The organism is Anaerobutyricum soehngenii (assembly GCF_009697165.1).
Lineage (GTDB): Bacteria > Bacillota > Clostridia > Lachnospirales > Lachnospiraceae > Anaerobutyricum > Anaerobutyricum soehngenii.
Genome location: NZ_VULP01000006.1, coordinates 57,672 through 115,342, shown reverse-complemented (window position 1 = coordinate 115,342; position 57,671 = coordinate 57,672). Strand labels below are relative to the sequence as shown.

48 protein-coding genes and 3 pseudogenes (2 of these 51 cut by a window edge) are annotated in these 57,671 nt (G+C 38.0%); 38 read left to right on the top strand and 13 right to left on the bottom strand.

Annotation, left to right across the window (positions count from 1 at the left end):
- Nucleotides 1-42, top strand: the final stretch of a protein-coding gene (locus FYJ25_RS04865) for a PP-loop family protein (protein ID WP_154580689.1). It extends 1,134 nt beyond the left edge of the window; the window shows 42 of its 1,176 coding nt (coding positions 1,135-1,176); its start codon lies off the left edge, out of view; it ends in the stop codon at nucleotides 40-42.
- 108 nt (nucleotides 43-150) lie between these two features.
- Here the strand turns inward: FYJ25_RS04865 and pduB are convergent, their stop codons facing one another.
- From pduB to htpG, 3 genes are all read right to left on the bottom strand, one after another.
- Complete coding sequence (gene pduB / locus FYJ25_RS04860; protein ID WP_216412514.1) at nucleotides 151-882, bottom strand: propanediol utilization microcompartment protein PduB; 732 nt, start codon at nucleotides 880-882, stop codon at nucleotides 151-153.
- Nucleotides 883-1,007: 125 nt separating this feature from the next.
- The gene (locus tag FYJ25_RS04855; RefSeq protein ID WP_167513773.1) at nucleotides 1,008-1,679 is read right to left on the bottom strand and encodes a GTP pyrophosphokinase; all 672 of its coding nucleotides are present in this window, start codon (nucleotides 1,677-1,679) and stop codon (nucleotides 1,008-1,010) included.
- Between the two features lie 230 nt (nucleotides 1,680-1,909).
- Nucleotides 1,910-3,883, bottom strand: coding sequence for a molecular chaperone HtpG (gene htpG / locus FYJ25_RS04850; protein WP_154580686.1), 1,974 nt, complete (start codon nucleotides 3,881-3,883; stop codon nucleotides 1,910-1,912).
- Between the two features lie 505 nt (nucleotides 3,884-4,388).
- Here htpG and FYJ25_RS04845 point away from each other — a divergent pair.
- The 17 genes and pseudogenes from FYJ25_RS04845 to uvrA all read left to right on the top strand — a co-directional run bounded on the left by FYJ25_RS04845 (nucleotide 4,389) and on the right by uvrA (nucleotide 29,268).
- Nucleotides 4,389-5,981: a nitrite/sulfite reductase gene (locus FYJ25_RS04845; protein WP_154580685.1), complete on the top strand. Its 1,593-nt coding sequence runs from the start codon at nucleotides 4,389-4,391 to the stop codon at nucleotides 5,979-5,981.
- A gap of 498 nt (nucleotides 5,982-6,479) precedes the next feature.
- Nucleotides 6,480-11,300, top strand: a complete 4,821-nt coding sequence (locus tag FYJ25_RS04840) for a SpaA isopeptide-forming pilin-related protein (protein ID WP_154580684.1) — start codon at nucleotides 6,480-6,482, stop codon at nucleotides 11,298-11,300.
- A gap of 169 nt (nucleotides 11,301-11,469) precedes the next feature.
- The gene (locus tag FYJ25_RS04835) at nucleotides 11,470-13,023 is read left to right on the top strand and encodes a SpaH/EbpB family LPXTG-anchored major pilin (protein WP_154580683.1); all 1,554 of its coding nucleotides are present in this window, start codon (nucleotides 11,470-11,472) and stop codon (nucleotides 13,021-13,023) included.
- A 439-nt stretch (nucleotides 13,024-13,462) separates the two neighbouring features.
- A complete protein-coding gene (locus FYJ25_RS04830) occupies nucleotides 13,463-14,335 on the top strand; it encodes a class C sortase (RefSeq protein ID WP_154580682.1) in 873 nt (290 codons plus the stop codon).
- Complete coding sequence (locus FYJ25_RS04825) at nucleotides 14,332-15,246, top strand: class C sortase (RefSeq protein WP_096241013.1); 915 nt, start codon at nucleotides 14,332-14,334, stop codon at nucleotides 15,244-15,246. The genes FYJ25_RS04830 and FYJ25_RS04825 overlap by 4 nt, the downstream gene beginning before the upstream one ends.
- 2 nt (nucleotides 15,247-15,248) lie before the next feature.
- Entirely contained in the window at nucleotides 15,249-16,847 is a 1,599-nt protein-coding gene (locus FYJ25_RS04820) for a pilin N-terminal domain-containing protein (protein WP_243145684.1), read from the top strand.
- Between the two features lie 202 nt (nucleotides 16,848-17,049).
- Nucleotides 17,050-17,538: a hypothetical protein gene (locus tag FYJ25_RS04815; RefSeq protein ID WP_154580680.1), complete on the top strand. Its 489-nt coding sequence runs from the start codon at nucleotides 17,050-17,052 to the stop codon at nucleotides 17,536-17,538.
- Nucleotides 17,539-17,680: 142 nt separating this feature from the next.
- Nucleotides 17,681-17,950 (top strand): annotated as a pseudogene (locus FYJ25_RS04810) (DEAD/DEAH box helicase family protein); the annotation flags it as partial.
- Nucleotides 17,951-18,188: 238 nt separating this feature from the next.
- The gene (locus tag FYJ25_RS04805; protein ID WP_154580679.1) at nucleotides 18,189-19,307 is read left to right on the top strand and encodes a phospholipase D-like domain-containing protein; all 1,119 of its coding nucleotides are present in this window, start codon (nucleotides 18,189-18,191) and stop codon (nucleotides 19,305-19,307) included.
- 92 nt (nucleotides 19,308-19,399) lie between these two features.
- A complete protein-coding gene (locus FYJ25_RS04800) occupies nucleotides 19,400-20,305 on the top strand; it encodes a hypothetical protein (RefSeq protein WP_096241008.1) in 906 nt (301 codons plus the stop codon).
- Between the two features lie 151 nt (nucleotides 20,306-20,456).
- Nucleotides 20,457-21,059: pseudogene (locus FYJ25_RS04795) on the top strand (ParA family protein); the annotation flags it as partial.
- A 97-nt stretch (nucleotides 21,060-21,156) separates the two neighbouring features.
- Nucleotides 21,157-22,593 carry an AAA family ATPase gene (locus tag FYJ25_RS04790; protein WP_154580678.1) on the top strand — a complete coding sequence of 479 codons (1,437 nt, stop codon included), beginning with the start codon at nucleotides 21,157-21,159 and terminating at the stop codon, nucleotides 22,591-22,593.
- A 2-nt stretch (nucleotides 22,594-22,595) separates the two neighbouring features.
- The gene (locus FYJ25_RS04785; protein WP_096241006.1) at nucleotides 22,596-23,303 is read left to right on the top strand and encodes an RloB family protein; all 708 of its coding nucleotides are present in this window, start codon (nucleotides 22,596-22,598) and stop codon (nucleotides 23,301-23,303) included.
- A pseudogene (locus FYJ25_RS04780) lies at nucleotides 23,281-23,814 on the top strand (transposase); the annotation flags it as partial. The gene FYJ25_RS04785 and the pseudogene FYJ25_RS04780, both read left to right, overlap by 23 nt.
- 141 nt (nucleotides 23,815-23,955) lie before the next feature.
- The gene (locus FYJ25_RS15130; RefSeq protein WP_154580677.1) at nucleotides 23,956-24,111 is read left to right on the top strand and encodes a hypothetical protein; all 156 of its coding nucleotides are present in this window, start codon (nucleotides 23,956-23,958) and stop codon (nucleotides 24,109-24,111) included.
- Nucleotides 24,112-24,253: 142 nt separating this feature from the next.
- Nucleotides 24,254-26,272, top strand: a complete 2,019-nt coding sequence (gene uvrB / locus FYJ25_RS04770) for an excinuclease ABC subunit UvrB (protein WP_154580676.1) — start codon at nucleotides 24,254-24,256, stop codon at nucleotides 26,270-26,272.
- Between the two features lie 155 nt (nucleotides 26,273-26,427).
- Nucleotides 26,428-29,268 (top strand): excinuclease ABC subunit UvrA, encoded by a 2,841-nt coding sequence (gene uvrA, locus FYJ25_RS04765; protein ID WP_154580675.1) that lies wholly within the window; start codon nucleotides 26,428-26,430, stop codon nucleotides 29,266-29,268.
- A gap of 603 nt (nucleotides 29,269-29,871) precedes the next feature.
- Here the strand turns inward: uvrA and FYJ25_RS04760 are convergent.
- Complete coding sequence (locus tag FYJ25_RS04760; protein WP_154580674.1) at nucleotides 29,872-30,330, bottom strand: NUDIX hydrolase; 459 nt, start codon at nucleotides 30,328-30,330, stop codon at nucleotides 29,872-29,874.
- Between the two features lie 595 nt (nucleotides 30,331-30,925).
- Between FYJ25_RS04760 and hflX the strand changes: the two genes are divergently transcribed.
- The gene (hflX, locus tag FYJ25_RS04755; protein WP_154580673.1) at nucleotides 30,926-32,224 is read left to right on the top strand and encodes a GTPase HflX; all 1,299 of its coding nucleotides are present in this window, start codon (nucleotides 30,926-30,928) and stop codon (nucleotides 32,222-32,224) included.
- Between the two features lie 264 nt (nucleotides 32,225-32,488).
- Here the strand turns inward: hflX and FYJ25_RS04750 are convergent, their stop codons facing one another.
- From FYJ25_RS04750 to FYJ25_RS04740, 3 genes are read right to left on the bottom strand one after another with little or no spacing between them, the layout of a single operon-like run.
- Entirely contained in the window at nucleotides 32,489-33,310 is an 822-nt protein-coding gene (locus FYJ25_RS04750) for a hypothetical protein (RefSeq protein ID WP_154580672.1), read from the bottom strand.
- Nucleotides 33,304-34,002, bottom strand: a complete 699-nt coding sequence (locus FYJ25_RS04745) for an ABC transporter ATP-binding protein (RefSeq protein WP_154580671.1) — start codon at nucleotides 34,000-34,002, stop codon at nucleotides 33,304-33,306. The genes FYJ25_RS04750 and FYJ25_RS04745 overlap by 7 nt, the downstream gene beginning before the upstream one ends.
- A complete protein-coding gene (locus FYJ25_RS04740) occupies nucleotides 33,999-34,370 on the bottom strand; it encodes a GntR family transcriptional regulator (protein WP_005345474.1) in 372 nt (123 codons plus the stop codon). Before FYJ25_RS04740 ends, FYJ25_RS04745 begins: the two co-directional genes overlap by 4 nt.
- A 304-nt stretch (nucleotides 34,371-34,674) precedes the next feature.
- Between FYJ25_RS04740 and FYJ25_RS04735 the strand changes: the two genes are divergently transcribed.
- The 14 genes from FYJ25_RS04735 to FYJ25_RS04670 all read left to right on the top strand — a co-directional run bounded on the left by FYJ25_RS04735 (nucleotide 34,675) and on the right by FYJ25_RS04670 (nucleotide 50,547).
- Complete coding sequence (locus FYJ25_RS04735) at nucleotides 34,675-35,601, top strand: DMT family transporter (RefSeq protein ID WP_154580670.1); 927 nt, start codon at nucleotides 34,675-34,677, stop codon at nucleotides 35,599-35,601.
- 33 nt (nucleotides 35,602-35,634) lie between these two features.
- Complete coding sequence (guaA, locus tag FYJ25_RS04730; protein WP_021906713.1) at nucleotides 35,635-37,182, top strand: glutamine-hydrolyzing GMP synthase; 1,548 nt, start codon at nucleotides 35,635-35,637, stop codon at nucleotides 37,180-37,182.
- Nucleotides 37,183-37,843: 661 nt separating this feature from the next.
- A complete protein-coding gene (locus FYJ25_RS04725) occupies nucleotides 37,844-38,191 on the top strand; it encodes a hypothetical protein (protein ID WP_154580669.1) in 348 nt (115 codons plus the stop codon).
- Entirely contained in the window at nucleotides 38,178-40,004 is a 1,827-nt protein-coding gene (locus FYJ25_RS04720; protein WP_154580668.1) for a TnsB C-terminal domain-containing protein, read from the top strand. The genes FYJ25_RS04725 and FYJ25_RS04720 overlap by 14 nt, the downstream gene beginning before the upstream one ends.
- Complete coding sequence (locus FYJ25_RS04715; protein ID WP_154580667.1) at nucleotides 40,004-41,281, top strand: AAA family ATPase; 1,278 nt, start codon at nucleotides 40,004-40,006, stop codon at nucleotides 41,279-41,281. The genes FYJ25_RS04720 and FYJ25_RS04715 overlap by 1 nt, the downstream gene beginning before the upstream one ends.
- A complete protein-coding gene (locus FYJ25_RS04710) occupies nucleotides 41,278-42,744 on the top strand; it encodes a TniQ family protein (protein WP_154580666.1) in 1,467 nt (488 codons plus the stop codon). Before FYJ25_RS04715 ends, FYJ25_RS04710 begins: the two co-directional genes overlap by 4 nt.
- 567 nt (nucleotides 42,745-43,311) lie before the next feature.
- On the top strand, nucleotides 43,312-44,925 hold the full coding sequence (locus FYJ25_RS04705) for a DNA primase family protein (protein WP_154580665.1): 1,614 nt from the start codon (nucleotides 43,312-43,314) through the stop codon (nucleotides 44,923-44,925).
- 273 nt (nucleotides 44,926-45,198) lie between these two features.
- On the top strand, nucleotides 45,199-45,783 hold the full coding sequence (locus tag FYJ25_RS04700; protein WP_154580664.1) for a hypothetical protein: 585 nt from the start codon (nucleotides 45,199-45,201) through the stop codon (nucleotides 45,781-45,783).
- 88 nt (nucleotides 45,784-45,871) lie between these two features.
- Nucleotides 45,872-46,843, top strand: a complete 972-nt coding sequence (locus FYJ25_RS04695; protein WP_154580663.1) for a replication initiation protein — start codon at nucleotides 45,872-45,874, stop codon at nucleotides 46,841-46,843.
- A 161-nt stretch (nucleotides 46,844-47,004) separates the two neighbouring features.
- The gene (locus tag FYJ25_RS04690; RefSeq protein WP_154580662.1) at nucleotides 47,005-47,838 is read left to right on the top strand and encodes an ArdC-like ssDNA-binding domain-containing protein; all 834 of its coding nucleotides are present in this window, start codon (nucleotides 47,005-47,007) and stop codon (nucleotides 47,836-47,838) included.
- A gap of 15 nt (nucleotides 47,839-47,853) precedes the next feature.
- Nucleotides 47,854-48,048: a hypothetical protein gene (locus FYJ25_RS04685; RefSeq protein WP_154580661.1), complete on the top strand. Its 195-nt coding sequence runs from the start codon at nucleotides 47,854-47,856 to the stop codon at nucleotides 48,046-48,048.
- A 409-nt stretch (nucleotides 48,049-48,457) separates the two neighbouring features.
- Nucleotides 48,458-49,069: a hypothetical protein gene (locus FYJ25_RS04680; RefSeq protein ID WP_154580660.1), complete on the top strand. Its 612-nt coding sequence runs from the start codon at nucleotides 48,458-48,460 to the stop codon at nucleotides 49,067-49,069.
- Between the two features lie 322 nt (nucleotides 49,070-49,391).
- Entirely contained in the window at nucleotides 49,392-50,093 is a 702-nt protein-coding gene (locus tag FYJ25_RS04675; RefSeq protein ID WP_154580659.1) for a hypothetical protein, read from the top strand.
- 58 nt (nucleotides 50,094-50,151) lie between these two features.
- Complete coding sequence (locus tag FYJ25_RS04670) at nucleotides 50,152-50,547, top strand: hypothetical protein (RefSeq protein ID WP_154580658.1); 396 nt, start codon at nucleotides 50,152-50,154, stop codon at nucleotides 50,545-50,547.
- Nucleotides 50,548-50,643: 96 nt separating this feature from the next.
- Here FYJ25_RS04670 and FYJ25_RS04665 read toward each other — a convergent pair whose 3' ends face one another.
- Nucleotides 50,644-50,853: a helix-turn-helix domain-containing protein gene (locus FYJ25_RS04665; RefSeq protein WP_154580657.1), complete on the bottom strand. Its 210-nt coding sequence runs from the start codon at nucleotides 50,851-50,853 to the stop codon at nucleotides 50,644-50,646.
- Nucleotides 50,854-51,382: 529 nt separating this feature from the next.
- Between FYJ25_RS04665 and FYJ25_RS04660 the strand changes: the two genes are divergently transcribed.
- Both FYJ25_RS04660 and FYJ25_RS04655 read left to right on the top strand, forming a co-directional pair.
- Entirely contained in the window at nucleotides 51,383-52,321 is a 939-nt protein-coding gene (locus FYJ25_RS04660; protein ID WP_154580656.1) for an Ig-like domain-containing protein, read from the top strand.
- A gap of 222 nt (nucleotides 52,322-52,543) precedes the next feature.
- On the top strand, nucleotides 52,544-53,401 hold the full coding sequence (locus FYJ25_RS04655; RefSeq protein WP_154580655.1) for an Ig-like domain-containing protein: 858 nt from the start codon (nucleotides 52,544-52,546) through the stop codon (nucleotides 53,399-53,401).
- Between the two features lie 125 nt (nucleotides 53,402-53,526).
- Here the strand turns inward: FYJ25_RS04655 and FYJ25_RS14975 are convergent, their stop codons facing one another.
- Both FYJ25_RS14975 and FYJ25_RS04645 read right to left on the bottom strand, forming a co-directional pair.
- A complete protein-coding gene (locus FYJ25_RS14975; RefSeq protein WP_205677380.1) occupies nucleotides 53,527-53,727 on the bottom strand; it encodes an HNH endonuclease in 201 nt (66 codons plus the stop codon).
- A 168-nt stretch (nucleotides 53,728-53,895) separates the two neighbouring features.
- A complete protein-coding gene (locus tag FYJ25_RS04645) occupies nucleotides 53,896-54,093 on the bottom strand; it encodes a helix-turn-helix domain-containing protein (protein WP_154580653.1) in 198 nt (65 codons plus the stop codon).
- A gap of 469 nt (nucleotides 54,094-54,562) precedes the next feature.
- Between FYJ25_RS04645 and FYJ25_RS04640 the strand changes: the two genes are divergently transcribed.
- Genes FYJ25_RS04640 through FYJ25_RS04630 form a run of 3 tightly spaced genes read left to right on the top strand, consistent with a single transcriptional unit; the run spans nucleotide 54,563 to nucleotide 55,864 of the window.
- Nucleotides 54,563-55,036 (top strand): hypothetical protein, encoded by a 474-nt coding sequence (locus FYJ25_RS04640; protein ID WP_154580652.1) that lies wholly within the window; start codon nucleotides 54,563-54,565, stop codon nucleotides 55,034-55,036.
- On the top strand, nucleotides 55,020-55,328 hold the full coding sequence (locus FYJ25_RS04635; RefSeq protein ID WP_154580651.1) for a hypothetical protein: 309 nt from the start codon (nucleotides 55,020-55,022) through the stop codon (nucleotides 55,326-55,328). Before FYJ25_RS04640 ends, FYJ25_RS04635 begins: the two co-directional genes overlap by 17 nt.
- A gap of 14 nt (nucleotides 55,329-55,342) precedes the next feature.
- On the top strand, nucleotides 55,343-55,864 hold the full coding sequence (locus tag FYJ25_RS04630) for a hypothetical protein (protein WP_154580650.1): 522 nt from the start codon (nucleotides 55,343-55,345) through the stop codon (nucleotides 55,862-55,864).
- 135 nt (nucleotides 55,865-55,999) lie between these two features.
- On the opposite strand, the gene FYJ25_RS04625 is transcribed toward FYJ25_RS04630, so the two are convergent.
- The 3 genes from FYJ25_RS04625 to FYJ25_RS04615 all read right to left on the bottom strand — a co-directional run.
- Entirely contained in the window at nucleotides 56,000-56,608 is a 609-nt protein-coding gene (locus FYJ25_RS04625; protein ID WP_154580649.1) for a recombinase family protein, read from the bottom strand.
- A gap of 114 nt (nucleotides 56,609-56,722) precedes the next feature.
- A complete protein-coding gene (locus tag FYJ25_RS04620; RefSeq protein ID WP_154580648.1) occupies nucleotides 56,723-57,316 on the bottom strand; it encodes a hypothetical protein in 594 nt (197 codons plus the stop codon).
- An 18-nt stretch (nucleotides 57,317-57,334) separates the two neighbouring features.
- A protein-coding gene (locus FYJ25_RS04615) for a hypothetical protein (protein ID WP_154580647.1) crosses the window boundary here: on the bottom strand, nucleotides 57,335-57,671 show its final stretch. 1,073 nt of this gene lie beyond the right edge of the window; 337 of the gene's 1,410 nt are visible here — the last part of the coding sequence; the start codon falls outside the window, past its right edge — the gene reads right to left on this strand; the stop codon is at nucleotides 57,335-57,337.

Here is a 57,671-nt window from a genome sequence, read left to right as displayed (position 1 = left end):
GGAGTGAAGCATCATTTTTTAGATGATTATGATTTGAAATAATTCACGTGAAATGAAATAATTTATATGAAAAAAGCGTGGGAACCTATCGGATGTACGATAGATTTCCGCGCTTTTTGTAAATCTTTTGCATCGGATGTAGTCTTCGTCTTACTCTGTCTTGTCAGTGCTTTCTATTGGTTTAAAGTGTAAAATAGAAGCAGGCTTTTGTCCGAATACTTCGATGAGGGCACTTGCTTTTTCGTAAGCGGTATCGACTGCCTTCTTTACAGCACCGTAATCTCCGCTGACACCGATAATGACCTCGTTTGTGCGTGATAAATTGATGGAAGGGGTACCATACCATACAATATCAACCGGAGAGGACTTTACAGCGGTATCTGCAGCAACAATGGCAATTCCGGCAGGGCCGGCACAGATAAAGCCAAATGCCTTGCCAAGTGGTGCGTCAAAGATCTGGTGAAGGACGGGACCGGCATTCGCTGTGACGTGCATCTCCATATGACCTACTTCATTAATATAAATACGTTCAGCCTTTTCATCAATGAGTGTTAAAGCAACTTCAACGGCACGTCTGGCATCGCTTACATCATATGCACCAAGGACGATCAGGTTACCGTGACCGGAGTATCCTTCGGTATCTCTTGGCAGCTCGAAAATAAGCAGTTCCACATTACAGGCCTTGGCAGCTTCGTCTACCGAAAAAGCCTGTGCGGCAGCACCGGTTCTTGAAGTAAGAATGCCAAGAGAAGAATACTGCTCAGGAATCTTTAAAAGTGTGCGTACTTCCGGGTCGATATTCGGAATCACCATTCCGATCGTATGACCTGCCGCAGTTCCGATAAATTCATTTGTCGTAGTAGTAAATTCTGTATGACTCATAAAAAAGATGCCTTTCTCTATATTATGTATAATAACGATAAAATCCCACAATCTACACATAGTGTATCGTAGATTGTGGGAAAGGTAAATGGAAACGCTTGTACTGAAAGGATATCTTTCTGATATTAAATCTTCTCGATTTCTTTCCGAAGCTTCAACATTTTTTTATCAATCTTTGCAATATCAATCGCACATTCTTTTAATTCTTTGCGGATGCGTCCCGCACCCTTTTTTTCGTTCTTATAGCAGAGCTGGTGTTCGAGAATTGCCCAGTAGTTCATGGCAGCAGAACGAACCTGAACTTCAATGCACTTAATGTTCGACGTTGTTTTTGTCGGTCTTAAAATAAGGTGAATACTACGGTAGCCGCTAGACTTTGGCTTTGTAATATAATTCTTCTCCTTCACAAGCTCATAGCCGGGAAGCTTTTTAATTGCTCCAGCTACCCGATAGACATCATCCTGAAAAGAACAGATGATGCGGACACCGGCAAGGTCACGAAGCGTATCTAATGCCTTAGTAAGAGAAACTTCCCGATTTTTACGATGGAGCTTTTCCACAATACTTTCCGGAGTTTTAATACGGCTGGTGGAATATTCAATAATATTTCTGTGATAAGTACCGTAAAGTGTTTGTTCCATATCTTTAATCTGCGGCATCAGCCCATCAATAAGTTTCTGACAATTCTCCTCTATGTTATGCTGCTTCATAGCTTCTTCCATCGCAGCGACTTCTTTTTCTAACTGTGTACCCGTATTCCCCAGTTGTTTTATAGATTTTACCTTCCTTCTTTTCAATGAATCTCCTTCCTTCTTTTCTTTTATATAAGATATATTGCACATAAAGTGTATGCGCAGAAGACTTGTCACTACACATACACTTTTAGTATACGCCATCTGACTTTATTTCTCTAGCAAACTTTAGAGAAATAAACGTAAAATAAATGTAAAAAAATATATAAAGATATATATAAATATAGATAAGAAGATTGGTTTGCTTATCAATGAAAACAAAAGGCAAAAAAGTATTATTTTGTTAAAATGGCAAGTATCTTATTGGAACGTGCTACAAATGCAGTCATTTCTTCCGGCTTTAATGGATGGTTTGCCAGGCGGGCAAGGTCATAAAGCTGCTGGCAGATCGTTGTAGTATTTTCGCTTTCGTCATTATTTAAAACATACTGTACAAGGTCATTGTTCATGTTAAGAACAAGAGTCTCGCCTTCGGCACCAAGTCCGGTAGAACTATTGCTCATTCCGTACATTTCCATCATTTCAGACATACGTCTTGTCTGCTCGGAAACAGTGATCATAGAAGGTGTGTCCGCATTTTTCAGTTTTTCAACTTTTACGATTAGTTTTTCAACACCGGTTGCCTTTTTAAACTTCTCAGAAAGCTTCTCAGTAAGTTCTTTTTCTTCGTTCTCATCGATGGCTTCCTTGAAGTTATCCGTAAGTTCGGAGTCGATACGGAGGAATTTCACTTCAGGATTTCTCTGCTCTAAGTGAGTGATAAATGTTGTATCGATCTGGTGAGTCAGATAAATAGCATCCATTTCCTGCTCTTTAAACATATTGATGTACTGAGACTGTGCAACCTCGTCTGTGATATAGAAGACGTTATTCTCGTATTTTTCTTTACCAGCTTCAAGATAGTCCGGAAGAGTAACATATTTGCCTTCCATATTCTTGAAGATGATGTAATCTTTCATCTTATCATTGAACTTCTCATCACGGATGCAGCCAAACTTAATGAATGGGCTGATATCATCCCAGTATTTTTCATAATTTTCGCGGTCTGTCTTACACATACCGGAAAGCTTTTCTGCCACTTTCTTTGTAATATAATTAGAAATCTTCTTAACAAATCCATCATTCTGTAATGCACTTCTTGATACATTCAGTGGAAGATCAGGACAGTCAATACATCCTTTTAATAATAAGAGGTACTCAGGGATTACTTCCTTAATGTTATCTGCGATAAATACCTGATTGTTATATAACTTGATTTTTCCTTCGATCGTATCGTACTTTGTATTGATCTTAGGGAAATAAAGAATACCTTTTAAGTTAAATGGATAGTCCATGTTCAGATGAATCCAGAATAAAGGCTCTTTATAATCGTGGAATACATCACGATAAAATTCTTTATATTCTTCATCGGTACAGTCATTAGGATGCTTGGTCCATAATGGATGAATCTGGTTGATTGGCTTAGGAGTATCCTCTTCCTCGTCTTCCTCAAGAGTTACTTCGGAATCGCCGTCTTCTTCGGAGTCAGCATCTTTAGAATCCGCATCTTTTGCTTCTACATCGATAACCTTTTCTTCAGCGGATTTCTTCGCAGCTTCCTCTGCCTTCTTCTCTTCTTCTTCCTCATTAACAAAGTAAATCTCAACCGGCATGAAAGAGCAGTACTTATCAAGAACTTCACGGCAACGGAACTCGTTACAGAATTCATAACTGTCATCATTCAGATACAGTGTGATTACAGTACCACGTTCTGTCTTGTCGCCCTCTTCCATATCAAACTCTGTGCCGCCGTCACATTCCCAGTGAACCGGTGCAGCACCTTCTTTATAAGAAAGAGTATCGATAGTAACCTTATCAGCAACCATAAATGCAGAGTAGAAACCAAGACCAAAGTGACCGATAATCTGCTCATCGCTCGCCTTATCTTTATACTGTTCCATAAAAGCAGCGGCACCGGAAAAAGCAATCTGGTTAATGTATTCATCTACTTCCTCTTCCGTCATACCGATACCATTATCGATAAAAGTGAGTGTCTTATCGGTAGGGTTAATACGAACTTCCACCTTATACTTCTCATCATCTGCCTCTTCAAACTCACCCATAACAGCAAGCTTCTTAAGCTTTGTAACCGCATCGCATCCGTTGCTCACTAATTCGCGGATAAAAATATCGTGGTCAGAATAGAGCCACTTCTTTATAATAGGAAAAATATTTTCACTGTTAATTGATAAACTTCCCTGTTTAGCCATAATAAACATCTCCTTAAAATTAATTATATAAAAGTAGACAAATATTCTATAAAAATAAAACATCGTCTTTGTATTTTTATCAATACCATTCTTATACTAATACCACGAAACAGGAATGTCAAGGAAAAATTAGCACTCAACTAAAAAGAGTGCTAACAACTCTGCGGTTTTATATCATTACGCTCATGTTTGTAACATATCTGCCATAGCTTTATATACTTTTCCTCCATGGTTTTAGATGTACTATTGGAAATTTATATTGCAGCGTGTTATAATTTATCCATTAGTGAAAATACTTAAAATAATATGTAACTGTTCAGAGCCAAGCAAAATTTCAAAAAACAGGTGTAAAATGCTTGCATTTTTAAGACTGTTTTTGAAATTTTATTTGGCGGATACGCCACACCGACGAAATGCGTAGCATTTTGGAGGTTAGCTCTGAACAGTTACGATAATATTTAAAATAATACTTAAAATAATATTTAAATAGAAAGCGAGAAGAGGAATGAATCAGAGTTTAATGACAGAATTTAAGGAAGACTTAAAAGATTTCAGAGAGATGACAGAGAAGTTTTATGCGAAGAAAGTCAGTGTAAAGGATTATAAAGGCTTTTCCGGTGGATTTGGCAGTTACGCACAAAGGGGCGCAGAGGCGAGTATGCTTCGTCTTCGTATGCCGGGCGGAAGAATTACAAAGGAGAAGTTAAAGTTTTTAGTTGATGCGATCGCTGCCTATGATGTTAGAAGAGTGCATCTTACGACCTGTCAGACTGTGCAGTTCCATGATCTTGGCATGAAGGCAGTCTGTGACATTATGGAACAGGCGATGGAAGTCGGCATCGTTACTCGTGGTGGTGGCGGAGATTTCCCAAGAAATGTAATGGTATCCCCGCTATCCGGTGTAGAACAGGGCGAGTATTTTGATGTGCTTCCTTATGCGGAAAGAGTCGGAGACTATTTGATGGGAATCATTAAAACAGTTAAGCTTCCGAGAAAGTTAAAGGTAGGATTTTCAAATTCTCCGGCAAATGTAACCCATGCGACATTCCGTGATCTTGGCTTTGTGGCAAAGGAAAACGGTCGCTTTGATGTATACAGTGCCGGTGGGCTTGGAAATAACTACAAGATGGGTGTAAAAGTAGCGGAAGATGTGAAGCCAGAAGAAGTTCTGTACTATGTAGAGGCGATGGTCCGTACGTTTACAACTTACGGTAATTATGAAAGCCGGGCAAAGTCAAGAACAAGATATATGCAGGAAACATTAGGCGTAGAAGGCTATAAAAAAGCCTATCAGGAAAAGCTTATGGAAGTAAAAGCAGAGGTAAAAGACGCTCTTCTTATAAAAGAAACGCAGGTACTGTCAAAGCAAGGAGACGATGCCAAAGAAGCAGGCAATGACAATAAAAATGTAATAGCCTATCCGCAGACAGAAAGCGCATCAGAGCGTGTGATCGCACAGAAACAAGCAGGACGTTATGCAGTTGCCTATCATCCAATCGGTGGAATGGTTCCGGCACAGAAGTTTGGGGAAATCTATGACGTGATTAAAGATGTAGCGAATGCAGAAGTTCGTGTCGCACCCGATGAGACCTTATATATCATTAATCTAGAGGAAGAACAGGCAGAAAAAATACATGAGATCACAGCAGATGGTGCGAAGAATCTGTTTGAAACTTCGGTATCCTGCATCGGAAGTACCGTCTGTCAGATCGGCTTAAGAGATTCCCAGGGCTTACTTGCAAGCATAGTAGAAGCGGTAGAGCCATATCACTTTGCAGATGGCGTACTGCCAAGAATCCATATATCTGGCTGCCCATCTTCTTGTGGAACGCACCAGATCGGAAAACTGGGCTTTCGTGGCGCATCAAAAAGTGTGAATGGAAAAGCAGAGCCAGCATTCGCATTTTATGTGAACGGACAGGATGCACAGGGAGAAGAAAGATTTGGAGAAGAGTGGGGCATCATGCTTGCTACAGACATTCCAAAGTTCTTTATCGAACTGGGCAAAGTTATTTCCGAGGGAAAGCTTAGCTATGAACAATGGTATGAGAACAATCAGGATGCATTAAAAGAAATTGCCGCAACATATTTGCAGTAATTTATAGTAAAAAATCAACAATACTATAAATGACATATATGTAAATCAATGATAAAATTCTCATTAATGATCAAAATAATAGAGAAAATACTTTGAAATTGTTAGTATATTGTTGCAAAATAATATAAAAATATAAACAATAAATAAAAATTTAATAATATAGTTGGAATAATTGGCTTTTTGTGATAAAATAGTGAAAAGCTAAGGAAGAATCCACTAGATGTAGTGATTCTTTTATTTACCACGGATGCTATCATTCGCAGGATAAACTTTTGACATAAAGCGGGGCAGTTCACAATAGAATATAGGGATGGATGTAACAGTAAGAGGAAGAATGTGGGGTTCGGATTCTTACGGAGAACGCATGAAAGATATCCAGAATATGTTTTTTTGGGGACTGCATGCTTTAAGATGTTTTAATTCAGATTAGAGTGTCACGGTAATCGAGGACAGTAATCCAGGACATAGAACAATCTAAAAGAAAGCGGGGAAAACATTATGAAGAAAGTAAAGGACAGCCGGAAACGATGGAAGCAGCTCGTTACGATGCTATTAGTTACAGCATTATTGGTGACAGGCACACCGGACATTGTAGGACTTGCTTCGGAAGGAACACAGGAGCAGGTTACGACTGCAGCGGATCAGTCAGAAGGTACGCAGGCAGAAGGACAGGCAGAAGCTGCGCAGGAAGAAGAAGCGATATCGGAAGAACCTGTTGAGCAACAGGATACATCCGTCCAGCAAGACACCGCAGCGAAGCAGGAGAATACAGAGAAGAATATAGAGAATAGAAGTACCGCAGGTACGACCGAGCGTTCTGAGAACTCACAGAACAGTCACGAAAAGGACAAGGCCGCATCTGGGGCTAAAAGTGGTGGTTCTTCTACTTCAAAAGTAAGAGAAACAGAGAAGAATACGAAAAAAGAAGATAAAGATACGAAGACAGAATACACATACAGAGGAAGCGCCATTCAGGCAAAGGTTACCTTAAAGGATGCCGAGGATCTTTCCGATGAGGCAGACTTACGTGTAAAGCAGACAACGGTAGCGAACAAGATAAAGACACAGATCATTAATAAGGCAGTCGGCGAGGAGAACACACAGCTCGTAGACTCCGCAAGAGCTTATGACCTTTCCTTTATCCTTAACGGAAAGAGCGTGGACCCTTCCGGAAGTATGCAGGTAACACTTGCAAACCTTGGAACAAAGAGCGGACAGAACACACTTATTTATCAGGTAACCGATGACGGACAGGTAAAGAATACCGATGCAGTACGGACCGGAAGCGATGCGATGCAGTTTGCAGCGAAGAGTCTTTGCACCTATGTTGTACTTACTTACACGACCGTATCCGATGTGAATGGTAATGACATTACAACATTATACCCGGCGATGGTTACTGCAGCACAGACACAGCTTGAGAGCAAAGAAGATGGCAATGTTCCGGTAGAATCCTGGACACGCACCAATACCCCACTTGTACTGAAAGATACGACAGGGAAGAAGGCACTTGCATGGACATGGAGTGACATCGCAGGCATTGACCTTTCTCTTGATAATGACAGCCAGATCTGGAATGGATCCCGTTCCTACGGCAAGCACACATCCACATCTTTAAAGAACGGCAGAGTAACGGCAAAGAGTGGAAAGTTATATGATTCCGCTCTGTGGAAGAACGAAGGAAAAGCAGGAAAAGATACAACGATTACCCGCATTCGTGGAGAATTTACGATAACAGATAAGAACAAGAACAACTATGCCTATACATTAAAGCCAGTCACAGACAGTGAGAATATCTATGCGAAGGACAACATGTTTGTCTTTGTTTATCCAAAGGATGTAGAACTGACAGATGATAACTACATGGATTATCTTGCATTCTGGACAGGATCTTTGGCAGATGCCGGAGAGAAGGAACGCACCTTCCACGGAAGAACCGCATCGAACTATACCCAGAGAACACCGGTTGAGAACGTATCCGTTCTTACAGACGGATGGCACATGACAGCAGCCTGCAACAATGCAGGAAGCATTATCACAAGTACAGACGCAAGTGATTACTATGTAGACGTGATCAGCACAACAGACAGCAGCAACGGCGGCATGTACCGATTCAAATTGGTGAAGGAAAAGAAAGAGAAGACACAGTTTACATTCAGAAACTTAGACACTAACGCCAAGACAGGTAAAGGTGGCGCGGTATTTGAATTATACAAAGACGGCGTACATTACAGCGCACAGTCCGAGAACGAAGAAGGACGCGTTACATTTAACATCGTAAAGCCGGAAGGCTCCGATACAGATGTGTATACATTAAAAGAAACCAAAGCCCCAGAAGGCTATGACAAGATCACAACAACGTGGAAAGTATTAGTAAGCAGCGAAGGCGTTACTATGGTAAAAGACACCGAAGGCAACGAGATGCCGAAGTATCCGGATGGAACTTACGTTGTCAGTAGCGCAAAGACAGACGAAGCAGACAGCACCGAGCAGACCGCAAAGACTCCTTCCGTAATCCGCGAATACAAATCCGATGGTCAAACTCCAATCGCAAATAACATAATAGTAAATCAAACTCCGAAAGAAATCATCCAATCCAGCATGGACTACAGTAAGACAGCGAAGGTAAACAACTGGGATCAAAGGACGTATGATATTACCATTAATGCATCATCAAAGGTTTCTAGTACGACAATAACGACAAAAAAACCAGTTGTGGATATTATGTTAGTACTAGATGTATCTGGATCTATGGGAGAAAACATTGAAACATATGACCATGTAGCAATGAATACTCCATCTGGAAGAAATTCGTTAGATCCGAACAAGAAATATTATTTAGAAGTAAATGATGAGTATAAAGAAATGTCTTATTCTTGGAGGAATGGGAAGTGGGATTGGTATGTCGGAAGGAGGCTAGCAAGTAGCTACGGAGTAGACTGCAAAATTTACGAAAAGAAAGTAGGAACAACTAAACTAGATGCTTTGAAAGACTCTGTAAATCAATTTATAGATGACACGAAGGCTAATTCTCCAAATAGTAAAATTGGAATTACTGCATTCAGTAGTGTGGATAAGTATGAACATCCTTATGGAGATCATGGAAAGTCGAAAGAGTTAATGCAAGTTGGAGTTGGAGAGAATGCCGACACATTGAAGAGTTTTGTTAATAACTTAGATGCTGAAGGTGGAACAGATCCGGCTGTAGGACTTAATAATGCACAGAAGGCATTAGTAAATGCACATGATGAAAATCCGAAATATGTAATTTTGTTTACAGACGGTGAGCCAACAGGTAGGGGAAGTGATTGGGATACTACTGCTCAAAAAAATGCAGAAACTAGCGCGAAGGCATTAAAAGATGCTCGTTACACTGTATATACGATAGGCTTTGGCCTTGATGAGAGACCAAAAACTTTTTTAGCAGGCGGAAAATATGGTGGAAAAACGTATCCGGGAATTGCTTCCACAGGATGTGCGAAAGAAGCAAATGATGCAGCATCACTTAATGCAATATTTAAAGAAATTCAAAGTGAAGTTACTAATAACTCAGATATTACAGGAGCAACAATTACAGATGTAATTGATCCAAGATTTGTGGTTGTTAAGGGTTTTAAAGATGACGGCACTGCAATCACCATCACCAATGAAGAGTTGAAGAAGGAAAAAACGATTGAATTAAACAACGGTGGTGTAGTATCATTAGATGCAAATGGCAATCAGGTTGTAACGTGGACTGATCAAACAATTCCTAATAAAAATAATAAAGAAGGAAAGAAAAATTGGAGTAATACTATTACTGTAAAAGCCAAGGATGAGTATATTGGAGGTAATGACATTCCAACGAATATCTCACCGGATTCTAAAATTACTACAGAATATGGCGAAGCGATTCTTCCACAGCCTAAGGTTAATGTAAAAGCTGATCTTTTAGTTAATAATACTGAGAGAACAATATTCTTAGATGAGAACACACCATATAGCCCTGATCTTTTAAAAGAACTTTTTGATGAGGATAATCCTCTAGGTTATGTGGATATGGATGGAAACCTAAAACCATACACAATGGGTTCTGATGGAAATGCCTTTAAGCCGGAGGACTTCAGTATACAGTGGTATTCAGATGAGAACTGTACGAATAAATTAACATCAGACCAAATACGAGCAGATCAACCGAAGAGTACCAAGGAATATTATCTTAAAGTAACTTATAACGAAATAGGTCAGGCTAGTGAAGAGAGCAATAAAAACACTACAGGACACTCTAATGATGAAAAAATCTCAGCTCATAATTCTGCAGATGATAAAGCTGATAAACCAAGAACTTATGGAGTTTATAAAGTTAATGTTAAAACTGGAACAATTGACATTACAAAAAAATTGTTAAGTGATATAGACTATGTGACATCAAACAATGCAAGCTTTAATTTTATAGTCGAAAAAATCAAAGATGCTGATGGAAAAGATATTTCTCCAGGAGAAAACATAGGACAATATTCTATATCATTTGATGTGAAAGATGGTAAAGTGATAGCCCAAAAGCTTACAAAGAAAGAAGGATCAGCTGATTTAACAAAACTTCCAAAAGGAATGTACACAGTGACAGAAGACTTATCATCAGAAACAAAATATGAATTTAAAGATGGGAAGATTCTTAGCAATGGAACTACTTGTGATTCTGATTTAAGTACTGACCATAAGATAGCAACTTTTGCAATTGGTTATAAAAATTATAATACGGCAGGTGATGGAGAAGGACTAGATAATGATCAAGGTAAAGTCATTTTCACAAATCAGAGATTATCTTCTATCCAAATTAATAAGATTGGTGAGAAGGATGAAGAAGGTAAAGATAAACCATTGCAAGGTGCAAGATTTGAAATTGCAAAGAAAGATAAAGATAACAAATATGTTAAAGTCCAGAATGTAGGTACGAATGAAAAGGGTAATAAAGTAGACTATATCGTGACAGGTGCATCTGGAAAGGCAAGTTTTAACGATCTTCCGGAGGGAAATTACCAGATAACAGAAATCCAGTCTCCAGCAGGTTATACATTATTGGCAAATCCAATAGAAGTATCTTTACCATACGTAGTAACTGATAGCAGTAAAATTGATATAGTACCAATTGATAGTAAAAAAGTTAATTATGGTGATGCTGATCATTATTATGAAATCACCTACACCATCAAAAACAACAAACTCTTCAACATGCCAGCTTCCGGTGGCAGATTCAAAGCCACACTCATCGGTATAGCAGTTATGATTATGGCAGCAGGATGTTACATCCTTCGTCACAGACGTAAAAGAATAATCTAACACATTACCAAGATGTAAACTGCATAGTAACAACATATACACTCTGCTCCTCATTTGGGGTGAGGGGCAGAGACAAATAATATAAGTTATAACAAAGCTCATTCGCTTTGTTCATAATATAGAAACACAAAGACACTTCATAAAACACAAAGAAAGCGGGGAATAATTTATGAAAAAATTATTAAAACAATTATTGGCTGTAACAACAGCAATCATGATGGCAATTACCTTATTACCAGCAATGGCAAATGCGGAGAAAACTGCAAGAACTACAGGTACACTTCAGATTATCAAACATGGTAAAGATAAAGAAACGTTACTTGGGGGTGCAGAGTTTACTTTTTATAAGCTGGCAAGTATTACAAATAATGCTGGAACAGATTGGAAATACGCTGTTGTAGAACATTACAAGGACGTATTAGGAAGTACTGAAGCAAAGAATCTTAATGATCTTCCATCCAAAACTTGGGAAGAAAAAGGAACAATAGATAAGCTTTCTGTATTAGCAGAATCAGATTCGTCGGGCATTTCAAGTGGATCAACAGCTGCAGATGGGGAAGAGAAGGGTTATACACCTAAAACAGAGCTTAATTTTGGTGTTTATCTCGTAAAAGAAACAACAACTCCTAGTGGACATGTTGCAGGAGAACCTTTTATAGTATCTATTCCATCCACAAATAACTATGATGGTAAAGAGACAGAAGGTACTAGTTTTGTTTATGATATCGTAGCAGAACCTAAAAACAGTGAAGTTCCAATTACAAAAACAGCTGACGATACATCTGTTGCAATTGGGCAGACGGTAACTTACAAAGTAAATACTACAATTCCTAAATATGGTACAGAATATTTTTATACCGATAAAGAAGGTAACCCGGTGGTTCCTAAATTTGAGGTATATGATACTTTATCTGAAGGTCTCACTTTGCTTCAGAATTCAATCACAGTTACAGTAGAAAACAATGAAATTAATGAAAATAACTATAGTATTGATACAGATATTGGCGGAAAAACTTTCCTTCTTAAGTTTACATCAGATTATTTACAGAGCATGACAACTTCTCAGGCGATTACAATAACATATAGTGCAATAGTAAATGAGAAGGCTGCTTACAGGAATGGTAACACTGCAGGTGTAAACTATAGTAATAAACCAGGAGAAAATGGAGTAGGAAAGCCTGTTGAAAGTAAAGAAGATGTTTATACATATGGTATTGATCTTACAAAAACTGGTGATAAAAATAATGAAGACAAAGCAGGTTTAAATGGTGCAGAATTTACATTATCCTCAGTAGATGGTAATTTATTAACAGTTATTATTAATAAAGACAAGGTAGAAGTTAATGATAAAACAACAGCCAGCAGAGCAACAGCAACTTATAATGATGCAGATGGTAAATTAGTTTTCAAAGGACTGGCTGAAGGAACATATAAATTAACAGAGACAAAAGCTCCTGCTGGATATACTTTATTAAAGAATCCTATTACAATTGTAATTGAAGCTAATAATAATGATGGAACAATTGAGAGAGCAACTGTTGATAATGTTGAGAAAGAGAGTGCTAAAGAAACAGGTGTAGTTCCAGTTGAGATTAAAAACCATAGTGGCTTTACTCTTCCTACTACCGGTGGTATGGGTACATACATCTTCACAATCGGTGGTCTTGTAGTTATGGCTGGTGCTGTTCTTCTCCTTGTTTCTTCTAAGAAGAAAAGAGCATAGTCAGCAGCAATAGCGCACAGACTAATTAAGACTTAATATTTGAACAAATACGTTTTATCTCAGTCGAGAAGACTCCCACCTCTTTCAGGTGGTGAGTGACAGCAAATTTGTTTCAGTGGGAGTTCAATCTCCGACTGAGACAAACGCTCCGCGAGGATGCGCAGTGATTCTGTAAAGAATATGTCAGCTTACGCTGACCAGAATCACGCGCCAAGTCTCGCGACTGCTCGACTTGAATTGAATTATGAAGTGAATCTGATATATACTGCGGGCGTTTACGCCCGCAGGTGAAAAAGGTTTTTTGTGTGGATGCTTCACTAATTAGTGGAGCAAGGCAGTGACCGAGTGGGCGGGACTGCCGCTCAATACAAGGCATACTTTTTGTCAGGGAGGAACCTCATCTGGTTTCTCTCTGGTTTATAACAAGGATGGGAACAGGATGAAACAGAAGATCATAAATGCAATACTATGCCTGTTCTTTCTGGCAGGTCTTGGGATCACTCTCTATCCTGCATTTAGTGACTGGTATATTAGCCGCCATCAAGGGCAGGTTATTGAAGACTATGACGAGAAAGCGGCGCAGATGTCACAAAAGGAGCTTAAAAAAGAACTGGATAAGGCGCATATATATAACACACAGCTGCTCGGTAATGTCGTACTGACCGACCCGTTTGATGCGGATGCGGTGAAAGAGCAGAATGCGGATTATAACAATATTTTAAACATTGACGGAGATGGCGTGATGGGCTCCATCGAGATACCGTCGATCAAAGTATATTTACCCATCTATCATGGAACAGACAGCACTTCCTTAGAGAAAGGAGCAGGGCATCTCGAAAACAGTTCTTTTCCTGTAGGGGGAAGAGGAACACACGCTGTTATCTCAGCCCATACCGGTCTGCCGTCTGCAAAAATGTTTGATAATCTTACAGAGGTAAAGGAAGGGGATGTCTTTTACATTCATGTACTGAATCAGACACTGGCTTATGAAGTAAATCAGATCAAAGTGGTATTGCCGGAAAATACCAGTGATCTGTTGATTGATAGAAATGAAGATTATGTGACAATGGTTACCTGTACACCGTACGGAATTAACTCCCATCGTCTTTTAGTGCGGGGAACAAGGATTCCGTATCGGGAAGCGAAGAAGAAGGAACGTACGCAGACGAAGAAGGATTCTAAGTGGAAGGCATATGTTCTGGCAGCGATAATCGCAGTGATTTTACTGTTGATCGCTTTTATTTATCGCAGGTATCAGGAGAAGAAGAGGCGCAGACGAATGAAGAGAAAGCGGGTTGTTAAGAAGAAATGAGAAATAAGTTCGTAGGAATACTGGCAGTTTTGCTACTTGCGATTGGATTTTTGATACTGAATTACCCGACGCTGAGTACTCTGTATAACCAGTTGCACCAGGGAACAGTATTGACAACATATGACGATACTGTCCAGAAGATGAATGAAGAGAAGAAGAAGAAATACTGGCAGGAAGCAAAGGCGTATAATGAACGGTTAGCGGGCACGACCCCACAGCTTACTGATGCCTTTTCTGATAAAGGAAACAAGGAAGACAGTGATTATAACCAGATCTTGAATTTAGAAGAAGATACCGGAGTTATGGGAAGTATCGAGATACCGAAGATTTCAGTGTATCTGCCGATTTACCACGGAACTTCCGCTGAAGTGCTAGAACGTGGTGTCGGGCACATGGAAGGAACTTCTTTTCCGATAGGAGGAAGAAGTACCCACACCGTCCTTACAGGACACAGGGGTCTTCCAAGTGCGGAACTCTTTACCAATCTTGATCAGATTGAAGAAAATGATATATTTTATCTTCATATCCTTGATAAAACTCTTGCGTATAAAGTTTATAACATTGAAACAGTCGAACCATCTAACGTAGAGAGCCTTGCGATACAGCAGGGAAGAGATTTAGCAACGCTTGTTACCTGTACACCGTACGGAATTAACTCACACAGGCTTTTGATCCACGCTATGCGTGTTCCATATAAAGGAGAGACAAAAGATGCGAAGGAAGCATTGAAAGAGAATTTATGGCAATGGCTTCTGAAGCAGAAGACATTATTAGTGTCTGTGGCACTGCTCCTGTTGCTGCTTATTTATTTTATCATACAGAGGATAAAGGCAAGGCGGGAGAAAAAACGTCGGGAAATGGAAAGGCGCGCAAGGCGTCAGAGACAGATCAGGGAAAAAGGAGGTAAATAGTGATGAAATCTATACGAAGAAAAAAGTGCAGTAAATATCTGTCCGTTTTTCTTGTCACTTGTACGATGATAGCGGGGTTGTTGCTTCCGGCACAGAGCAAGGCGGCAGATAGTTATGATAAGGATAAGAAGGGAAGTATCGAAGTAACTCTTTCCGATATCGGTACGGACCGGGACAATGTACCGATCCGTATGTATCAGGTAGGAACCGTAGTAGAGGGCGGAGATCACCTGACATTTAACACGGTAGATGCCCTTAGCACTTCCGGAGTCAACTTAAACGACATCACAACAGGGGAGAGCAATCAGACAGCAGCCAAAACACTCGATGATGCGATCAGTGCCCTTGATAAGACAACAGCAGACAATCTGCAGACCACCACGGTAAACACCGATGCAGACGGCAAAGCAGACTTCAAAGATTTAGACCAGGGCATTTATCTTATCAAACAGCCGGTAAGCAATCCTTACGGAGTATTTTCTCCATTTTTAGTTGCTATTCCATATATGGAAGACGGTCAGAACTGGATCTATGATGTAAAGGTATCCCCAAAAGCACAGAAGGTAGATACCAACGGCTCCATCGAAGTCACCAAGCATATTTTATATGAAGATCCGGATACATTAGAAAGAAAGCCGTTAATCGCTCCGGAATCAACAGAAACAAAGTACTATGTAGGACTCTTCTGTGACGAAAGCGGAACCATCCCATATGGAAGAAACTATGTAAAGGAATTATCCTTTAAAGACAGCAGCACCGCAACAGTAAAGTTTGAAAATCTTCCAGATGGAACATACTATGTATTTGAGACCGAGCAGGAAGGCACCCCACTCAAAATAAATGCTCCACAAAAAGACAAGAATCAAAAACAGTATCGTTGGGTTGTCGGAAACGGAACAAACGATACAAAGACCGACACCGATACATCAAAAGAAGATGCGGCAAGCAGCATCACAGATAATAAAGTCCAGCTGCAAGATCACGCACAAAAACAGATGGACATCGCCAATATTTATTCAGAAATTCCGGATGAATATTTGTCGAATGGAGAACTTTCTATTAAGAAAAACGTAATAGAAAATAATCAGACCACGACAGTAGATGACACCTTCTACGCAACCGTTTATAAGCAGACAGAATCCGCCGACGGTTCAACAGGAAAAGAGAAGATTCAGGTCGTACAGTTAAAACAGAATGATACAGTAAGAATAACGGTTCCGATAGATGCAAATGAATCCAAAACAACATTTATCGTAGAAGAAACAGATGCAAACGGTAACGCCCTGAATTTAGATAACTTTGCATATGAAATCAGCGGCGAAGGTAAAGTAGAAATGTCTCTGCAAAACACAGAAGGCAGCATCACCTTAACGAACATCGTAAAAGACGATGCAGCCGAAAGCTCCACAGAAGAAGAGGAAGACGAACCAACCACAAGGAAGAAGAAGAAAGAAACGGAAACCGTATCCGGAAGAGAATCTAAAAAGTCAAAGAGCACAAAGACCGGCGATAATAATCCAATCGTAATGTGGATCGCAATCGGCGCAGTCGCAGCCCTTGTGATTATATTCCTCATCGTAAAAAGACGCAAAAGTGAATAAGAAGTATAGTGAGTAAATATAGTGAAAGCATATGCATAACAAGAAAGGGATTGTACTTTTTAAAGTGCAATCCCTTTTTGGCACATTACTAAACAAAAAATAATAAAAGTTCCAAAAGATATTGACTTTTATGTAAAAATATGTATATAATATAAAGAGACAAAATCGTATCAAATAATAGGAGAAAGTGTAGGTTTATGAGATGATGGAATTAGAAGATTCAACACTGAAAGAGTTTGTACAGGATTACCGAATCTACCTGATCGATCCGTATAGACTGACAGAAGAAGATCTGGAGAAATTTTCATCGAACCTAAAAGGCGTATTGGGATATATCAAGTATTCAAAGGATAAGAAGGAATTGTCCAGATTCTTAAATAACAGCCAGATGCAGAATATGGATAATGATGCGGCACGAGTGATACGGGACATAACAAAAACACCGATCTATGTTCCAGAAGGAAAGGGGGAGATAAATGTGTGTGAAGCAGTAAAAGATATGATTAACGAAAGCCGATTAGAAGGAAGAGCAGAAGGAAAAGCAGAAGGAAGGGTTGAGGGAAAAGCAGAAGGAAAAATCCAGATGCTCAAAGAATTAGTAAAGGATGGAACCTTATCTGTTGTGAAGGCAGCAGCCAAGGCGAACATGACAGCTGAGCAATTTAAGAAAGAGCTGGATAAGGAAGTTTAGGTGAAGTGCGATACGATAAGATGAATAATTCAAGCGGAAGACATTAAATCAGAACAAATATTTGGATTTTGGTATGTACATTTGTTCGTATATTTGATATAATCGGAAGCATACTACGATGAAGAGGGAGGTAAGATGCTTCATGGATCATTTTGAATTAGTGTCTGAGTTTGCGCCGACCGGCGATCAGCCGCAGGCGATCGAACAACTGGTAGAAGGGTTTAAAGAAGGGAATCAGTTTGAGACTTTGCTTGGTGTTACCGGTTCCGGTAAGACATTTACTATGGCGAATGTTATTGCACAGTTGAATAAGCCGACGTTGATCTTAGCGCATAATAAGACGCTGGCAGCACAGCTTTACAGTGAGTTTAAGGCATTTTTTCCGCATAATGCAGTGGAGTATTTTGTCTCCTAGTAGACGGAGATTGAAAAAAAGTGGTATTTTGTGGTATGTGTGTGGTTGAACATCCAGATGTTGTGGAAGCGGTAGTGGTGGAATATAGGTGAAAAGCGGGTGGATGAAGAGGTTTTGTGACTTTTCATTGCCTGCTTTTTTATTATATAATTTGAGAAAATTAGTGTATAGGGGTTGAAGAGTTGATATACTTAAAATGAAATAATATGAAATAGATTAATGGGGGATAAAAGCCATGATAAAGAGTACTAAAATTGAGAATACAGAATTTGTTATGTCTAAAGATGAATTAACTTATGCAGAAGTTATTGAGGATTTTGAAGAAGCGAGTAGTATACACATTTTAACTTATAATATTTCAAAAGATAAAAGTGATTTATTGAAGGCGTTAAAGAAATGTGATGAAGATACAGAAATATGTATTGTTTCAAATATTCCAGGGCGTTGGGAAAAATATTTTGGGGAGTATTATAAAAGTAAAGCAAGAAAAAATATATCATTATATAAAAGTAAATTATCACCAGCGAAAATTGCTGAAAAGGCAGAAGTTTATTTTTGTTTTTCAAATCATGCAAAAATTATAATGACTAATAATATTGCATATATAGGATCATCAAATTTTTCAGAAGAAAGTGCAGATAATTTTGAATCTGGTTTTATAAGTAGAGATGCAGAATTTATCGAATTTTTAGAAGAAGAGATTTTTCCTTGGATTGTAGAAAGCTCAAGTGAATATAAAACAGATGAAGAAATTTTGTTTTTTGAAGTAGCTATTAGAAAGAGTATCGCGATGTTTGGAGAAATGTATGAGGAATATTTACAAACATTTTATTTGTTAGCCGATCATAGAGGGATTGAAAGATGGTATTATAATACAACAGATCCGACATTGTCTGTTAAAGAAATGGAAAAGACAGAGGAGATATGTAATCAATATGTGGATTTATTGAAGAATGTTAATAAGATTTTTAATATGAGAGCATTTTCAGAAGAAGGAGTTGATAATTTAGATGATGTAATAGAAAAAGCAGAGAATATCATTGGAAATATCAAGACTTTGTTTGGGGGAAATATTGAAGAATTGGCAAAATATGATGGACAAGATATTATAGATGAATATATCAATGATCATTATGCAGATGCATATGATGAGAATTTGGAGTACTATGTAGATAAGGCTATGGACATTGCAAATGAGATTTTTGCAGAATTGGCTAATGATGCACAAGAAGAAGCAGATTACTTGTTAGAGGAAATAAAAAATTTGGGAGAAGTGTCTAAAAAGGTCTTAATCTTATTTAAAAAATTACCTTTAGAGAAAATAAAAATTGATAATACGGACAGTGGAATTTAAGAATTCATTTTAGACGAATCCTTTAGAGAAAAGTGTGTTACTTTCCGAGATAAAAAATGATATATAATTGATTTATGGGAGATTAATATAATATGAAGTACGAAAAAGAATTTGCTCGTTCATTATTTAAAAATGCAGTGATTTTTTTGGATTCTGCTATCAAATATTTTAACGAAGGGCTGGATTATCATGTAAATATGGTTCAATCTATTGTTAATTTGCAATTTGCTTTGGAATTAGCGTTAAAATCATCGGTGACATCGCAGTATGGAATTAGAACAATTCTGATTAATAAACAAAAGGAATTAAAAGATTCTGAATTAGAAGAATTATACTTGGCAAATAAATTAAAAGTTAGAGAATATGACGATATAAAGAATTACATAAAAGGGAAGGGATATTTATTTGGCTTTAATCGCAAAGAATATAAGTATATGGAAATGTTTCAGAAATATAGGAATTGTGTTTTACACTCTTCATATCATTTTAGCGTAGATGAAAAGCAAGATATTGAAAAAGAAATAATATATACATTAATACATGTCTTGGGAATTTTAATGAGTGCAGAAATTACAGAAGATAGAATTTTTATGCAAGAATATTTAAATGAAAATGAATATTCAAAATTACTTGAAAATTCATTCTATATAAAAGAATTGGAGGATTTTTTGCGTAAAGAATATGATGAAGTATACATATGTCCAGATTGCTTGACGAGAACTTTAACACCGGATTTTAAATGTGCTCGATGCTTTAATGTTTTTTCAGATTTCCACTTTTATGGATATGCAGAGTGTGGGGATTGCGGGAAAAGTATGGTTATTTTTGATGCTGCTAACATTGAGTGTAATAATAATTATATGAGGGGGATGTGTTTGAATTGTGGAAATGAAACTACAATTTATAAATGCCCTAAATGTGGGAAATGTATTGATGTGGAATTAGAGGACAAAACAAATTGTCATGAGAATTTTTGTAGTATTTTTGATGAAATATAAGTAATAATTGTGAGTATGATAATTTAAAATTAAAGTAATGAAAAACGATTGGTTCGAATAAGAACCAGTTGTTTTTTTATTGAACTTTTATACATAGCCAGTCCCGTAAAAAGGATTGGCTATTAAATTTTTCGAGGAAGGAGGAAACCATATGACAAAGTGTAAAGTAATCGCCCTTGCAAATCAGAAGGGAGGAACAGCTAAGACCACAACAACATTAAATCTGGGAATCGGTCTTGCACATCAGGGGCGGAAAGTATTATTGGTCGATGCTGATCCACAGGGAGATTTAACAACCGCATTAGGGTGGACTGATTCAGACAGTCTTCCGATTACATTGGAAACACAAATGAAGAAGATATTACAAGACGAACTGTTTGTGTATAATGAAGGCATTTTACACCATGAAGAAGGAGTAGACATTATTCCAACCAACATCGAGCTATCGGGAATGGAAATCTCATTGGTAAATGCCATGAGCAGAGAGCAGACTTTAAAGCTGTATCTGTCAGATTTGAAAAAGGATTATGATTATATCCTGATTGATTGTATGCCTAGTCTGGGAATGTTGACTATTAATGCATTAGTTGCCGCAGACAGTGTAATTGTTCCGGTTCAGGCTCATTATCTTCCATTAAAGGGTATGACACAGTTAATGAAAACAATCGGTAAGGTGCAGAGACAGCTAAATCCTAAAGCTGACTTATACATTGATATTATATGCATAACTCAAAATAAAATTGTTAAAAATAGAAAAAAGAACAATATATAACGAAAAAATCTCTAAATAAGCAAATTTATATTGACTGAGAGAAGAGTAAAACATATAATAAAGGTGGAGGTGTATAAGAATGTTAGTAAAAGTAAGTGTTGAAAATTTTAAATCTTTTGATAAAGCAGCAGAGCTGACAATGATTTCCTCGAATAAAATACGAACAAATGCAAATCACAGGTTAAAGATAAAAAGTACCCAGTTATTAAAATATGCAGTCGTTTATGGAGCAAATGCATCTGGAAAGACCAATCTGGCATTGTTCTTTAAATTTTTTAAAGACAGTGTCTGCAATGGTATTCCAATAGAAGCTACACAGATGTTTTGTAAGAATCGACAGGAGAATAAGGAACGAGAAAGTAGTTTTGAAATTCAGATTACTGTAGGTGACAAATTTTATGCTTATGGATTTTCGGCAGTTTTAAGTAGACGAAAAGTAACCGGAGAATGGTTATATGAATTATATCAGAATGGTTCAGCCAAATGTCTCTTTGAGCGAGAAGGAAGTAAACGTCCGGTGTTAAATGATGGCATTACGCTGACAAACACAGAAAAAAATAAATTTGAAACTTATGCAGATGATTTTGAAGGAAATGAAACATCTTTGTTCCTGACAGAAATGAATCGCGGAAAAAAATATAGCACACGATCTAAATTGTTGTTCTTCCGGGATGTATACGACTGGATTCAGAACCATATTTCAATTATTACACCGGATATACCATTAATTGATCTGGAATATTATTATGATGATAATTCGCTGAAGTTGATTAACAAATTGATCAAAACATTTGATACGGGTATCAGCCAGGTGAAAATTGAAGAAATTACATTGGATGAGTTATCAAATGTATTGCCAAAATCAGTATTTGATAAGATGATGCAGCATGTAAAAAATAGAGTAGAAGAGCAGGAAGAATCATCATTCAGAATGACGATGAGGTCGAAGGAAACTTTCTTTAATATCGAAGTTGAAGGACATTCTGAACCGAAGGTCACAACAATCCGGTTGCAGCATAATAAGTCATTTTATGAGTTCGGTTTTGATGAAGAGTCTGATGGAACAAGAAGATTATTCGATTTGATGGATATGCTGTTGAATAAACGAGAAGACGTTCTTTATATTGTGGATGAATTGGAGAGAAGCTTACATCCGAAGCTGACAGAACGATTTTTGCAATTGTTTATGCAGCTACATGATGAGCAGCGTATGCAGCTATTGTTCACTACACATGAATCATCCATTATGGATCAGGCTATTTTTAGAAGGGATGAAATCTGGTTTGTAGAACGTAACGCAGAAAATGCAAGCTCTATTTATTCCTTAGATCGTTTTAAGGAGAGGTATGATAAAGTGTTGAGCAAGGCATATCTGGAAGGAAGATATGGTGCGATACCGGTATTTTCAACATTTGATTTTGCGCGAGCAACGAGTCAGACGGATGTGCTTGCACAGGCACCTGACGACTGCCGCGACAGTGTAGAAAGTATTTCTGCATCGAGAGAGGAGGAGTAGCCTTGGCTCCAGTAAGAAGTTATACGAATTGGAATAGCAGAACTACAGATGAAGAAGAGCAGATTGAGCCTTATCGTAAATATTTTTTCATATGTGAGGGTGCTAATACCGAAACATGGTATTTCAAAAAGTTAATTGATATACGAAAAGAGTTAAATATTCATCCATTAATCGATATCCGGTTACTTGAAAAAACAGAGGGTGACAGGGATATTTCATTTCCAAGACGTTTGATTGAGTTCGCAGAAAATCAGAAAGAAAATCCAGAAATAGCATTTGATAAAGAACGGGATAAGATGATTGTTGTATTTGATGGGGATATTTTTGAAGAAAAAGTACTTGATTATGATGAATTGGTAGCAGAAGGTGAAAAGAATAATATATTAGCGGTCAGCAATCCGGCATTTGAATTGTTCCTGCTGTTACATTATGAAAATTCATACGAAGATGATATTGAACCAAATACCGAACAGATTATCCAAAATGAAAAAGATGGACATCAGACATTTATCTATAAGTTGTTACTAGCCAGAACGGGAATTAATTCCAAAAAGAATTCTGCAATTGGGGAACTGGCGAAGAATATAGAGATTGCTATTGAACAGGAAAAGAAAATCAATGAGGATATTCATCAGTGTAAAGGACAGATTACGTGTAATATAGGTCGGATTATTGATGATATTCGGAATGATGACGGGAAATGCGGATAAAAAGAGAGGACAAATGCCTATGTTCTGTATGGATGACATGGTTCCACAAAACCATATGTTGCGGTTAATCGATAAGGCTATTGATTGGTCCTTCATTTATGACTTGATAGAAGAAAAATACTATCCTAATAACGGACGACCAAGCATAGATCCTGTCATGCTTATAAAAATCCCATTTATTCAGTATCTTTACGGAATAAAAAGCATGCAGCAAACAATGAAAGAGATTGAAGTAAATGTTGCTTACCGCTGGTTTCTTGGACTGGATATGATGGATTCCGTTCCTCATTTCTCTACATTTGGTAAAAACTATACGCGTCGTTTTAAAGATACCGATCTTTTTGAGCAGATTTTTTTCAGGATTCTTGAAGAATACATGAAGTACAAGCTTGTAGATACGGAACAGATATTTGTTGATGCAACTCATGTAAAAGCCTGCGCAAATAGTAAAAAAATGAGGAAGAGAGTTGCTCATGAACAAGCTCTCTGGTATGAAAATGAACTAAAAAAACTTCACACCATCTATGGTAATTGCGGATGCCGGATACCGGACGCCAGCTATTGCAAGGGAACTGTTGTTAGACGGTATAAAACCACTATTCCCGTATAAGTGTCCCATGACAAGATAAATGTGTGTGAAGCAGTAAAAGATATGATTAACGAAAGCCGATTAGAAGGAAAAGCAGAAGGAAAAATCCAGATGCTCAAAGAATTAGTAAAGGATGGAACCTTATCTGTTGTGAGTGCAGCGGCCAAGGTGAACATGACAGCTGAGCAATTTAAGAAAGAGCTAGATAAGGAAGTTTAGATGAATTGCGATACGATAAGATGAATAATCCAAGCGGAAGACATTAAATCAGAACAAATATTTGGATTTTGGTATGTACATTTGTTCGTATATTTGATATAATCGGAAGCATACTACGATGAAGAGGGAGGTAAGATGCTTCATGGATCATTTTGAATTAGTGTCTGAGTTTGCGCCGACCGGTGATCAGCCGAAGGCGATCGAACAACTGGTAGAAGGGTTTAAAGAAGGGAATCAGTTTGAGACTTTGCTTGGTGTTACCGGTTCCGGTAAGACATTTACTATGGCGAATGTTATTGCACAGTTGAATAAGCCGACGTTGATCTTAGCGCATAATAAGACACTGGCAGCACAGCTTTACAGTGAGTTTAAGGCATTTTTTCCGCATAATGCAGTGGAGTATTTTGTCTCCTATTATGATTATTATCAGCCGGAAGCCTATGTTCCTTCTACAGATACATATATAGAGAAGGATTCTTCGATTAATGATGAGATTGATAAGCTGCGTCATAGTGCGACAGCGGCTTTGATCGAGCGGAAGGATGTTATTGTTGTTTCTTCTGTTTCCTGTATTTATGGAATCGGTAGTAAGAATGATTATGCGAAGATGATGATCTCACTGCGTCCGGGGATGGAGATTGACAGGGATGAAGTTGTCCGTCGGCTGATTGATATTCAGTATGTACGTAATGAACTTGATTTTAAGAGAGGAAGTTTTCGTGTACGCGGAGATGTACTGGAGGTTGTTCCTGTTTCTACTTTTGAGGATGCGATTCATATTGAATTTTTTGGTGATGAGATTGATCGGATCATGCAGGTGGATGTACTGACAGGTGAGATTAAGGCAAGTCTTAATTTTGCGGCTATTTTCCCGGCTTCTCATTATGTTGTGCCACAGGAGCAGATTGAGCGTGCAGTGAAGACGATTAAGGAAGAACTCGATGAAAGAGTAGAGTATTTTAAGGAGAATGACCAACTTTTGGAGGCACAGCGGATTTCCGAGCGGACGAACTTTGATATGGAGATGCTGAAGGAGACTGGTTTTTGTTCCGGAATCGAGAATTATTCCAGACATCTTACCGGATTAGAGCCTGGGAAGGCGCCATATACGCTGATCGATTTCTTTGGGGATGACTTCCTTATGATCGTGGATGAGTCCCATATCACGATTCCGCAGGTAAGAGGGATGTATGCCGGGGACCGTTCCAGAAAGCAGACATTAGTTGATTTTGGATTCCGTTTGCCATCTGCTCTTGATAACCGTCCGCTTAATTTTGATGAATTTGAAGAACGAATTGATCAGATGCTATTTGTTTCTGCGACACCGAATGTTTACGAAGGGGAGCATGAGATGCTTCGTGCGGAGCAGATTATCCGTCCGACAGGTCTTCTTGATCCGCCAATCGATGTTCGTCCGGTGGAGGGGCAGATTGATGATCTGATCAGTGAGATTAATAAGGAAGTAGAGAAGAAGCATAAGGTTCTGGTGACTACTTTAACGAAGCGGATGGCAGAAGATCTGACCGCCTATATGAAGGAACTTGATATTCGTGTCAAGTATCTACATTCTGATATTGATACGTTAGAGCGAATTGAGATTGTACGAGATTTGCGGATGGATGTATTTGATGTTCTTGTAGGGATTAATCTTTTAAGAGAGGGCCTTGATATTCCAGAAGTGACACTTATCGCGATTCTTGATGCGGATAAAGAGGGATTTTTGCGTTCGGAAACTTCTCTTGTGCAGACGGTTGGTCGTGCTGCGAGAAACGCAGAAGGTCACGTTATTATGTATGGTGATACGATCACAGATTCTATGCGTGCGGCAATCACAGAGACGAAGCGCCGTCGTGAGATTCAGATGGCCTATAATGAGGAACATGGCATTACTCCGACAACGATTCAGAAGGCGGTACGTGATGTTATCTCAATTACGAATGACAGTGATGACAGCATGGATGGTATTGGTGGAAAGCATACAAAAGGCAGTGCTTTAAAGAAAGACAGAGAATCTATGAACCGTAAAGAGCTTACGGAAATGATAGCAAAGCTCACGAAGAAGATGAATAAGGCGGCAGCAGAGCTGAACTTTGAAGAGGCAGCAGAGCTTCGAGATGAACTGAAGAAGTACAAGATCGCACTGCGGGATTATGAGGATTAATAGATTTTTGTTTTTAGAGATACATTTGAAAGAGATATATCAGATATGAGATGACTCCACCTCTGTAGGTGGAGAGCAAGAAAGCAGAGGCATTCTTGAATTAAGAGAGCTACATTTGATAAAGAGATATATCTAATTGGGAAAGGATAAAGTGAATGAGTGAAAAGAAGGAGTACATTCGTATTCGAGGGGCGCGGGAGCACAACCTTAAGAATATTAATATAGATATACCAAGGAATGAATTTGTAGTACTGACAGGACTTTCGGGTTCCGGTAAGTCATCCCTGGCATTTGATACGATTTATGCGGAAGGACAGCGGCGATATATGGAGTCTCTTTCTTCTTATGCAAGACAGTTCTTAGGCCAGATGGAAAAACCAGATGTAGATGATATTCAGGGATTATCTCCTGCAATTTCAATCGATCAGAAGTCTACGAACCGGAATCCACGATCTACGGTTGGTACCGTAACGGAAATTTATGATTATCTGAGACTTCTTTATGCAAGAGTTGGAATTCCGCACTGTCCAAAGTGTGGGAAGGTCATTTCCAAGCAGACGGTAGACCAGATTGTAGATATTTTGATGAAGCTTCCGGACAGAACGAAGATTCAGCTGCTGGCACCGATTGTAAGAGGAAGAAAGGGTGAGCATGTCAAGATTTTAAAGGATGCGAAGAAGAGCGGCTATGTGCGTGTTCGCATTGACGGGAATCTTTATGATCTGTCGGAAGAGATTCAGTTAGAGAAGAATAAGAAACATAATATTGAAATTATCGTAGACCGCCTTATGATAAAGGAAGGAATTGAGAATCGTCTGACAGATTCGATCGAAACAGTAATGAAGCTTACTGGAGGTATTCTTCTTGTTGATGTCGTTGGGAAAGAACAGCTGAACTTCAGTCAGAGTTTTTCCTGTCCGGACTGTGGAATCAGTATTGACGAGATTGAACCAAGAAGTTTTTCTTTTAATAATCCGTTTGGTGCCTGTCCGGTCTGTCATGGACTTGGTTTTAAGATGGAATTTGACATTGATCTTATGATTCCAGATAAAAAATTGAGCATCGCAGATGGAGCAATCACAGTGATGGGGTGGCAGTCCTGTACAGATGCCAAGAGTTACACAAGAGCAATCCTTGATGCATTAGCAAAAGAATATCATTTTGATCTAAATACACCATTTTGTGATCTGAGTCAGGAAGCACAGGATGTGATCATTCATGGAACCAATGGTCATGAAGTAAAGGTATATTATAAAGGAAAGCGCGGAGAAGGTATATATGATGTTGCGTTTGAAGGGCTGATCCGTAACGTGCAGCGCCGCTACAGAGAGAATCATTCAGAACGCCAAAGAGCAGAGTATGAAAACTTTATGACGGTAACACCATGCGATAGTTGTCATGGGCAGCGTTTAAAGCCAGAGTCATTAGCAGTAACAGTAGGAGAGTACAACATCTCTGAGCTTACAAAGCTTTCTGTAAAGCGTTTGATTTCTTATTTTAATGAGATTCAGCTTACCGAAAGACAACAGTTGATCGGAAAGCAGGTATTAAGAGAAATACGTGGACGAATCGGCTTCCTGAATGATGTCGGTCTTGACTATTTAAGCCTTTCCCAGCCAACAGGAACCCTTTCTGGTGGAGAAGCACAGCGAATCCGTCTTGCAACCCAGATCGGTTCCGGGCTTGTCGGTGTAGCATATATTCTTGATGAACCAAGTATCGGGCTACATCAAAGAGATAATGATAAGCTTATTTCAGCCTTAAAGCGCCTGCGTGACCTGGGAAATTCCCTCATTGTCGTAGAACATGATGAAGATACGATGCGAGAAGCAGATTGTATAGTGGATATCGGACCGTTAGCAGGCGAGAATGGTGGAGAAGTCGTTGCAATCGGAACAGCACAGGAACTGATGGATAATCCAAACTCGATTACCGGTGCCTACCTTAGCGGGAAAAGGAAGATTCCACTTCCGGAAGTACGCAGACAGCCACAAGGCTACCTCACCGTAAAAGGCGCACAGGAAAATAATTTAAAGAATATTGATGTGAAGTTCCCATTAGGTGTATTTACCTGCGTCACAGGAGTCTCCGGCTCTGGAAAGAGTTCCCTTGTCAATGAGATTCTCTATAAGAAGCTTGCCTGTGTATTAAACCGGGCCCGGATCAAGCCAGGTAAACATAAAGAAATCGAAGGAACAGAACAGTTAGATAAGATTATCAATATTGACCAGTCTCCGATCGGCCGTACCCCTCGTTCTAATCCGGCAACCTATACAGGCGTGTTCGATCATATCCGGGAACTATTTGCCATGACAAAAGATGCCAAAGCAAGAGGATACGATAAAGGACGCTTCAGCTTCAATAAAAAGGGAGGCCGCTGTGAAGCCTGTGCCGGTGACGGTATTTTAAAGATTGAAATGCAGTTCCTTCCAGATGTATATGTCCCTTGTGAAGTTTGTCATGGAAAGCGGTATAACAGAGAAACATTAGAAGTAAAGTACAAGGGTAAGAATATCTTTGAAGTATTAGACATGAACGTCGATGAAGCCTGCGAATTCTTTGAGAGCGTACCATCAATCCGAAGAAAGATAGAAACATTACGGGATGTAGGACTCTCTTACATTAAGTTAGGACAGCCATCCACGACCCTTTCCGGTGGAGAAGCACAGCGAGTAAAGCTTGCGACAGAACTAAGCCGTCAGAGCACCGGCAAGACTATTTATGTCTTAGATGAGCCAACAACAGGACTGCACTTTGCAGACGTTCATAAATTAGTAGACATTTTACAGCGTTTAACAGAAGGTGGCAATACCGTTGTCGTCATAGAGCATAACTTAGAAGTAATCAAAACAGCGGATTACATCATAGATATGGGACCAGAAGGCGGCGAAGGCGGCGGAACGATGGTAACCTGCGGCACCCCGGAAGAAGTCGCAGACGAACCGAGATCCTATACGGGAAAATACCTGAGGAAATATTTAAATACGAATTTGTAGATTTCGTGTAGACGAAAAAAGAAATAATACCATATCCCATCTGCTCTGTAGTCGCTGTGTTTAAAATGCTCGTTCGCATCTTAAACACGCTCCGAAGCCGCATCTGGGATATGGTATTATTTCTTTTTTCTGACTATCTAAATCTACGGTTTAACAACATGGAATGTGCCAGAAGGCTATGGTCTTCCGGAAAATTAAATTCTAAAGGATTGACACTCAAATTGTTATCTTTCCAACATAAATCACTAATTTGTTATTTATCTCAGCTTACGCTGACCAGAATCACGCGCCAAGTCTCGCGACGGCTCGACTTGAATATTAAACTGTCAGCCTCTGAAACAAAATTTCCTGCTGAATTGTAAGAAAACTATGGTAAAGAAAAAAGAATGGTTATAAGTATTGCGTTTTGTGACTTTGCGCTATGGAATTCTGACCATAGGAACTTGGGACTCGTTTTTCCCAAGTTCCTGTTTTTCTGGGCAGAATGGAATGCTTAGCGCAACGGAACAAAATCAAACTTATAACCATTCTTTTTTCTTTAGAAGACTAACTACAATTCAGCTCAATATCTTCTACTAAAGCGGCGTCTGTGTCCCCAGCAACTTAGTATTTATTTAAGACTGTGTTTATTAGTTTATCTCCTTTATATTCTAATTTCAATGAAAAAAATGGTTGATTTTCCATCAGAAGCTTTAAAAAGATCTTATCACCTTCCCATATGTTTAAATCCATAATTTTTTCTTTTTCCACCCAGACAAGTTCCCCCTCATCGCAGTTTCCGATGTCTCCCGTATACTTATCTGCTGTATATAGACACATATATTCATCTGGCCACTCATCCGATATAAAAGTAACGATTCCTCGAAATTGATAGGATGTAAGCTCTAATCCTGTTTCCTCTTTTACTTCCCGTAAAAGACAGTCTTCTGGACTTTCTCCTTTTTCAAAATGTCCCCCTACCCCAATCCATTTATCTTTATTACCATCTTTCTTTTTTGATATTCGATGAAGCATAAGATATTTATTTCCTTTTTCTATATAGCATAATGTTGTAAAATTCATTTTTTTTATCTTCCTCTCCGATACACTTTATCATTTGTAATTATACTATATCATATTCCCTATAATATACCATCTCTGTTTTACAATCATAGCTTTCTGGGCAATCTCCTTATTCCCATCCAAGATTTAAATACGAATTTTCATCTGGAGCCAAAGGACAGAAAAGCAAAAATTTTATATAGAAGAAAATATGATGTCGGAGCCAGTAAAAATGCCGGTCAGGCATTTTCTACGAAGCGACTATCTTCATATTTTCTTCTATATAAAATTTTTGCTTTTCGTTTCTTTAGCCCCTCAAATAAATTAGTATTTAATCCCCCATTCTCACCAACTGTAGATTTAGATTAGTCAGAAAAAAGAAATACTACCCTATCCCAGATGCGGCTTCGGAGCGTGTTTAAGATGCGAATGAGCATTTTAAACACAGCGACTACAGAGCAGATGGGATAGGGTAGTATTTCTTTTTTCGTCTATCCTAAATCTACAACTTAGTATTTTAACAGTTGACGAGTGGGGGCGATACAGGTATTATACAACTCAGAAGCTGGTCACTTATTTTGCAAGAGAGACATTTTACCATGAAAGGGGTATCTATTTGGAAGAAAGAACAAAGGCACTGCTTGTCGGTGTGAATTTAAATAATGATCCGGAGTTTGAAACGGCATTAAAGGAGTTAGAAAGTCTGGCGGAAGCCTGCGACATGGAAGTTGTCGGGGTGGAGACACAGAATGTCAGCCAGATTAATACAGGTGTATACGTAGGTACAGGGCGTGTAGAGGAGATTAAGGCAGTTGTCCATATGTTGGAAGCGGATGTTGTCATTTTTGATAATACCTTATCTCCAATGCAGCTTCGTAATTTAAAAGATATTATTGAACGGCCTGTGTTTGACCGTACCCATTTGATCTTGCAGATTTTCTCTTCACGAGCAAGAACGAGAGAAGCGCAGATTCAGGTAGAGACGGCAAGGCTTCAGTATGAGCTTCCGAGACTTGCCGGAATGGGCGAGATATTGAGCCGTCAGGGTGGCGGAAGCGGTGGCCTTTCTAATAAAGGTGCCGGAGAGAAGAAGCTGGAATTAGATAAAAGAAAGATTCGTCATCGAATCAGTGAACTGAAAAAGGAACTGCGTGAGGTAGAGAAGAACAGAGAAACGCAAAGAAAGCGTCGTCTGGTTCAGGGAATCCCCCAGGTTGCTTTAGTCGGATATACGAATGCGGGAAAGTCCACTCTTTTAAATGCATTTATTGATAAATATGAAGAAAATGAGGAGAAAAAGGAAGATAGAAAAGTTATGGCGAAAAATATGCTTTTTGCCACCCTGGATACGACAGTCCGTAAGATTCATCTGCCGGACAAGAGGGAGTTTCTTCTCTCTGATACGGTCGGATTTATCAGTAAGCTTCCACATAATCTGGTAGAAGCGTTTCATTCGACATTAGAAGAAGTGAAATATGCCAATCTGTTATTAGAAGTTGTGGATTATTCTGATGAACATTATATGGAGCATATGGAAGTTACTCGTGAGACATTAAAAGAACTTGGCGCAGATGAGATTCCATGTATTCATGTCTTTAATAAATGCGATATTGCGAAGGCAAATGGGAGAGAAGATGTTCCAGCAGAGCTTCCACATATCGGAAAAGACTGCATCTATATGGCAGCCGGACAGAATATTGGTTTAGAAGAACTCGTACAGCTTATTTCTAACCATATTTATCAGGATTATGTAGAATGTACGATGCTGATTCCGTATACGGAAGGGGCATTGGTGTCTTATTTCAATGAAAATGCAACTGTAAAAGAAACGGAATATGAGGCAGAGGGAACGAAAATAACGATGAGCTGTCTGCTTAAAGACCTCAAAAAATATAAGGAATATGTAATTCTATAGGTCGATTTCTGATTGCCGTAGGCAAAAGAGACGCTCCCAAAAAGAGACCATACCTTATATTTGTGACTTTAGTCGCGGCGGTTTGAATACTCGCTTATACACGCTCGTATCCAAATCTTGCTCCGAGGCCACAAATATAAGGTATGCTCTCTCTTTGGGAGCTGTCTTTGGCTGCCTATGCAAACTCAGAAATTGTTTTGAGAAAGATTTGAGGGAGACTTTCAGGAGTTCGTCTGCTCCGTAACCTCACAAATCAGAATTTTTCTATTGAAGATTCAGTCTCTTCGTCATGATGTATTTACTTCCCATCCAGCATACGGCAATCAGAATAATATTAAAGATAAGTCCTGTAATCAGAATTGGATTAAGGAAAGTTTTAAAGAAGTAGTTATTGCTGTAAATATTCACCCGCATAATTGTAGTGCTGCCGAAGTATCCCCAGACTACAAGCTGGATTAATCCAAATATCTGCTGAACAACATAAATTCCAACATATGCCCCAATGGAAGCAAGTACTTTGTGGCTGGAGGCAAGGTTTCCAAGGGTGATACTGAAAAACAGTATATCAATTAGCAGGAATGGTGCTAGAACAAGGGCGATAATAACTAATGTTGTAAAGAGCGGTGTCTGGCTTGCATAGCGCATCAGAGTGCGCCAGAAAATACTAAAGTTAGAGAAAAGCTCTGTACTTCCTACCAAAATAAAGATAGATATGCTGATAACTACAACGTCAATAAGAAGCCATAGTAAAGCAGCAAGTTCTTTTGAAAGTAAGAGCTGTGATGGTGTTACAGGCAGGGTATTTGTAAGGTAGCCCTGGTCGGTAAATACATTTTTATAAAAATGATAGCCGCTATATATATAAGTAAAGATAGCAATACTTGAAATGACAATAACAAGAGCAAAAATAAGAAGCATTGTCAATGTACCTATGATAGTGGAATCGGTGTTTAATAAAGCGTCTGTTCCTCCGCTTATTGTAAAATAAAAGCGGGATAAGAGGGCAAATAATAACACGAATCCATGAATTGGCAGTAGAAGCTTTGAAATAGAACGCCATTCATATTTAAATAATTTTCCTAACATTTGAATACCTCCCGGAATAATACATCTACTGATTTTCCCTGATTAAAACGAATATCTTCCACATCATTTTTCAGGACGATATGTCCGTTTTTGATAAAAACAACTTCATCCAAAATATTTTCCACGTCAGAAATAAGATGTGTGGAGATGAAGATGGTGGAATCGGGTTCGTAATTGTTGATAATCGTACTTAAAATATAATCTCTTGCAGCGGGATCCACTCCGGCAATCGGCTCATCGAGACAGTAAAGTTTAGCGCGGCGGCTCATGACAAGGATTAGCTGTACTTTTTCTTTTGTTCCTTTCGAAAGGGTTTTGATTCGGGCATTTGAATCAATGTTTAACTTTTCTAACATGGAAATTGCCCGGCTTCTGTCGAAGTCTTCATAAAAGTCCTCAAATAATGTAATTGCTTCTGAAACTTTCTGTGTTTCATCTAAGTAGGTACGCTCCGGGAGATAGGAGACGATTTTTTTCGATTCGACTCCAGGGGTATTTCCATTGATAAAAAGTTTTCCGCCTGTTGGAGCAAGTAATCCGTTGATTAACTTGATTAAAGTAGTCTTTCCACTGCCATTTGGCCCGAGAAGACCGATAATTTTACCGGATTCTAAGGAAAGAGTAATATTGTCGAGTGCCTGTTTGCGTCCATATTTTTTGGATAGATTTTTACATTCCAGAATCGTACTCATTTTTGATTCTCCTTTCCGAGTTTTTCAAGTAAAGTGATTGTCTTTTCGTAATCAAATCCCATCTGTGACATTTTATTAAGAAATTCTTTGATTTGTGTGGATGCCAGTTCCTCTCTCATTTTTTCAATCATAGCTTTGTCCTCTGTAATAAATCGCCCGCTTGTTCTTGCGGAATGAACCAGGTTCTCTCTTTCTAATTCGGAAAGAGCTTTCTGCATTGTGTTGGGATTTACCCCCGCCTGAGCAGCTAAATCTCTGACCGAAGGAAGTTTGTCGCCCGGCTGATATTTGCCTGATACAATATCCAGCGATACTTTCTCGATAATCTGAGCGTAAATTGGACGGCTGGAGTCAAGATTCCAAGACATTTATAACACCTCCTTTAAGTTATCAACACTTACATTCAAGAATGCCTCGGCATTTTTTCTGCAAGCTGCGCGTCATCTCACATCTGATACAATTCTATTTTGCAGGAAAATGTAATAAATTCCTTACAATAAAGTTCTGTATTATTGTACTAAGTGATTAATACAATAATACATGCAGGACGAGAAAATGTCAACACAAAATAAAAATATTTTTTCGCCCATGACTTTTTTGCAAGTTTGAGATACAATGGTGAGAGTGTATTTAAAATGAGAGAAGATTATAAAAACTAAAGAGGAGGAAAATATGGAAAATAAAAAAGCATTTGGTCATGCTCTTGCCATTTTTACGATTTTTATCTGGGGAACAACGTTCATTTCTACAAAAATCTTGCTTCAGGCATTTCAGCCAGTAGAGATTTTGTTTTTCCGTTTTGTCATGGGATTTATTCTACTGTGGATTATGAATCCGCACCGCCTGCCATTTAAAAGCTGGAAGCAGGAGCTGACATTTGCAGCAGCAGGACTTACCGGAATGACACTGTATTATTTAATGGAAAATGTAGCACTTACTTATTCACAGGCATCGAATGTAGGAGTCATCGTTTCAATCGCACCGGTATTTACCGCAATTACAGCAAGCATTTTCTTAAAAGAAGAGGGAAAACTTCGACCAGCATTTTTCATGGGGTGTGTGATTGCCCTCATTGGAATTTCACTCATTAGCTTTAGCGGAACAACGATGCATTTAAATCCGATTGGAGATCTTCTTTCTGTTGGTGCGGCAATAATCTGGTCATTTTATTCCGTACTTTCCAAAAAAATAGGAAGTTTTGGTTATTCTGTAGTTCAGGCAACAAGAAGAACCTTTTTCTATGGAATACTATTTATGATCCCGGCATTATTTATATTTGATTTTAAATGGGATCTGACCCGTTTCGCCACACCGGCATACCTATTCAACATTTTCTATTTGGGACTTGGAGCATCCGCCATCTGCTTTGTCACATGGAACATGGCAGTAAGAATACTTGGAGCAATCAAAACAAGCGTATATATCTACCTCGCTCCGGTAGTAACAGCGGTAACATCCGTCATTATTCTACATGAAAAAATAACATTTTTATCCGGCTTGGGAATCCTGTTAGTACTCGGTGGACTTCTATTATCTGAGCAAAAGAAAAAATTTTTTTCTATTAGGGGTAGAAAGCAAACGGAAAATGTTATAGAATAAAGTACAGAACGATAAAAGACAGGAGGAACATCTTTGAAAAGAGAAACCGTTATAGTAATAGATTTCGGTGGACAGTATAATCAGCTTGTTGCACGCCGCGTTCGCGAATGTAACGTGTACTGTGAGATTTATTCTTATAAAACAAACATTGAAACAATCAAAGCAATGAACCCAAAGGGAATCATTTTAACAGGTGGACCAAACAGCTGCTACGAGGCAGATTCCCCAACCTATACAAAAGAACTTTTTGAACTGGGAATCCCTGTACTCGGTTTATGCTACGGCGCACAGCTTATGATGCATATCCTTGGCGGTAAAGTAGAAGCAGCGCCGGTACGTGAGTACGGAAAAACTGAAGTATTCGTAGATAAGAAAGATTCTAAAATCTTTGCAGATGTATCAGAAAAGACAATCTGCTGGATGAGTCACTTTGACTATATTTCCAAAGTAGCTCCGGGATTTACCATCAGCGCCCATACAGCGGACTGTCCGGTAGCAGCCGCAGAGAACGCAGATAAAGGCTTATACGCAATCCAGTATCATCCGGAAGTACTTCATACAGTAGAAGGAACGAAGATGTTATCCAACTTCGTATTAAACGTATGCGGATGCGCAGGCGACTGGAAGATGGATGCCTTTGTAGAGAACACCGTAAAAGAAATTCGTGAAAAAGTAGGCGATGGACGAGTATTACTCGCTCTCTCCGGCGGAGTAGACTCCTCCGTAGCAGCCGGATTATTATCCAAAGCCATCGGCAAGCAGTTAACTTGTGTATTCGTAGACCATGGTCTTCTCCGTAAAGACGAAGGCGACGAAGTAGAAAGCGTATTCGGTCCAGAAGGACAGTTCGACTTAAACTTCATTCGTGTTAATGCACAGCAGAGATACTACGATAAGTTAGCAGGCGTAACGGAACCAGAAGCAAAACGTAAGATAATCGGAGAAGAATTCATCCGTATTTTCGAAGAAGAAGCTAAGAAGATTGGTGCAGTAGACTTCCTCGCACAGGGAACCATTTACCCAGACGTTGTAGAAAGCGGCCTTGGCGGTGAATCCGCAGTAATCAAGTCCCACCACAACGTAGGAGGACTCCCTGACTACGTTGATTTCAAAGAAATCATCGAACCACTCCGCGACCTCTTCAAAGACGAAGTACGAAAAGCCGGCCTGGAACTCGGAATCCCTGAAAAGTTAGTATTCCGCCAGCCTTTCCCAGGTCCAGGACTCGGAATCCGAATCATTGGCGAAGTAACCGCAGAAAAAGTACAGATCGTTCAGGATGCCGATGCCATCTACCGCGAAGAAATCGCGAATGCAGGTCTCGACCAGGAAATCAATCAGTACTTTGCAGCACTCACAAACATGCGCTCCGTTGGCGTAATGGGCGATGAGAGAACCTACGACTACGCAGTAGCACTTCGCGCTGTAAAGACAATCGACTTCATGACTGCAGAATCCGCTGAGTTACCATACGAAGTACTTAATAAAGTTATGAACCGAATCATCAACGAAGTCAAAGGTGTAAACAGAGTATTCTACGATCTGACGAGCAAACCGCCAGGAACGATAGAGTTTGAGTAGCTTGATGTGTTTGTTCGCAAACCTTATTATTCAGTTTTTTGTAAAAATGAATAATCTATACACTTTAAGGTTCTGAATCTACATAGTAGGTTCGGAGCCTTTTTTTGTGGGAGAAAAAGAGGTGTTGTGGGGAAAGTAGTTCACTATTACTGGATAATAGAAAGTGCGAAAAAGTGGATAATGGAGTGTGTTAATGAACATAGTGTTTTTTCTAAAAGTGATTTTTGGGAAAATTGAAATCCGTCAGAAACCGCATAAATAAAGGCTTTACAGAAACAGGCTTGAAAATTCCCAAAAGTGAAAACAGGAAAAATCCTTGTTTTTGGGAAGAAAAACTCTCTTTTTGGGAAAGAACTCTTTGTTTTTGGGAAATTTATTTTTCTTTTTTAGAAAATGTATTTCTCCTTTTTGGGAAGAAAAAGTTCTTATTTTTCTGTAATAAAAAATGCGAGTGCAATTTTGTAACTTATGAGATTTTCAGGAACAGAACAAGTCATTTTTGGGAGTGAGGTTCTCTTTTTGGGAGAAAATCAGCTCTTTCTGGGAAAATAGCCTTTATTTTTGGGAAAAAGGATTCGTTTTTGGGAAAATCAATTCATTTTTGGGAGAAAAACATCCTTTTTTGGGAAAAGTTCTCTCTTTTTGGGAAAGGAGAAGCACTATGCGGAAAAAGAATTACAAAGGACGTTGTGAAAAGGTATCAGTCAGCAAAAGTGAAGATGTATGCAGACTGTACAGCGAGATACAGAAAAAGTATCTGGATATGCTGGAAGAAAATCAGGAGATAAAGGAAATACAATGTAATGTATTACTAGACGGTCTGGAAATAGGAGAATACACTTCTGATTTTGTGTGTAAGAAAACAGGAAACCATCTCATGGTGAGGGAGTGTGTAGAGGAAAAATATCTTATGAAACCTATGACCGTGAAACTCTTGGATGCAAGCCGGGTATATTGGTTAAAACTTGGTGTACAGGATTGGGGGCTGGTGATTGATGGAGAAGAATAAGATTTTAGGAAGTCAGGATAATACAAAGATTATCAGAATATTAGAAGTAAAAGAATCTTCATTTCTTGTAATTGACTGTATAAAAAGGACGATGCCGCAATGGAAAGACAAAGAACAGTTTAAGGACTGGAAGTCAGTGACAGAACAGGAATTGTGGGAAATCACCAACATTTATCCATCGAAAACAGATACAGCATTATCCACTACATCAAAGTACATACAGGAACATTATGCACTAATAGCCGGGATTTTGCCTTTTATCGGGGATGAAAAAGAACGCAGCCGGATGATACGGTCAATCGCAGAATTAAAGAATTACAGCAAACAGACAATACGAAATACACTCTGTTTATACTTGGTTTATCAGGATATTTCTGTACTTGCCCCGAAAGAAAAGAAAGAAAAAGAACTGAGCAGAGATGAAAAGATAATGCGATGGTCTTTGAACAAATTCTTTTACACAAAGAACCAGAATACATTGACAACAGCTTACACAATGATGCTGAAAGAGAAGTATACAGATGCAGAGGGTACATTGTTACCACATCCATCCATTCATCAGTTCCGATATTTCTATAAAAAGACAAAGAAGCAGCAAAATTTCTACATTTCCAGAGAGGGAGTGAAAAAATATCAAAGGAACAGAAGACCATTGTTAGGTCAGGGAGTACAGGAGTTTGCCAGCAGTATAGGAATGGCTATGTTGGATTCTACTATTTGCGATATATACCTTGTAAATGAACGTGGAGAATTGATTGGAAGACCTGTTTTAACAGCCTGTATTGATGCGTACAGTTCCATATGTTGTGGTTATTCGTTAGGCTGGGAGGGTGGCATCTACAGCCTGAGAGGACTTATGCTGAATGTGATAACTGATAAGGTGGAGCATTGTAGAAAATATGGAATCGACATCACAGAAAAAGACTGGAATTGTAAAGAACTTCCGGGAACACTTGTTACAGATAAAGGTGCGGAGTATGCATCTGAGAATTTTGAGCAGCTAACAGACCTTGGAGTATCTATCATCAATCTTCCAGCGTACCGCCCGGAACTCAAAGGTTCTGTAGAAAAGTTCTTTGATGTGATACAGAGTATCTATAAACCATATCTAAAGGGAAAAGGTGTGATAGAACCAGACTTTCAGGAAAGAGGTTCGCATGATTATAGAAAAGATGCGTGTCTGACGTTGGAACAGTTTGAAAAGATTCTCCTGTACTGCATCATTTATTACAATACTTCCAGAACATTAGAAAACTTCCCTTTTACAAAAGAAATGCTGGAAAAGAAGATAAATCCATATGCAAGTGAGATATGGAATTATGGGAAAAAAGAGGTCGGAGCAAATCTTCTAACCGTATCAAAAGAAGAACTTATCATGTGCCTGATGCCACGGACGACAGGAAGATTCAGCAGGTTTGGACTTAGGGTAAATAAATTAAGATACCGACATGATAATTATACAGAAAAGTATCTGACAGGCGGTGAGGTTACAGTCGCTTATAATCCAGATGATGTATCGAATGTATGGATGATAGAAAAATCTGGTCGGTATGTGAAGTTTGAACTGATAGAGAGCCGATTTGATGGAGTAAATCTGGAAACCGTACAGGAAATACAGACAAAGACAAGAGAGAGAATCCAGACAGGAAGTGAAGCAAGTTTACAGGCACAGGTACAGCTTGCAAGAAATATAGAGAATGTAGTCAATATGGCAATGCCGCAAAAATCGCTGAGACTAAAGGATATACGGAACAATCGAAAGAAAGAGCAGAACCGTATCCATAAAGATTATGTAAAGGAGTGTGAAGAATAATGTTTGATGCGATGAGATTGATTGAAAAACTGCCTGAGATGTTATCAGGAGAAGAATTGATACAGAAAATGTCTATTCTTCCGGTATATGAGGAAGAAGTATGCCGGAATGGTTCAGATGCAGAACGCTTGATGAAACTTTCTGATTTGTACAACATTTATCTTCCATCCCAGATGTCCACAGAAATCTACAGTAAACTGTATCTGGCAATTTTGCGTTCTTTACAGAAAAAAGGAACAAAGCTGGCGGTACAGCAGATGAACAGCAATAAAAGAAATATGAATGAAGCAACGAACAGCCGTGGAAATCAGGAATACAGTGGCATTATTGGCGGTTCTGACAGCTTCACAATCATTGGTACAAGTGGTATAGGAAAGTCTTCTGCTATTTCCAGAGCCTTAAATCTTATCATGGCAAATCAGATAATTTACTTAGAAGAACCTTATGTAAAAATCATCCCATGTATCACCGTACAATGTCCTTATGATAGTTCTGTAAAAGGAATGTTGCTGGAAATTTTGAGAAAAGTCGATGGTGAACTGGAAACAACGTATTACAAAAATGCACTGAGGGCAAGAGCTACAATAGATATGCTCATTGGGTCTGTCAGTCAGGTTTGTTTAAATCACGTTGGGTTACTGATTATTGATGAAATCCAGAATGTAGTAAACAGCAAGAATGGCAAAAGTTTAATAGGTTCTCTGACACAGTTAATCAATAATAGTGGAATCAGTATAGGAATGATAGGAACTCCTGAGAGTGAGATTTTCTTTGGACAGGCAATGCAGTTAGCACGTAGAAGTCTGGGATTAAAATACACGGCATTGCCGTATGATGCCTATTTCTATAAAGTGTGTGATACCTTGTTTCGCTATCAATATGTGAAGCATCATACAGAACTTACAGATGGGATTGTCAGATGGCTTTATGAACACAGTGCCGGGATAATCAGTATTGCAGTTTCGCTTGTACACGATGCACAGGAAATCGCTATTCTAAACCAAAAGGAAAGCCTTGATATGTCGGTTTTACAAGAAGCCTATGAGCAGAGAATGGGAATGTTACATGACTATATCCAGCCAACAGTACAATGCGGTAAGGGAAGAAAACCGAAAAAGAAATCCTGTGCAAGCAAACGGAAAGAAAAAGTAATTTCCGAGACAACAGAAGATATACAGGAAAACTTAATCCAGACCTTAGTAAAACAGGCAAAGAAAGAGAAGACAGATATTGTAGAGCTTCTTAAAGAATATGTGCAAGTGGAGGTGATTGTATGATTGGCTTTATGCCGGAACTGTATGAAGATGAGCTATTATATAGTGTTTTAAGCAGATATTACGCAAGGTCAGGGCATTTAATCTATCGTGCTGCATCCGAGGAACTGTTTCAAAATCCAAAAGTAAGACCAGACGTTCTTTTAGTCAATGCTTATAAAAAAGAGGTCATAGATGTACTTGGTGCATCTATGGAAACTCTTGTAAGAAAACATACGATGTTTCCGGCATACGCAATGTTTTTACCGTATCAAAGAAGAAAAGACGCTTTTCACTCACTTGTCAGGAGGGATGGAAAACATAATAATCTTCTTGCGATACCAGTAAGAAAAAAGTCAAAATATCTGAGATATTGTCCAGTTTGTGCAGAAAGGGACAGACAGCAATATGGGGAAACGTACTGGCATAGAACAGGGCAGATTCAGGGAGTTAAAGTGTGTCCACAACACAGATGTTATCTGCAAGCTACAGAGGTACTTGTGAGTGGAAAAGCGACTCCGGCATTTACCCCGGCAGAAGAAGCAATTCCAGAAACACAGGAAGTTATAAGCTGCAATAATGAGTTGGAATTAAAACTGGCACAGTACATAATAAACGTGTTTCAGACAGATATAGACATGGAAAATCAAGTATCCGTGGGGGAATTTCTTCATATGCAGATGCAAAGGACAGAGTATCTTTCTTTACGTGGAGAACAGCGAAATATAGGAAAGTTACATCAGGATTTTACAAGGTATTATCGAGATTTACAGGACAACGATTTTACAGAGCTTTGGCAAATACAGAAAGTTTTTACCAACGATAGATACAGATTGCAGGATGTCTGTATGCTGGCAATGTTTTTAGGTGTGAAGCCTGAAAAGCTGGTAAACAGAAAGCTACCAGAAAGCAGTCAGATAGAAGAATTTGAACAGCGTATTTATCAGTTGCACGAACAGGGCATGAAATATCCAGAGATTGCAAAAATGCTTGGCGGTTCTTATGATACTGTAAAATGCATTGGAGAAGGACGCTACAAAAAATATAAGAAAGATAATATAGGGAAACAGAATATTCAGAGTAAGAAGAAAGGAAGTGACTGGAAAAAGATTGACAGGGAGACTTTACCACTTGTAAAGACTGCTATTTCTGGGATAAGGGAAGATAAATCACAGAATGGAAAGCCGGGACGTGTAACAGAGTATGCAGTTACAAAAGCGTTGGGGTTGCCATCAAAAAGAATGTGCCAGTTACCTTTATGCCGCTTAGAGATACAAAAATATAAAGAAGAGTATCCTAGATACTGGGCTAGAAAAGTCGTGTGGGCGGTACAGGAAGTGTTGAAGAATGGAGATGAATTAAATTGGAAAAGAATAAGAGAACTGACAAATCTACGAAAAATGAATTTTCAGAGGTGTTTCCCATATTTGATTTATGAAACAGAAAAGGAAGTGGCAGAAAAAATCAAGAGTACAATCGAAATATAGAGATAAAATAGCTTGCTTTTCATATTATATTTATAAAATAATATTGGAGAAAAGAAATTTTAAAAATGATTCGTCAAATTGCACAAAGGATTATTGTAAATGCTGGTACTGCCATAAATGAAATGGCATCATTTTGAGGGCAAAAAAGGGGTGATTTATGATATGGCATAGACATAAGTTTGTAAGTTTTGGCAATAGACGAACTTTTCAGAATGTTTTATAATCATGGCATAGTCAAGAGAGAGAAAGAAAAAAGCTGCTTTTGATGATACAACTAAATAAAAACATCTGAAAGATTTCGTACAGTGAAACCATGTGTGCCCCTCAGTCCCGCATGGTGGAGTTTTAGGACTGTGGTGTGGTGACAGCAAGTAGTCAGAAGTGTCACAAACAATGGATTATATATCGAAAGATATAATTTTTGAAATAGACTTGAAATAGACTTTGAATTAGAATTTGGACGGGCAACAGATGTAGAAGATTAGGATGAGTTTCTTATGCTATCTCTACGTTTGTTGCTCGTCCTTTTTTTATAAATATAGAAATTAAGAAAGGAAGGTATCCATTATGGATAATAAAACAGTTACTATTCCACGTAATATGAATGAAATTATGCGAGAGGTGATTGGTGATTACATTAAAACAAATCCTGTTTTGCCAGAAGAAGAGGAAATGGAAGCAGAATGTTTGATGAATCTTAGAAATGAAATTGCGATGTATAATTGTTATACATCAAAAGATAATAAACTCAGGATTCCAGTAGTTTTGTCTGACTGGGGAATTGCACAGTTGTTACTGAAAAAGTATCACATTGTAAATGTATGTTTTGATGGATTGGCAGAATCAGCTTATAGTCCTCTTGCAATTTATATCGAGGATGGAGAAAAAGCTGGGACATACTCTATGGATGAAAATGATTTAAAGAAAATTATTGTGAGGCTTAATAATTCGATTACACAAAGAGGAATCAATGAAGTTTTAAATAAAATCAAACTCGATGCATCAAATGTATATCCTTGTACAGAACCAAATCTGATTGCGGTCAACAATGGAATCTTTGATTTTGATACAAAGACGTTGCTGCCATTTACACCAGATAAAGTGTTTCTTACGAAGTCGAAAGTAAATTACAATCCAAATGCAAAGAATATTACGATTCATAATCCTGATGATGGTACAGATTGGGATGTGGAAAGCTGGATGAATGATTTATCTGATGATAAGGAAGTTGTAGAGGTTCTCTGGCAGATTTTAGGTGCTATTATCAGACAAAATGTACCATGGAATAAATCTGCATGGTTTTACTCTGAGTCTGGTAACAATGGTAAAGGTACTTTATGTGAACTGATGAGACAGCTTTGCGGTGAGGGAAGTTACAAATCTATTAAACTTGAAGATATGGGAAAAGAATTTTTGTTAGAACCGTTGGTTGGAGCATCTGCAATCATTGTAGATGAGAACGATGTTGGTACATATATTGATAAGGCAGCAAATTTAAAAGCGATTGTCACAGGTGATGTCATTCAGATTAACAGAAAGTTTAAGCAGCCGATTTCATTTCGGTTTAGAGGATTCATGGTACAGTGTTTGAACGAGATGCCACGCGTCAAAGATAAGTCGGATAGTTTTTTCAGAAGACAGCTTTTCATTCCATTTACAAAGTGTTTTACAGGGGTTGAAAGAAAATATATCAAACAGGATTACTTAAAACGTACAGAGGTACTTGAGTATGTATTGTACAAAGTATTGAATATGAATTATTATGAGCTTTCTACACCAGATGTTTGTAAGGATGCACTGGAAGAATACAAAGAATTTAATGACCCAATCTTGCAGTTTGTCAATGAAATTCTTCCGCAGTTGCAGTGGGATTTAGTGCCATTTACATTTTTGTACAGTCTGTACAGAGCATGGTTTGATAGATACATTCCATCCGGCAGTCCACAGTCACGAAATACATTTATCAAAGATTTGTTGATTGCATTGAAAGATAATGATATGTGGGAATGTAGTGACAAAAATGCAAAAGTAGCTTCTGCAAATCGCATGGACAAACCAGAATGGCTGATTGATGAGTATAAGTTAGAAGACTGGTACAGTCAGACATACAAGGGTGCTGATAGAGCGAAGAAATGTTGTCCATCATTGAAAGCAAGTTACAGAGGTATTGTTAGAAAATAGAAATATAAGTATAAAATGCCGGGGTGACCGGCATTTTATACCATTTTTTATGAGATACAGGAAATGTGGATGAAAAGTGGTACGCTGAATGTAAAGGCTGGCACTGGATATACCACTTTTTAAAGAAATACCATTTTTTTAAGACTAAGTGTATAACAGAAATAAAAAATATAAATATGATATAACATTGTAGCTAAAAAATGGTATTGTGGTATTTTTTGTATCATCCACTTTTTCTCTGTAGAACGGAAATTTTTATTGGAGGAATTATACATGATTATTTTAGCAGATACAAAGCAGAAACCGGGTTATCACCCAGAAGAGGATGCGTTACAGAAAAACGGTCATTCACTGGTGAGACTTAAATTGCCAGTAGGAGATTATTGTGTTATGACAACTCGGTGTATGGATATGTTTAAGAATCGTGAACATGAAATTTACACAAGCAATAAGTTTTTTGACACACATAAGAGTAAGAATATCAAGTTACAGCCACAGGATACATATGGTACGTATACAATTAGTGTTGATGTAAAGCAGGACTGTAGAGAACTGCAATCTAATTTGTTGAGCGGCAGATTTGGACGTAGATACCGCTTTGAACGAGAATGTATGAGAGCCAGAAATATGGGGGTAAAACTTTATATTGTGATTGCAGATGATGCGGTCAAATGTGAAGAGGATTTTAGACATTTAAAAAAATATGGTAGTGAGGAAGAGTGCGGTCAGGAGATGTTGAACAAGATGGAGGATTTTGTAAAAAAATATGGCTGTACATTTCTGTTTACGACAAAAGACAGACTTCCATCAGTGATTGAGCAGATTCTTATGGAAGAACAGTTACCTTGGGCTGTGTAAAAAGCGAATAGAAAGAAAAGTTACTGCATTGTAAGATTTTCTGATATAATCAATCCTTAGAAGAAAACCATGTGTAAGGATGTGAATTATGGAAAATTTACGATGCAGTAATGTTATTCAATCTTCTGTTGCAATGAGAAAACCACTTGTAAAGGCTTTGAAAGAAGTATTTCCCAAGATGAGTTTAATGCAGATAAAGTTATTCTTTATCCTGTTAGAACATATAGACTGGCGAAGCAAAGTACCTTATCAGTTGGTTTTTATCGACAATGAGGTGGCAAAATACAGATTAGAAAGAAAGGATAAAACACCATCTTCTTTTGCCGGAGTGATGCGTAGAGAGTACAGAAATATTATATCACTCAGTAAGGTAACAGTGAAAATATACGGACAGCCTGAGATTACAGATTTTTTATTTACAGGAGTGTACGCAAATAATGACTTTACTGTAGTTGCATTGAATCCGGCATTTATAAAGTATTTTACCCATGTTGACAGAGTGACCGGGGCAAATATGAAACGAGATTATTTCCAATATTCTGTAGAGGACATTATGAATTTTACATCGAAAAACAGTCTTTGTCTTTATCTGGAATTGCGAACTAGACAAAAGTATGATAAAACGCTGCATATGCCTGTAAATGCGGTAAATACTGAGGTAAGGTTTCATACAAAGAATTTAAAAGAGGTGTTCGGTCTTTCCAAGTCTGACTACACACAGACGATAGATGGAGTACAGCATTTTAACAGAACGTCTTTTGAGAAAAAGGTATTGCGACCAGCATTACAGGAGACGAGCCAGAGCAAGATGATAAAGATACTGCCCCCAATACAAGATGAGTGTGGAATACATGAAGAACTGTTCAGGAAGACAAAGTATAATAACAGGATAAAGTATTATTATATTCATTTTCTGACACGGGAAGAAATTTTTATTGAGCAGGAGGGGCAGTACATAGACAAAGAAAAACTGAAAGAGATTCAGACTAGATTTTATTCTTTGTATATGAATAATAAGAAGTTTATTCGCTTTGTGGAGGAAGTGGAACAAATAAAATAATCTTTTTGTCATGATATGTTTATGAATGATTTAGCCCCAGAGTGTATTGCCAGATGCTCCGGGGCTTTTCTCTTTTTTAATCCTTGAATAAATGCTGCTATGGCAGCATGGCGAGTGCGTATATAGATATAAAAATTCGCACATTGAAAAGGAGATTTGTTATGACAAGAAAAGAACAGTTACAGGAAATCGAAGAACGCTTAAAAAATGGAGTAGAAGAATATTTTACAAGTGAGAAATACGCTTCTTTACTTAGAATCATGAGTAAATTTCATAATTACAGTTTTAATAACTGTATTCTTATTGCTACACAATGTCCACAGGCATCCTTTGTCACTGGATATAGTAACTGGAAGACATCTTTCAATCGTATTGTAAAGCGTGGGGAAAAGGCTATCCGCATTATTGCCCCATGCCCGTATACAAAAGTAAACGAAGAGACAGGAGAAGAAGAAAAGCGTATTTTCTTTCGTACTACATCCGTATTTGATTTATCACAGACTATACAGATTCCGAATACAGAAGAAGTACAATTTGGCATTGAAGAACTTACAGGTAATGTTCCTGACTATGAAAGACTATTAAATGCCATTATCGCCACTTCTACGTGCCCGGTAAGCTACACGAAACCTAAAGGTAGTGTAAAAGGTTACTATGCTCCATTAGAGAAGAAAATTGTTGTTTGTGAGGGCATGAGTGAATTGCAGACGATTAAGACACTTCTGCATGAAATTGCACATTCTCTTCTTCACAATCCAGAGGAAATGGAAGAAAGAAAAGTTCGGAGAGATACAAAAGAAGTTGAAGCTGAAAGTACAGCCTTTATCGTTGCGACACTGTTAGGACTGGATACCAGTGATTACAGCTTTGAATATATTGCCGGATGGAACGGCAAGGACAATCTGAAAGCATTGAGTGCAGCCATGAAGCAGGTACAGGATACCGCAAATCAGATGTATGACAATATTATACAGCAGTTAGACCGTGTAGCATAGAAAGGACATGAAGCTATGAAAACAGAAAAATATATAAGGATAATCACTTCATTTGCCCGGATGTACGGTGTAGCAGAAACATTAAAAGATTTACCATTTCGTAATCAGGAAGAAACATATCTATTATTTTCAGCTTGGGCGAAAGAGTATATGAAAGAACCTGATACAGATATGGTAGCATTTTTTGAAAAGAAAATAAGTGAATTGTGAAAGAGATACTGAGGATAAAAAAGCATCTTGATTTTATATTTATATGGATGTTACAATCAGAACATCAATTACCCGAAGGATGCATATTTCATGTTTATGATGAAATACAAAAACATGGACATTGTGAATGTATGTTTCCAAGGATAAGAATTACAGATACTGGATACAAGAAAAGAATCTTGTGTTCGGTATCTTTTTTGCTCAAAACATATTATTTAACACCACATATGACCTCACCACGAGCATAAATTCATCATTCTGTAAAATCCCCTGTTTTTCTGAAAAATCTTTACTATGCATTCATACAGCACCTTAAACAACCATCTTTCTTTTTTCTTTGTATTGCCAGTTATCCATCATCTGTTCTATAATAAATATATTCATAAGACGAAAGAGAGGTTATTTTATCATGCCAGATTGTTGTAAATTAGGACATATTTCAGAAAAACGTGTGAGATATTATGATGATACAAAGAAGTATTCTATTGCATTTGCGGATGTGGAAATATCAGATGGACGAATTATTGAGCAGGGCATCATTTATTTCGATGAAAATCTTGTTCGCAAAGTAGATGACCATTGGTTTGAAGTAGACCTTTGTCAGGATACATATTGTATGAGGGTCTCACATGAAACAATAGAAGTGAGTCGTCAGGCTCTTATACAGTCCCGTTTGCGGTATTTTCACAATTCATATTATGTATTTTCTGTTTCTCCAAAAGTTGTGAAAGAAAGTGGTTTGGCTGGAACTAAAAAAGTGTTGTTTGATTTGCCAATCAGATTCTGGGATGAGGCTGAAAGTAAAAATTGTTCTGTAACTGTTGGTGTCGAAAAGTTCATTATACAAAATTATCAGAATCGTACGATAATAATATTGGGTCGAAAAGAGAATAATGCAAAGGTTAAATTTGCATATCAGCTTAAGGATGGCAGCTGGAAAGATGAGACCGTGTCAGCCGGACGTTTTTGGTATCTGGTAAAAGAGTCCAAAGAGAAGAAAAAAGAGCTTGGTTTGTATTAGTGTTACGTGCAAAAAATTGATATTGTATATAATGTACTCTTCTAAGGATAGCAATACTGAGGACAAGAAAAATCTTGTTTTCAGTATTTTTTTTGTTTTTTGCGTAGCGATAGTTTGATGATAAGAGGGAAAAGAAGATAAAGTGTTTGATGGATTGATATAAATAAACATAAAAGTTGACTAATAGTAAACTAATAGTTCGCTTAATTTGTTTGTAACGATTATAAAATACGATTTAGTATACTTATCAAACAAGCCTATTGCAACGCATAAAAATTCTGATATAATGAACTCATCAACAAGCAGAAAGGAAGTGAAACAAATGCCAGCTAAGGCAAAAACCCCAAATGAATTGGCGGTCATTGTTCGAGAAAATCTTAAACGGTTGACAGCAAACACCAGATACCCGAAAGCCACGATTGCAGATGTGTGTCACGTCACACGAGGAACTGTATCACACTGGTTTTCAGAAACCAAACCTAAACTTCCATCTATGGAATGTTTAATAAAAATTGCAGACTATTATCAGATTATGGTTGATACATTGCTTACAGAATCCGGTGATAAATATATGCACAGAAGATTCCAGACTTACAGCGATGCATTTACAATCCTGATGGACTTCATTAGAGAGGGCATCATAGAATCGAAGGACATCAACAACCGAATCTTACGTGAGTTATGCACCATGTATGATGAAGCAATCAATAGTTTTGCCATCCCTGATGTAACTATCAGTGAATGGGTAAAGGACATTGTAGCAAGGTTCTGTATTGAGATGCCAAATAAAGAATCCATGGGTGATGAAATCTTCTACTTAGATGAAGTTACAGAACAACTGTATGAAGGTGGTCGTGGTATTCGCACTATGGACAAGCTGCAAACCCTTGAAAATCTTGCAAAAGCATTAGCCAACAAAAGAATTATCAAAGAACAAATTCAGGCAATCGAAGCAGGCGAAGAAGCAAAAAAAGACCCTGAAATTCAGGGAATCCTCTCCAAATTATACAGAGATGATAAATAATTTTGACAACTGAATATTTAACATATAAAAATTTTCAAATTATACGGAGGTATTTAAAATGACAAAAACAGATAAAAAACAGATTATGGAAAATATGAGAGCTGCTGCAAAAAGAAATGGAAGAAAAGCAAGCTTAGGAATAGTAAAATCTAATACAAGAGATATAGTAGAACAGATTTTCATGTACAAGATGCCAAAAAAAGAACGTGAAGAAAAAATGTACAGCAAAGAATTTCTGGAAAAGACAGAGAAAATTTCACAGGAAGTTGTTGAAAAATATGGACTGGACAAAAACTGGTACAGAGCAAGACATTTTTGGAGCGAAGTCAAGTACATGATGGAAGCATTTCTGACAAGAGAGGATGCTATCGAATTGTATGAGAATCCAGAAAAGCTGAACGAACTTTTCGACAATGCTGCAAGAATTATTGATAGCATATCCATTATTGATTGATACAAAGAATAAAGGTGCAGGAGTTAAATCTTCTGCACCTTTTTATAATGAAAAATATAGCGTTGGGAACAGAGGTAAGTTATCTGTTTTCCAACGCTATATTTTTTCTGGTGGAATATATTCTAATATATCAGATACGCTACAATTCAAGATGCTACATAAAGTATCTAATGTGGTTGTAGTAATCGGTTTTCCATGCTTCATACGATGAAGTGTATTAGCTGGAATACCGTGTTTGAAAATCAGAGCATATTCCGTGATATTTTCTTTTAAAAGTGTTTCATAGAATGGCTGGTATGAAATCATATAATGATACTCCTTTTAAAATAGAGTATCATCAACAATAGATTGAGTATGCTAAATGAATTGAGTATAAATAAAACATAAGTAAACGAACAAGAAACCCCTCAGAGTTGCAGCTCTGAGGGGTTTCGTTTTGCTTATGGGAATTTACCAGTTTCCTTAGCTATGTTTATTATATACCAGAGCAGAAAAAAATCAACTAAGAAAAAGAAAGATATTATTTTTGTTGTTATACAGAGGAAAAATGGAGAAGAAAATACCACAATACCAGTTTTTAACTACAGTGTTATACTATATTTATATTATTTGTTTTCTTTATACACTTAATCTTAAAAAACTGGTATTTATTAAAAAAACTGGTATATCCAGTGCCAGCCTTTATATTCAGCGTACCACTTTTATACCATTGTACCATTTTTACGCTGTATTATGTCTGTGATTTATTGACGATACCCAATGTATTGAGTATAATCAAGAGTATAAAAAATAAGCGACCGGGTGTTGATGCACTTGAAATTAAAGGAGGAAAATCATGAAAAAAAGTAAATTTCTATCGCTGTTAATGGCTGTAATGCTTGTATTTTCCAGTGTATTTATTGGAACAGCATCACCTGTACAGGCGGCAACTGCAAAATCTGGTAAGGTTGCTGTAACTGTTCCAAAGACTACACTGTGTGTTGGAGACAGCAAAAATAACAGTACACCGATTACTGTAAAGTACAAAAATAAAAAAGTAACAAGTGGCATCAAATACAGTACGAGCAATAAAAAAATCGCAACTGTAAAAAAAGGTAAAATTATTGCTTCAAAAAAGGGTACGGCAACTATTTCTGTAAAATACAAAAATAAAACCTGCCGTTTCAAAGTCACTGTAAAAAATGCATCCCTTAATTTAAGCCAGAAATCATTATCTTTGAAGAAAGGTAAGACATATACTTTTAAGGCATATGCAAATAAAACAAAATTGAAGGCAACTTCTGTAAAATGGACAACAAGCAACAAGAAAATTGTTTCTGTAAATAAAAATGGAACAATCAAAGCACTCAAAAATGGAAAGGCAGTTATTACAGCAAAAACAAGTTTCGGGACTGCTAAATGTACAGTAACCGTATCTTCTAAGCCTCATCAGCACACTTGGGTTGACCATACAGCTACGAAGAAGGTGCCACGTACCGTGCACCACGATGCTGTGTACGAGGATGTTACCATCCCTGCTGTAACCAAGCACCAAGTTCAATGCATGAACTGTGGTCAGTGGTTTGACAGTAAAGATGACCTTTACTGGCATTTCATTGATGCAGATGGTGCCTGCGGCAACTACTGCTATGGTGCTGAACGTGATGTCGTCATCACTCCTGCACACACTGAGCAAAAGCTTGTCAAGGAGGCTTACGACGAGACTGTCTACGATACGCAGACTTACGTCGACTACCAGGAGTGCACTGGTTGTCACGAGCACAGGCAGAAGTAAGCACTGTCCGCAGCACCACTTCAACTGAATAAGGGAACCGTACTTACCTACGGTTCCCTTTTCTCTATAGTGGAACTACTAACAGAATTTGCTAACAAAATCACTAAAGCTTCGCAAACACGGTTTGCTCATAATGTAAACTGCCAACAAAACTTGTCAACAAAAACACTAGAGTGAAATAATACCATCACTCACCACCATACCTAAGGAGGTTAATTCATCATGAAAAAAATTCTCTATAGCATTATCACCATCATGCTTGTAATGAGTGTGATGGTATGCGGAACCAACACAACAGCATATGCTGCCACAAAATCCATTAGTGTAAAGACCAATAAATCCACTCTTTACATTCTTGACTCTGCCAACAATAAGGCAAAACTTACAGTGACCTATAATGGCAAGAATGTCACTAAAGCTGCTAAGTACAAGTCCAGTAACAGCAAAATTGCCAAAGTGAATAAGAATGGTGTGGTCACTGCTGTAAGACCAGGTACTGTGAAAATCACCACTAAATACAAGGGTAAATCACGTACCACTAAGGTTACCATCAAGAAGGCAAAGCTGTCTTTAAACAAGAAGACCATAGAACTGAGCCGTGGACAAAAGTTCACACTCAAAGCATTCGCAAACAAGAGTGGTATCAGTAACAAGAACATAAAATGGACTTCAAGCAATAGCAACATTGTATCCGTCAATAAGAATGGTGTTCTCACCACCAAGAAAAATGGTACTACAACCATCTCTTGCAAAACCACTATTGGAAAAATGTCAGCAAAAGTGGTAGTGAAAAACACCAGTGCCAGTGCTACCACACAGGAAAACTCTGGTCACACACATCACTGGGTCACAGTGGAAGACACTGAGACTATCCCAGCTATAACTAAGCACCAAGTTCAATGCATGAACTGTGGTCAGTGGTTCGACAGTAAAGATGACCTTTACTGGCATTTCATTAATGCAGATGGTGCCTGCGGCAACTACTGCTATGGTGCTGAACGTGATGTCGTCATCACTCCTGCCAAGACTATTATCACAGGTACACACGAAGAATGTGATATTTGCCATGCTCGAAGATAAGTGTGACACTTAACAACAAAACCAAAAATGAGAGTAGTCAAAATTGGCTACTCTCATTTTTTTCAACAAAATCTGCCTCACTACGTTTGTAAAAGTACATACTTAAAACAAATCTTTATCAAACACTACATTTTATTCGACTTTCTTCTATTACAGGTCCGACACAATGTCTGTAAATTATACTCTACTGTCTTGCCACCCTTCGACACTGGAATGATATGGTCTATCTCAAGAATAATGTCAGGGTTTTTATAAATATTATCTCCACATATCTGACATGTATAGTGGTCTCGTTTCTTTATGTACTCTCGTAGGGCAGGTGTCATTTTGCTACGCTGACGTTTTGTAAAATTAGACTTAGACATAGCATTAGTGAAAAGGTGACAGTAACGTTTGATACAGATAGTGGATTGTGTAAAAGAGGCATATTTTGAAAGTCATATATCCGATTCAAGATGATTTCTATCTAAAAAGTTATATCATATTTATAAATTCTATTTATCTTCTACAAAAGAATATTCAAATCGAAGTCCAAGAGCTTCTGCCATCTTTTCATATTCCTTTAATTTAAAACCGCCACCGTTGATGCGTTGACTAAAGGCACTTTGGGTCATGCCGATACGCTTTGCAAGTTCAGTTTGTGTGATTCCAGCTTTGACACAAGCTATCGTGATGAATTGTTTTTCTGTCATGATGATTTCTCCCCTCTCAAAATTATTATTTAACCTAATATTAGTATACAAAAAAGCAAATCAGATTGCAATATTAAAATTAGAAAAACTAATAGTATATCAATGATATACAATAAAAAAATAGAATAACTAATATTTTATTAGAATTTGGTTGACGGATATAAATTTATATGCTATCATAAAGGCAAGTAAGAGATATACAATTTAATAGTGACGTTCACGAATTTCCAATGTACAGATAATGTGCATCACCCGGTTCTCATGCCAGTCGGGTGTAAAGGATACAGGCGTATGAACAGGGTTTGGGGATGCATACCAACGGACAGAAGCATATCCCCCATAAGCGTGTGGATAACACATGGCGACGAACAGCGGTGAGCAGATAGGAATATACAGTAGTGCAATATTATGTAGTGCTGTGCCTATCTGCAAGCCGCTGTTTTTTTAGTTCAAAGAAAGGAATCAATACATGATGAATCAGAAATATGCATTACAGAAAGTATTTCTCAATATGGATGATGGAGAATTTTTATATCCAGTATCATTTCATGGACGGTATGCAGTAGATGAATTTATGTATAATGCCCGGACACATTTTCGCAGATTATTCCGGGTACAGAGAATGTCGGAACAGGAGCTTGCGAACTGGCAGACTATTATAGAACGACATTTAGGATGCACCTCGAAAGAGCTTGATTATGGGGAATATGAGTGGTATAGCGTGGAAGTTCTGGCTTATTGCCAAAAGAATAATCAGAGAAAATCTCTTACGGACATTACAGCTTTACCTGATATTATCCCGGAAGATACAGAAGCCTTACGGTGGTTTGCATACAATATCTGCAATGTGCCGGAGGATGAAGTAAATTATTTTGCAACAGTAGACGAACTTATGAAATCAATGAAAAATATGGAGGAAAAAAACCATGAAAAAGATTATTAATGGAAAGATGTACAACACAGAAACAGCAAAAGAAATTGGCAGTTGGAACAATGGACGTTATCGTAGTGATTTTTATTATGTTGGTGAAACACTTTATAAAAAGAAAACAGGAGAACTTTTCGTTTTTGGAGAAGGTGGGGCTGCATCACGTTATGCAGAAAGATGCGGTGGAAACTCTACTTGTTTTGGAGAAGATATTATTCCATTGTCATCGCAGGATGCGAAAGAATGGGTAGAACGTAAACTGGATGCAGATGCATATGTGGAACTCTTTGGTGAAGTAGAAGAATAGTGGAGGATTGTAAAATGAACGAAAGAAATCAGGGAACAGTTTTTATTGATAAGAAAACTGGAAGAGTAAATACAGGCTTGGTGATTTACAATAAGAACTGGGCATACTGGGTAGACCCTCACGAATCATGGACTCATTTGTTGAGAATTGAAGAATGGGATTATATGCATCTGGCAGAATGGCAGAAAAAGATTCAGGAACAGAATAAAAACGTAGGTAATTATTACACACTGGGTAAAGCAGGAATTTCAAAAAAAGAAGTGCAGGTCAGTGTGGATGAATACAGATGGTTTACAGCGGAAAAAGTAGCAAGAAAAGCTGGTGTACCGGGAAAAGCAGACAAAAATATCTGGCATTTTAATTATGAATTGGGTTATACATTACCCGATAATGAACTGGATGCTTTGAAATGGTTCGTATATGATGTTTTCGGATTGCCGGGAACAGAAGAATGTAATCAGTTTTCCAGTTGGGAAGAGTACAAAGAGAAAACCAATCCATTAAGTAAGTATTACAGAGAGCGTTTCGGATGGTAATAAAAGTTTGGTGTAGAGCAAAAAGCTCTACACCATTTTTTTAAAGAGAGGTCTTATTTGGTTGCTACACCCCCAAGCCCCTGTGGAATCAACAAATGAAGAAAATAAAATTTCCCTCATTTATTGATTTTAAAATTAGCAAACGGTCATTGTATCATAGGCAGGTCTTACAGATGCTTCATTTTTTTTACGGTATCTGACAAGCGTTCTGGCTGAGATGCCTGTCATTTCTGCCACTTCTTTATAGCTGTGGTCGTTCAGGAGCAACATAGCGTGTTCTCTTTGAGCTTTGCTGAATTTAACAGGGCGACCTTCACGATAAGTTGGGTCATGTTTTCTTTTATATTCTCGTCCGTTCTGCATACGCTGAACAATGGTATTTCTTTCAAGTTCTGCAAAGGCAAGCATTACTTGAAGCATAGCTTTTCCGATTGGACTTTTTGCATCTACCATTCCCATATCAAGTGGATATACCGTGATACCACGGTCGGTCAATTCTTTCACGACAGTATAGCCATCATGAGCATTTCTAGCCAGACGGTCTAATTTGCATACAATCAAAGTATCCCCCTCGGTGATTTCTGACAGAAGATGTTCAAATTCTGTTCGTTCCATGGTACTTCCTGACTGAATGTCCTGAAAAAGTTTCTGGCATCCATGCTGTGTTAAAATTCGTTTCTGGTCTTCCAGTGATGTTCCATGTTCCTGTGTTTTAGTGCTTACTCTTATGTATCCGTATAACATTTTGCATTCCTCCTTGGATTTTTTATCATTTACTTATGGCTAAGAGTTATGACATAGGCAAAACCCTTGATTTTACGTGAGTGCTTCACCTATGCCATATATTGAAATTTTTGACTAAAGGGACATTTCTTCTGAAACCCTTGGATTTTTACCGCCAGTTTGTACACCGCCACCAGAAGTAGCAGAGCCTTCAACATTTGGCAAACGTCTATAACGCATCGTAGTAGAGGTAATACGTTTTCTTGCACGTTCACGAGCTTCTAAGAAAATATCATAAACATCCTTACGTTCCACCGGGTTACCAGCCAAATCACGTTTTACCACCTTGGCTCCCAGTCCTTTAAGAAATTCTGTGCAAAAATCATCACATTCCAAATACTGTTCTACCAGAACATCCAGTTTATGGTCTCTCTCCAAACTTTCTAATTCTGATTTATGAGACAGCTTGGCAATCTGAACATCTTTCTCTAAAAGCTGTAATTCTCTTTTTTTTTCATCCAGTTGTGTAATCAAATCCTGAAGAACAGCAGATAATTCATCCTGTTTATCTTTCAGTTCCTGATATTCCATAGTTGCCACACTTACGTTATTCTGGACAATGCTATATTCTACATTTTTTGCTTTAATATCAGTCAACAAGTCGTTTCGTTTTTTGAGTAACTGCTGACATTTTAATTCCATCTGTTTTACATTCTGTTCAGTTGTCATAATATAAATCCTCCTGTGTTAATCTACAAAATTGTGAGTATCCTTATTTGACGTAGAATCCATAGAATTATAGAAAGTATCTGCTTCATCCTGATAGGATTCTTTCATCAAAGAAAGGTGTTGCTTATGTCGTTTTAATGAGTGACGGTACATATCGTAATAAGGAACTTCTTTGATAGAACCATCTTTGGAACGATATTTTTTGTTTCCCAGACTTTTCAGAAAAGTAATAAAGTAGTCAGGGGCTTCGTGCATTCTTTTTAAAAGCTCGTCAAATTGTTTCATTTTATCTTCCCAATCCATACGGTTTGATAACATACCCTGAAAATTCATAATGCGTGATGAGAGAACATCC

Bases quoted from the DNA above. Each gene is read 5' to 3' on its own strand.
- pduB (WP_216412514.1), bottom strand. From the start codon at position 882: ATGAGTCATACAGAATTTACTACTACGACAAATGAATTTATCGGAACT.
- htpG (WP_154580686.1), bottom strand. From the start codon at position 3,883: ATGGCTAAACAGGGAAGTTTATCAATTAACAGTGAAAATATTTTTCCT.
- FYJ25_RS04845 (WP_154580685.1), top strand. From the start codon at position 4,389: ATGAATCAGAGTTTAATGACAGAATTTAAGGAAGACTTAAAAGATTTC.
- FYJ25_RS04840 (WP_154580684.1), top strand. From the start codon at position 6,480: ATGAAGAAAGTAAAGGACAGCCGGAAACGATGGAAGCAGCTCGTTACG.
- FYJ25_RS04835 (WP_154580683.1), top strand. From the start codon at position 11,470: ATGAAAAAATTATTAAAACAATTATTGGCTGTAACAACAGCAATCATG.
- FYJ25_RS04830 (WP_154580682.1), top strand. From the start codon at position 13,463: ATGAAACAGAAGATCATAAATGCAATACTATGCCTGTTCTTTCTGGCA.
- FYJ25_RS04825 (WP_096241013.1), top strand. From the start codon at position 14,332: ATGAGAAATAAGTTCGTAGGAATACTGGCAGTTTTGCTACTTGCGATT.
- FYJ25_RS04820 (WP_243145684.1), top strand. From the start codon at position 15,249: ATGAAATCTATACGAAGAAAAAAGTGCAGTAAATATCTGTCCGTTTTT.
- FYJ25_RS04815 (WP_154580680.1), top strand. From the start codon at position 17,050: ATGATGGAATTAGAAGATTCAACACTGAAAGAGTTTGTACAGGATTAC.
- FYJ25_RS04805 (WP_154580679.1), top strand. From the start codon at position 18,189: ATGATAAAGAGTACTAAAATTGAGAATACAGAATTTGTTATGTCTAAA.
- FYJ25_RS04800 (WP_096241008.1), top strand. From the start codon at position 19,400: ATGAAGTACGAAAAAGAATTTGCTCGTTCATTATTTAAAAATGCAGTG.
- FYJ25_RS04790 (WP_154580678.1), top strand. From the start codon at position 21,157: ATGTTAGTAAAAGTAAGTGTTGAAAATTTTAAATCTTTTGATAAAGCA.
- FYJ25_RS15130 (WP_154580677.1), top strand. From the start codon at position 23,956: ATGATTAACGAAAGCCGATTAGAAGGAAAAGCAGAAGGAAAAATCCAG.
- uvrB (WP_154580676.1), top strand. From the start codon at position 24,254: ATGGATCATTTTGAATTAGTGTCTGAGTTTGCGCCGACCGGTGATCAG.
- uvrA (WP_154580675.1), top strand. From the start codon at position 26,428: ATGAGTGAAAAGAAGGAGTACATTCGTATTCGAGGGGCGCGGGAGCAC.
- FYJ25_RS04760 (WP_154580674.1), bottom strand. From the start codon at position 30,330: ATGAATTTTACAACATTATGCTATATAGAAAAAGGAAATAAATATCTT.
- FYJ25_RS04750 (WP_154580672.1), bottom strand. From the start codon at position 33,310: ATGTTAGGAAAATTATTTAAATATGAATGGCGTTCTATTTCAAAGCTT.
- FYJ25_RS04745 (WP_154580671.1), bottom strand. From the start codon at position 34,002: ATGAGTACGATTCTGGAATGTAAAAATCTATCCAAAAAATATGGACGC.
- FYJ25_RS04740 (WP_005345474.1), bottom strand. From the start codon at position 34,370: ATGTCTTGGAATCTTGACTCCAGCCGTCCAATTTACGCTCAGATTATC.
- FYJ25_RS04735 (WP_154580670.1), top strand. From the start codon at position 34,675: ATGGAAAATAAAAAAGCATTTGGTCATGCTCTTGCCATTTTTACGATT.
- FYJ25_RS04725 (WP_154580669.1), top strand. From the start codon at position 37,844: ATGCGGAAAAAGAATTACAAAGGACGTTGTGAAAAGGTATCAGTCAGC.
- FYJ25_RS04720 (WP_154580668.1), top strand. From the start codon at position 38,178: ATGGAGAAGAATAAGATTTTAGGAAGTCAGGATAATACAAAGATTATC.
- FYJ25_RS04715 (WP_154580667.1), top strand. From the start codon at position 40,004: ATGTTTGATGCGATGAGATTGATTGAAAAACTGCCTGAGATGTTATCA.
- FYJ25_RS04710 (WP_154580666.1), top strand. From the start codon at position 41,278: ATGATTGGCTTTATGCCGGAACTGTATGAAGATGAGCTATTATATAGT.
- FYJ25_RS04705 (WP_154580665.1), top strand. From the start codon at position 43,312: ATGGATAATAAAACAGTTACTATTCCACGTAATATGAATGAAATTATG.
- FYJ25_RS04700 (WP_154580664.1), top strand. From the start codon at position 45,199: ATGATTATTTTAGCAGATACAAAGCAGAAACCGGGTTATCACCCAGAA.
- FYJ25_RS04695 (WP_154580663.1), top strand. From the start codon at position 45,872: ATGGAAAATTTACGATGCAGTAATGTTATTCAATCTTCTGTTGCAATG.
- FYJ25_RS04690 (WP_154580662.1), top strand. From the start codon at position 47,005: ATGACAAGAAAAGAACAGTTACAGGAAATCGAAGAACGCTTAAAAAAT.
- FYJ25_RS04685 (WP_154580661.1), top strand. From the start codon at position 47,854: ATGAAAACAGAAAAATATATAAGGATAATCACTTCATTTGCCCGGATG.
- FYJ25_RS04680 (WP_154580660.1), top strand. From the start codon at position 48,458: ATGCCAGATTGTTGTAAATTAGGACATATTTCAGAAAAACGTGTGAGA.
- FYJ25_RS04675 (WP_154580659.1), top strand. From the start codon at position 49,392: ATGCCAGCTAAGGCAAAAACCCCAAATGAATTGGCGGTCATTGTTCGA.
- FYJ25_RS04670 (WP_154580658.1), top strand. From the start codon at position 50,152: ATGACAAAAACAGATAAAAAACAGATTATGGAAAATATGAGAGCTGCT.
- FYJ25_RS04665 (WP_154580657.1), bottom strand. From the start codon at position 50,853: ATGATTTCATACCAGCCATTCTATGAAACACTTTTAAAAGAAAATATC.
- FYJ25_RS04660 (WP_154580656.1), top strand. From the start codon at position 51,383: ATGAAAAAAAGTAAATTTCTATCGCTGTTAATGGCTGTAATGCTTGTA.
- FYJ25_RS04655 (WP_154580655.1), top strand. From the start codon at position 52,544: ATGAAAAAAATTCTCTATAGCATTATCACCATCATGCTTGTAATGAGT.
- FYJ25_RS14975 (WP_205677380.1), bottom strand. From the start codon at position 53,727: ATGACACCTGCCCTACGAGAGTACATAAAGAAACGAGACCACTATACA.
- FYJ25_RS04645 (WP_154580653.1), bottom strand. From the start codon at position 54,093: ATGACAGAAAAACAATTCATCACGATAGCTTGTGTCAAAGCTGGAATC.
- FYJ25_RS04640 (WP_154580652.1), top strand. From the start codon at position 54,563: ATGATGAATCAGAAATATGCATTACAGAAAGTATTTCTCAATATGGAT.
- FYJ25_RS04635 (WP_154580651.1), top strand. From the start codon at position 55,020: ATGAAAAAGATTATTAATGGAAAGATGTACAACACAGAAACAGCAAAA.
- FYJ25_RS04630 (WP_154580650.1), top strand. From the start codon at position 55,343: ATGAACGAAAGAAATCAGGGAACAGTTTTTATTGATAAGAAAACTGGA.
- FYJ25_RS04625 (WP_154580649.1), bottom strand. From the start codon at position 56,608: ATGTTATACGGATACATAAGAGTAAGCACTAAAACACAGGAACATGGA.
- FYJ25_RS04620 (WP_154580648.1), bottom strand. From the start codon at position 57,316: ATGACAACTGAACAGAATGTAAAACAGATGGAATTAAAATGTCAGCAG.